52 protein-coding genes (1 of these 52 only partly in view) are annotated in these 57,053 nt (G+C 71.8%); 34 read left to right on the top strand and 18 right to left on the bottom strand.

Annotated elements, in window-relative coordinates:
• The first annotated feature begins 270 nt into the window (after window positions 1-270).
• The gene (locus tag TR49_RS46570) at window positions 271-654 is read left to right on the top strand and encodes a cold-shock protein (protein WP_042376892.1); all 384 of its coding nucleotides are present in this window, start codon (window positions 271-273) and stop codon (window positions 652-654) included.
• Window positions 655-719: 65 nt separating this feature from the next.
• On the opposite strand, the gene TR49_RS03480 is transcribed toward TR49_RS46570, so the two are convergent.
• From TR49_RS03480 to TR49_RS03465, 4 genes are read right to left on the bottom strand one after another with little or no spacing between them, the layout of a single operon-like run.
• Complete coding sequence (locus TR49_RS03480; RefSeq protein WP_042376890.1) at window positions 720-1,589, bottom strand: 1,4-dihydroxy-6-naphtoate synthase; 870 nt, start codon at window positions 1,587-1,589, stop codon at window positions 720-722.
• Complete coding sequence (locus tag TR49_RS03475; RefSeq protein ID WP_042376889.1) at window positions 1,586-2,302, bottom strand: futalosine hydrolase; 717 nt, start codon at window positions 2,300-2,302, stop codon at window positions 1,586-1,588. Before TR49_RS03475 ends, TR49_RS03480 begins: the two co-directional genes overlap by 4 nt.
• A gap of 19 nt (window positions 2,303-2,321) precedes the next feature.
• On the bottom strand, window positions 2,322-2,861 hold the full coding sequence (locus tag TR49_RS03470; protein WP_042376887.1) for a hypothetical protein: 540 nt from the start codon (window positions 2,859-2,861) through the stop codon (window positions 2,322-2,324).
• Window positions 2,862-2,887: 26 nt separating this feature from the next.
• Entirely contained in the window at window positions 2,888-4,258 is a 1,371-nt protein-coding gene (locus TR49_RS03465) for an MFS transporter (RefSeq protein ID WP_174501543.1), read from the bottom strand.
• 214 nt (window positions 4,259-4,472) lie between these two features.
• Between TR49_RS03465 and TR49_RS03460 the strand changes: the two genes are divergently transcribed.
• Window positions 4,473-5,399, top strand: coding sequence for a DUF3027 domain-containing protein (locus tag TR49_RS03460; RefSeq protein ID WP_042376886.1), 927 nt, complete (start codon window positions 4,473-4,475; stop codon window positions 5,397-5,399).
• Between the two features lie 135 nt (window positions 5,400-5,534).
• Here TR49_RS03460 and TR49_RS03455 read toward each other — a convergent pair whose 3' ends face one another.
• Complete coding sequence (locus TR49_RS03455) at window positions 5,535-5,984, bottom strand: nucleoside deaminase (RefSeq protein WP_042376884.1); 450 nt, start codon at window positions 5,982-5,984, stop codon at window positions 5,535-5,537.
• A 114-nt stretch (window positions 5,985-6,098) separates the two neighbouring features.
• On the opposite strand from TR49_RS03455, the gene TR49_RS03450 reads away from it, so the two are divergent.
• From TR49_RS03450 to TR49_RS03405, 10 genes are all read left to right on the top strand, one after another.
• Window positions 6,099-7,556 carry a menaquinone biosynthesis decarboxylase gene (locus TR49_RS03450; protein WP_042376883.1) on the top strand — a complete coding sequence of 486 codons (1,458 nt, stop codon included), beginning with the start codon at window positions 6,099-6,101 and terminating at the stop codon, window positions 7,554-7,556.
• Window positions 7,556-8,455, top strand: coding sequence for a menaquinone biosynthesis prenyltransferase MqnP (mqnP, locus tag TR49_RS03445; RefSeq protein WP_042376882.1), 900 nt, complete (start codon window positions 7,556-7,558; stop codon window positions 8,453-8,455). The genes TR49_RS03450 and mqnP overlap by 1 nt, the downstream gene beginning before the upstream one ends.
• Window positions 8,456-8,538: 83 nt before the next feature.
• Window positions 8,539-9,174 (top strand): NAD(P)-binding domain-containing protein, encoded by a 636-nt coding sequence (locus TR49_RS46610; RefSeq protein WP_084724503.1) that lies wholly within the window; start codon window positions 8,539-8,541, stop codon window positions 9,172-9,174.
• Between the two features lie 10 nt (window positions 9,175-9,184).
• Complete coding sequence (locus TR49_RS03435) at window positions 9,185-9,841, top strand: UbiX family flavin prenyltransferase (RefSeq protein WP_042376879.1); 657 nt, start codon at window positions 9,185-9,187, stop codon at window positions 9,839-9,841.
• Window positions 9,842-9,959: 118 nt separating this feature from the next.
• Complete coding sequence (locus tag TR49_RS03430; RefSeq protein WP_042364954.1) at window positions 9,960-10,439, top strand: Lrp/AsnC family transcriptional regulator; 480 nt, start codon at window positions 9,960-9,962, stop codon at window positions 10,437-10,439.
• Between the two features lie 7 nt (window positions 10,440-10,446).
• Entirely contained in the window at window positions 10,447-11,418 is a 972-nt protein-coding gene (locus TR49_RS03425) for a threonine ammonia-lyase (protein ID WP_042376878.1), read from the top strand.
• A gap of 106 nt (window positions 11,419-11,524) precedes the next feature.
• On the top strand, window positions 11,525-12,688 hold the full coding sequence (gene mqnE / locus TR49_RS03420) for an aminofutalosine synthase MqnE (RefSeq protein ID WP_042376876.1): 1,164 nt from the start codon (window positions 11,525-11,527) through the stop codon (window positions 12,686-12,688).
• 136 nt (window positions 12,689-12,824) lie between these two features.
• Entirely contained in the window at window positions 12,825-13,160 is a 336-nt protein-coding gene (locus tag TR49_RS03415; protein ID WP_052433956.1) for a DUF4229 domain-containing protein, read from the top strand.
• Between the two features lie 32 nt (window positions 13,161-13,192).
• Window positions 13,193-14,269 carry a LacI family DNA-binding transcriptional regulator gene (locus TR49_RS03410; protein WP_042376875.1) on the top strand — a complete coding sequence of 359 codons (1,077 nt, stop codon included), beginning with the start codon at window positions 13,193-13,195 and terminating at the stop codon, window positions 14,267-14,269.
• Window positions 14,270-14,505: 236 nt separating this feature from the next.
• Window positions 14,506-15,072 (top strand): hypothetical protein, encoded by a 567-nt coding sequence (locus TR49_RS03405; RefSeq protein ID WP_042376873.1) that lies wholly within the window; start codon window positions 14,506-14,508, stop codon window positions 15,070-15,072.
• 91 nt (window positions 15,073-15,163) lie between these two features.
• On the opposite strand, the gene serC is transcribed toward TR49_RS03405, so the two are convergent.
• Together serC and TR49_RS03395 are read right to left on the bottom strand one after the other, a co-directional pair.
• Window positions 15,164-16,282 carry a phosphoserine transaminase gene (gene serC / locus TR49_RS03400; protein ID WP_042376871.1) on the bottom strand — a complete coding sequence of 373 codons (1,119 nt, stop codon included), beginning with the start codon at window positions 16,280-16,282 and terminating at the stop codon, window positions 15,164-15,166.
• Between the two features lie 150 nt (window positions 16,283-16,432).
• The gene (locus TR49_RS03395) at window positions 16,433-17,533 is read right to left on the bottom strand and encodes a citrate synthase 2 (RefSeq protein ID WP_042376869.1); all 1,101 of its coding nucleotides are present in this window, start codon (window positions 17,531-17,533) and stop codon (window positions 16,433-16,435) included.
• A gap of 472 nt (window positions 17,534-18,005) precedes the next feature.
• On the opposite strand from TR49_RS03395, the gene pdxH reads away from it, so the two are divergent.
• The 7 genes from pdxH (at window position 18,006) to fxsT (ending at window position 28,971) form a co-directional block, all read left to right on the top strand.
• Window positions 18,006-18,638 (top strand): pyridoxamine 5'-phosphate oxidase, encoded by a 633-nt coding sequence (gene pdxH, locus TR49_RS03390; RefSeq protein ID WP_042376868.1) that lies wholly within the window; start codon window positions 18,006-18,008, stop codon window positions 18,636-18,638.
• A 291-nt stretch (window positions 18,639-18,929) separates the two neighbouring features.
• The gene (locus TR49_RS42380; RefSeq protein ID WP_042376866.1) at window positions 18,930-19,562 is read left to right on the top strand and encodes a tetratricopeptide repeat-containing protein; all 633 of its coding nucleotides are present in this window, start codon (window positions 18,930-18,932) and stop codon (window positions 19,560-19,562) included.
• Window positions 19,563-19,934: 372 nt separating this feature from the next.
• Window positions 19,935-20,117, top strand: a complete 183-nt coding sequence (sjiA, locus tag TR49_RS03380; RefSeq protein WP_042376864.1) for an FXSXX-COOH family cyclophane-modified RiPP peptide SjiA — start codon at window positions 19,935-19,937, stop codon at window positions 20,115-20,117.
• Between the two features lie 39 nt (window positions 20,118-20,156).
• Window positions 20,157-22,637: an FxsB family cyclophane-forming radical SAM/SPASM peptide maturase gene (locus TR49_RS03375; protein WP_042376862.1), complete on the top strand. Its 2,481-nt coding sequence runs from the start codon at window positions 20,157-20,159 to the stop codon at window positions 22,635-22,637.
• Window positions 22,638-22,639: 2 nt separating this feature from the next.
• On the top strand, window positions 22,640-23,545 hold the full coding sequence (locus TR49_RS03370) for an AAC(3) family N-acetyltransferase (RefSeq protein ID WP_160311528.1): 906 nt from the start codon (window positions 22,640-22,642) through the stop codon (window positions 23,543-23,545).
• Window positions 23,546-23,596: 51 nt separating this feature from the next.
• On the top strand, window positions 23,597-24,991 hold the full coding sequence (locus tag TR49_RS03365) for a TIR-like protein FxsC (RefSeq protein WP_236653202.1): 1,395 nt from the start codon (window positions 23,597-23,599) through the stop codon (window positions 24,989-24,991).
• On the top strand, window positions 24,988-28,971 hold the full coding sequence (gene fxsT / locus TR49_RS03360; protein ID WP_042377114.1) for an FxSxx-COOH system tetratricopeptide repeat protein: 3,984 nt from the start codon (window positions 24,988-24,990) through the stop codon (window positions 28,969-28,971). The genes TR49_RS03365 and fxsT overlap by 4 nt, the downstream gene beginning before the upstream one ends.
• Window positions 28,972-29,039: 68 nt before the next feature.
• On the opposite strand, the gene TR49_RS03355 is transcribed toward fxsT, so the two are convergent.
• The 3 genes from TR49_RS03355 to TR49_RS03345 form a co-directional block, all read right to left on the bottom strand.
• Window positions 29,040-29,915: an alpha/beta fold hydrolase gene (locus tag TR49_RS03355; protein ID WP_236653201.1), complete on the bottom strand. Its 876-nt coding sequence runs from the start codon at window positions 29,913-29,915 to the stop codon at window positions 29,040-29,042.
• Window positions 29,916-29,949: 34 nt separating this feature from the next.
• Window positions 29,950-30,867, bottom strand: coding sequence for a DUF4231 domain-containing protein (locus TR49_RS03350; RefSeq protein ID WP_042376861.1), 918 nt, complete (start codon window positions 30,865-30,867; stop codon window positions 29,950-29,952).
• A 152-nt stretch (window positions 30,868-31,019) separates the two neighbouring features.
• A complete protein-coding gene (locus TR49_RS03345) occupies window positions 31,020-31,769 on the bottom strand; it encodes a sugar isomerase domain-containing protein (RefSeq protein WP_042376859.1) in 750 nt (249 codons plus the stop codon).
• Between the two features lie 232 nt (window positions 31,770-32,001).
• Between TR49_RS03345 and TR49_RS03340 the strand changes: the two genes are divergently transcribed.
• Window positions 32,002-32,688, top strand: a complete 687-nt coding sequence (locus TR49_RS03340; RefSeq protein ID WP_042376856.1) for an iron-dependent transcriptional repressor DtxR — start codon at window positions 32,002-32,004, stop codon at window positions 32,686-32,688.
• 354 nt (window positions 32,689-33,042) lie between these two features.
• On the opposite strand, the gene TR49_RS03335 is transcribed toward TR49_RS03340, so the two are convergent.
• Window positions 33,043-33,744, bottom strand: coding sequence for a bifunctional DNA primase/polymerase (locus TR49_RS03335; protein WP_042377111.1), 702 nt, complete (start codon window positions 33,742-33,744; stop codon window positions 33,043-33,045).
• A 292-nt stretch (window positions 33,745-34,036) separates the two neighbouring features.
• On the opposite strand from TR49_RS03335, the gene TR49_RS03330 reads away from it, so the two are divergent.
• The gene (locus TR49_RS03330) at window positions 34,037-35,416 is read left to right on the top strand and encodes an NsdA family TPR-like regulatory protein (protein WP_042376854.1); all 1,380 of its coding nucleotides are present in this window, start codon (window positions 34,037-34,039) and stop codon (window positions 35,414-35,416) included.
• A gap of 152 nt (window positions 35,417-35,568) precedes the next feature.
• Window positions 35,569-36,603 (top strand): hypothetical protein, encoded by a 1,035-nt coding sequence (locus TR49_RS39590; RefSeq protein WP_052433951.1) that lies wholly within the window; start codon window positions 35,569-35,571, stop codon window positions 36,601-36,603.
• A 70-nt stretch (window positions 36,604-36,673) separates the two neighbouring features.
• Here the strand turns inward: TR49_RS39590 and TR49_RS03320 are convergent, their stop codons facing one another.
• Window positions 36,674-37,741 carry an ABC transporter substrate-binding protein gene (locus TR49_RS03320; RefSeq protein ID WP_160311527.1) on the bottom strand — a complete coding sequence of 356 codons (1,068 nt, stop codon included), beginning with the start codon at window positions 37,739-37,741 and terminating at the stop codon, window positions 36,674-36,676.
• 390 nt (window positions 37,742-38,131) lie between these two features.
• Here TR49_RS03320 and TR49_RS03315 point away from each other — a divergent pair, with 390 nt between their 5' ends.
• A complete protein-coding gene (locus TR49_RS03315; RefSeq protein WP_042376850.1) occupies window positions 38,132-38,584 on the top strand; it encodes an SCO4402 family protein in 453 nt (150 codons plus the stop codon).
• 43 nt (window positions 38,585-38,627) lie between these two features.
• Window positions 38,628-39,479 (top strand): formyltetrahydrofolate deformylase, encoded by an 852-nt coding sequence (gene purU, locus TR49_RS03310; RefSeq protein ID WP_042376848.1) that lies wholly within the window; start codon window positions 38,628-38,630, stop codon window positions 39,477-39,479.
• A gap of 183 nt (window positions 39,480-39,662) precedes the next feature.
• Here purU and TR49_RS03305 read toward each other — a convergent pair whose 3' ends face one another.
• Both TR49_RS03305 and TR49_RS03300 read right to left on the bottom strand, forming a co-directional pair.
• Window positions 39,663-40,733, bottom strand: a complete 1,071-nt coding sequence (locus TR49_RS03305; protein WP_052433946.1) for a maleylpyruvate isomerase family mycothiol-dependent enzyme — start codon at window positions 40,731-40,733, stop codon at window positions 39,663-39,665.
• Window positions 40,730-41,296, bottom strand: coding sequence for a sigma-70 family RNA polymerase sigma factor (locus TR49_RS03300; protein WP_042376846.1), 567 nt, complete (start codon window positions 41,294-41,296; stop codon window positions 40,730-40,732). The genes TR49_RS03305 and TR49_RS03300 overlap by 4 nt, the downstream gene beginning before the upstream one ends.
• Window positions 41,297-41,503: 207 nt before the next feature.
• Here TR49_RS03300 and TR49_RS03295 point away from each other — a divergent pair, with 207 nt between their 5' ends.
• On the top strand, window positions 41,504-41,902 hold the full coding sequence (locus TR49_RS03295; RefSeq protein WP_236653200.1) for an STAS domain-containing protein: 399 nt from the start codon (window positions 41,504-41,506) through the stop codon (window positions 41,900-41,902).
• A 103-nt stretch (window positions 41,903-42,005) separates the two neighbouring features.
• The gene (locus tag TR49_RS03290) at window positions 42,006-44,153 is read left to right on the top strand and encodes a bifunctional glycosyltransferase/CDP-glycerol:glycerophosphate glycerophosphotransferase (protein ID WP_042376845.1); all 2,148 of its coding nucleotides are present in this window, start codon (window positions 42,006-42,008) and stop codon (window positions 44,151-44,153) included.
• Window positions 44,154-44,301: 148 nt separating this feature from the next.
• Here the strand turns inward: TR49_RS03290 and TR49_RS03285 are convergent, their stop codons facing one another.
• From TR49_RS03285 to TR49_RS03275, 3 genes are all read right to left on the bottom strand, one after another.
• Window positions 44,302-45,414 carry an alpha/beta hydrolase gene (locus tag TR49_RS03285; RefSeq protein ID WP_042376843.1) on the bottom strand — a complete coding sequence of 371 codons (1,113 nt, stop codon included), beginning with the start codon at window positions 45,412-45,414 and terminating at the stop codon, window positions 44,302-44,304.
• A 163-nt stretch (window positions 45,415-45,577) separates the two neighbouring features.
• Complete coding sequence (locus tag TR49_RS03280) at window positions 45,578-47,164, bottom strand: class I adenylate-forming enzyme family protein (RefSeq protein ID WP_042376841.1); 1,587 nt, start codon at window positions 47,162-47,164, stop codon at window positions 45,578-45,580.
• A complete protein-coding gene (locus tag TR49_RS03275; protein ID WP_042376839.1) occupies window positions 47,161-47,796 on the bottom strand; it encodes an isochorismatase family protein in 636 nt (211 codons plus the stop codon). The genes TR49_RS03280 and TR49_RS03275 overlap by 4 nt, the downstream gene beginning before the upstream one ends.
• 91 nt (window positions 47,797-47,887) lie before the next feature.
• Between TR49_RS03275 and TR49_RS03270 the strand changes: the two genes are divergently transcribed.
• From TR49_RS03270 to TR49_RS03250, 5 genes are all read left to right on the top strand, one after another.
• On the top strand, window positions 47,888-49,099 hold the full coding sequence (locus tag TR49_RS03270; protein ID WP_042376837.1) for an amidohydrolase family protein: 1,212 nt from the start codon (window positions 47,888-47,890) through the stop codon (window positions 49,097-49,099).
• Between the two features lie 24 nt (window positions 49,100-49,123).
• Window positions 49,124-50,272 (top strand): acyl-CoA dehydrogenase family protein, encoded by a 1,149-nt coding sequence (locus TR49_RS03265; protein WP_042376835.1) that lies wholly within the window; start codon window positions 49,124-49,126, stop codon window positions 50,270-50,272.
• 3 nt (window positions 50,273-50,275) lie between these two features.
• Window positions 50,276-51,160, top strand: coding sequence for an acyl-CoA dehydrogenase family protein (locus TR49_RS03260; RefSeq protein ID WP_042376833.1), 885 nt, complete (start codon window positions 50,276-50,278; stop codon window positions 51,158-51,160).
• A gap of 312 nt (window positions 51,161-51,472) precedes the next feature.
• The gene (locus TR49_RS03255; RefSeq protein ID WP_042376832.1) at window positions 51,473-51,934 is read left to right on the top strand and encodes an ATP-binding protein; all 462 of its coding nucleotides are present in this window, start codon (window positions 51,473-51,475) and stop codon (window positions 51,932-51,934) included.
• Between the two features lie 77 nt (window positions 51,935-52,011).
• Window positions 52,012-53,070 (top strand): GDSL-type esterase/lipase family protein, encoded by a 1,059-nt coding sequence (locus TR49_RS03250; RefSeq protein WP_160311526.1) that lies wholly within the window; start codon window positions 52,012-52,014, stop codon window positions 53,068-53,070.
• Between the two features lie 341 nt (window positions 53,071-53,411).
• Here TR49_RS03250 and TR49_RS03245 read toward each other — a convergent pair whose 3' ends face one another.
• Entirely contained in the window at window positions 53,412-54,347 is a 936-nt protein-coding gene (locus TR49_RS03245; RefSeq protein ID WP_042376830.1) for a cyclase family protein, read from the bottom strand.
• Window positions 54,348-54,428: 81 nt separating this feature from the next.
• Between TR49_RS03245 and TR49_RS03240 the strand changes: the two genes are divergently transcribed.
• The 3 genes from TR49_RS03240 to TR49_RS03230 form a co-directional block, all read left to right on the top strand.
• The gene (locus tag TR49_RS03240) at window positions 54,429-55,337 is read left to right on the top strand and encodes an SDR family oxidoreductase (RefSeq protein ID WP_042376828.1); all 909 of its coding nucleotides are present in this window, start codon (window positions 54,429-54,431) and stop codon (window positions 55,335-55,337) included.
• Window positions 55,338-55,355: 18 nt separating this feature from the next.
• The gene (locus TR49_RS03235; RefSeq protein WP_042376827.1) at window positions 55,356-56,510 is read left to right on the top strand and encodes an acyl-CoA dehydrogenase family protein; all 1,155 of its coding nucleotides are present in this window, start codon (window positions 55,356-55,358) and stop codon (window positions 56,508-56,510) included.
• 157 nt (window positions 56,511-56,667) lie between these two features.
• Window positions 56,668-57,053: the 5' portion of an aldehyde dehydrogenase family protein gene (locus tag TR49_RS03230; protein WP_042376826.1), read on the top strand. It continues 1,102 nt past the right edge of the window; 386 of the gene's 1,488 nt are visible here — the first part of the coding sequence; it begins with the start codon at window positions 56,668-56,670; its stop codon lies off the right edge, out of view.

Genomic DNA, 57,053 nt, shown 5'->3' with positions numbered 1-57,053 from the left:
GTGCGTGCGCGCAGCGGGATCGCTGCGGCGTGACCAGGCAGTTCGATGAGGAGGTGCGCCATGTCCCCGATCTGGACGACACGTCGGTCGGCCGTGCCGCAGGTGCCTCCGGCGGAGCAATCCGGTCGATCATTTCGGCGCCGACCTGGAACAATGGCCCGGCGCTAGTTCGCCTGCGGCGCCCAGCGGTCACCACCGGTAGCCGGTGGGGCGCCGCACCCCCGTACGACACACTCCGACTCAACGACTCACCTACGACGAGGTCTCCCCATGCCTACGGGCAAAGTGAAGTGGTTCAACTCTGAGAAGGGCTTCGGCTTCCTCTCGCGCGACGACGGCGGCGACGTGTTCGTGCACTCCAAGGCACTGCCTGTCGGAGTGGAGTCGTTGAAGCCCGGCCAGCGGGTCGAGTTCGGCGTGGTCGCCGGCCACCGGGGAGACCAGGCACTGACCGTGACGCTCCTCGACGAGGCCCCGTCGCTGGCGGCGGCGTCCCGCAAGAAGCCGGACGAACTCGCCGCGATGGTCCAGGACCTCACCACCGTCCTGGAGAAGATCATCCCCGCCCTCCAGAAGGGCCGCTACCCCGACAAGCCCGTCGGCAAGCGCATCGCGACCCTCCTCCACCACGTCGCCGACCAGCTGGACGTCTAGCTAGCGGCAACCCAGGGGGCGCGGCCGTCTCTCGTGCAGAGCCCCGCGCCCCCCGGCCGTGCAACTCACGCAGGGAACGACAGCAGCCCGTCCGGGACGGCCGGGGTCAGGCCCGCGGCTGCGGCGCGGCTGAGGAGGCCGCGTACCGCGGCGTAGCCGGCTTCGCCGAGGTCCTCGGTGAACTCGTTCACGTAGAGGGCGATGTGCTGGTCCGCCACCGCGGGGTCCATCTCCTGGGCGTGCGACATCACGTAGTCCCGCGAGAGCGCGGGCTCCGCCCACGCGGCGCGGACGCTGTCGCGAATGGTGTCCGCCAGTGCTGCGAGGCGCTCCGCGCCGAGCCCGCGGCGGGCGACGATCGCGCCGAGCGGGATCGGCAGGCCGGTCGCGGACTCCCACGCCTCGCCCATGTCGGCGAGGCAGCGCAGGCCGTAGTTCTGGTAGGTGAACCGCGCCTCGTGGATGACGAGGCCCGCGTCGACCTTGCCGTCGCGCACCGCCGGCATGATCTCGTGGAACGGCATGACCACGATCTCGCCGAGGCCGCCGGGGACGGCCTCCGCCGCCCAGAGGCGGAACAGCAGGTAGGCGGTGGAGCGCTCGCTCGGGACGGCGACGGTGGCGCCGCGCAGCGCCTCGGGCTCCGGGGAGGCGTCGGGGCCGGTCAGGACGAGGGGGCCGCAGCCGCGGCCCAGCGCGCCGCCGCAGGGGAGCAGGGCGTACTCGGAGAGGACCCACGGCAGCTGCGCGTAGGAGATCTTCAGGACGTCGAGCTCGCCGCGCTCGGCCAGGCCGTTGGTGATGTCGATGTCGGCGAAGGTGACCTCGGGCGGCACCGCCCCCGCGACCAGGCCGTCGGCCCAGGCGTGGAAGACGAAGGTGTCGTTCGGGCAGGGGGAGAAGGCGATACTGAGGGCCGGGGTGGAAGAAGTCACCGGACCAGTGTCTCGTACGGCAGTCGCGCGAAGACGGCCGCCAGGGCGTCCAGCGCCTCGCCGATGCGCCAGGCGGCGCGGTCGCGGGGGCCGACCGCGTTGGAGACGGTGCGCAGCTCCAGCACGGGGACGCCGTGCCCGGACGCTGCCTCCGCGACGCCGAAGCCCTCCATGGCCTCGGCCACCGCCCCGGGGTGACGGCGCAGCAGTTCCGCGGCGCGCTCGGCGCTGCCGGTGACGGTGGAGACCGTCAGCACGGGGCCGGTCGCGGCGGGGAGCCCGGCGTCGCGCAGACGGCGGACGACGGGGTCGACGAAGGCGCACGCGTGCCGGACGCGTCCGAAGCCCAGCTCGGTGACGTCGGCGAAGCCGTCGGGCGTGTCGGCGCCCAGATCCGCCGCGACGATCGCCTCGGCGACCACCGCCGAGCCGATCGGTGCGGCGGGCGCGAAACCGCCCGCGATGCCGGAGGAGACGGCCAGGCCGTAGGCCGTCGGGGTGAGTGCGAGCGCCGTCGCGGCGGCCGCCGCGGCCGCCGCGGGGCCGACGCCGCCGACCACCACGTCCACCGGGCCGAGGGCCGTCAGCGGGTACCCGCCGGGCAGTGTCCGGGTGTCCTCGCCCGCGTGCGGCAGCGCCGCGCCCGCACCACGCAGCACCGCCGCCGCTTCGGGAGCGACGGCGGTGACGACGAGAACGCGCGGGGAGCTCAACGGGGCGTCAGGGCGTGGTTCAGCTACCGGCGACCTTGAGCTGGAGCAGCCACTCGCCGAAGATGCCCTTGCCGTCCTTGTCGGTCTCCACGATCAGGATCGGGCCGGTGTTGGACGTCGTGGTCTGACCCGTCGTCGGGTCCTGAGTCGTCAGCACCTGGGTGATCGACAGCGGACCCGCGTAGGCGTTGGTCGTGTGCTGGACCAGGAAGCCGCTGCCGGTGCGCGCGACCCAGCCGTTCTTGGTGACGGGCTGGTCGACGTTGATGCCGAAGTTGCCGTTCGCGCTCGGCACGATCGCCGTCGGCATCTTCTTGTCGTCGCTGAGAGCGGCCTTGATGGACGCGCTGCACTTGGCCTGGTCGGTCGTGCTCAGGGCCTTGCCGCCGTTGTAGCAGTTGGCGAGCGGGGCGATCTGCGTCCAGTGGGAGCCGGCCACGACCGAGACCCGGGCGACCGAGGGCGCGTAGTGGGCGGCGATCGGAAGCGTGATACCGAGCGTCGCGGCGCCCACGACGGCGACGGCTCCAAGGGCGGCGACACCGCGGTTGAGACTCATGGTGGCAGGCTACCGCCCCGCGACGATCACGCCACGTCGGGGGCTGCCGCTGCGTGCCGCGGTCGCAGCGTGAGCCGGGTCCGGACGGCCCAGACCAGGGCGACGCCCATCAGCGCGGCGGCCGTGGCCATGCCGACCTCGCCGACCAGCGGGAGCACGATCCCGAGGCCGCCGCCGACCACCCAGGTCAGCTGGACCACCGTCTCCGAACGGGCGAACGCCGAGGTCCGGACGGCTTCCGGCACGTCGCGCTGGATCAGTGCGTCGAGACCCACCTTGCCCATGCACTGGGTGAACCCGGAGACGAAGGCGAGCAGCACGACCGTGAGCGCGCCGAAGAGTATTGCGGCGGCCAGCGAGGAAACGAACGCGAGTGCGAGCATCAACGTGACGAGCGTCTCAGGGCCCTTCGTGCGCACCCACGCGCCGACGACCGTGCCGAGCGTGTTGCCGATGGCGAGCGCGGCGGCGACCAGGCCCAGCGAGGCCGTGGCCGGCAGCCCCGCCAGCGGATGCTCGCGCACCAGGAAGGCGAGGAAGAAGGTGAGGAAGCCGAAGAGCACGCGCAGCGCGCTCTCCGAGCCCAGCGCCAGCACCACGCCGGGGCCGACCGTCCGCAGCCCGACCTTGGTGCCGTCCTCCGGCGTGGCCTCCGCGTGCAGGACCGCGCGCTCCTCGCCCTTCGCCACGTCCACCGTGTGCGGCAGCGCGAAGGCGAGCCCCGCGCCGACGATGTAGATCAGGAACGCGCCGCGCAGCGGCCAGTCCGGGCCGATCAGGTGCAGCAGTCCGCCGATCGCGGCGGCGACGCCGGTCGACAGCAGCCCGGCGAGCGAGACCCGCGAGTTCGCCTTCACCAGTGGCAGCTGCGGCGGTTTCAGCCGCGGCACGACGACGCTGCGGATGACCCCGTAGGCCTTGGAGGCGACCAGCACGCCCAGCGCCAACGGGTAGATCGCCAGCCCGGCGCCGGCGATGGCGCCCGTCATCATCCAGGCCAGCGCGGCGCGGGCCAGCAGGCTGCCCGCCATGGCGGCGCGGCGACCGCTCGGGATCTTGTCCAGCATCGGCCCGATGACCGGCGCGAGGAGGACGAACGGCGCCATCGTGATCAGCAGGTACAGCGCGACGCGCCCGCGCGCCTCGTGCGTCGGCACGGAGAAGAAGATGGTGGACGCCAGCGCGACCGTGATCATCATGTCGCCCGCGGAGTTCACCGCGTGCAGCTCGATCAGCTTGGCCAGCCCCGACTCGCCCGCGCCCTGCGCGGATGTCGCGCGGCGGATCCGCCGACCCGTTGCGTTCGCGACCCTGCCGGTGCGCACCGCCGCAGCCGAGGCGAACCGGTGCACGGACGACGCCGCACGCCGCGCCTTGCCCACTCCCGCCTCGGCCATATCTCCCATGGTGCACGACGGGCAAGAGAAGCCGTGGCACCTGGCGCGGTACTTTCGGCATCCGTTCGGATCCGTTCCGCGTCCGCGCGGGACAGGGGACCGGCCGTTCGGCAAGAATAGGAGTCCGACCGGTACCGCGCGCAGTCCGCCGCTCGGCGATGGTGCGAATCCGTGGTTATGGCCGCGACGATGGTTGGGAGAGAATCAGTCCGTGATGAGTGCTGCGACGACGCGAAGCCGTACCCCTGACCGCCTGTGCGCCGAGGCCGTGGAGTTCGCGCGGCACGCGGCCGTTGCGGCGGTCGGAGAGACCGCAGTCGGCGCGCACCTCGGCCTCGACGTCGAGGGCGACCGCGTGGTCACGCATTACTTCGCCACGACGGAGAAGGCCTACCGCGGCTGGCGTTGGGCGGTCACCGTGACCCGCGCGGCGCGTGCCAAGCAGGTCACCCTCGACGAAACGGTGCTGCTGCCCGGGCCGGAGGCGCTGATCGCGCCGGAGTGGGTTCCGTGGAGCGAGCGCCTGCGCCCCGGCGACCTCGGCCCCGGCGACCTGCTCCCCACCGAGGCGGACGACCTGCGCCTGGAGCCCGGCTACTCCGGTGACGACGAGCCCGCGCCGAACTCGGTCCTGGCGGAGGACCGTCTCTCCGGCATCGCCGGCGAGGACGTGGCGATCGAGCCCAGCGGCGACCGCGTGGCGGTCGCGCCCGAGACGGAGCGCGCCGAGATCGCGTCCGTGGCGGACGAGCTGGGCATGGGCCGCGCCCGCGTTCTGAGCAGACTCGGCCTCAACCTGGCCGCGGACCGCTGGGAGAAGGAGTTCGGCGCGCACTCGCCGATGGCGCAGGCGGCACCGGCGGCGTGCGTCTCGTGCGGCTTCATGGTTCCGCTGGGCGGTTCGTCGCTCAGCCAGGCCTTCGGCGTCTGCTCGAACGAGTTCAGCCCTGCGGACGGCCGCATCGTCTCGCTGGCGTACGGCTGCGGCGCGCACTCCGAGGCCGCGGTCATGCCGGCCCCCGTGGTCCCGGCCCCGCCGGTGCTCGACGAGCTCAGCCTCGAACCCCTCCCCCTCCACCCCGACCGCTCCGGCGGCTCCGTCGAGGAGAGCACCCCGGCCGAGGAACTCGGCCACAGCTGACGCGCATCTTTGGGGGCGCGGGGAACTGCGCGACAAGCCACCCGCCCACGGGCCCGGCCGAACGCGCAGGGCCATCCGCACGCCGGTGGTTTCCCGCGCCCCCGAGGTAGTGCGACGACCTGCCGGAGCGCGGGCTCACTCGCCGATGTCCTCGTACCAGAGGTCCGGATGGGTGCGGATGAAGTCCGTCATCATGCCCACGCAGTCCTGGTCGTCCAGCAGGACGATCTCGACGCCGTGGTCGGCGAGCCAGTCGTGGCCGCCGTGGAAGGTCGTGGCCTCGCCGACGACGACGCGGCCGATGCCGAACTGGCGGACCAGGCCCGAGCAGTACCAGCACGGGGAGAGCGTCGTCACCATCGTGGTGCGGCGGTAGCCGCGCAGGCGGCCGGAGGCGCGGAACGCGGCCGTCTCCGCGTGCATGGAGGGGTCACCGTCCTGGACGCGGCGGTTGTGGCCCGCGCCCAGCAGCTCGCCGTCGGGACCGAACAGCGCCGCGCCGATGGGGATGCCGCCCTCCGCGAGGCCGATGCGGGCCTCGTCGACGGCGACGGAGAGAAGCGCGCGGTAGTCGAGAGTGGGCATGTCCTTACGATGCCTCGGTCGGCTCCGCCCGAACCGGCCCGGGGCCGGGCGACACGCGTTCGCCGCCCCGCCCCGGGGAATGGCCCCACCACCCGGTGGCGGATACTGAGCACCATGGCTTACGACGATCTACGGTCCTTCCTGCGGGCGCTGGAGCGCGAGGGCGACCTCAGGCGCATCAAGGTGGAGGTCGACCCGTACCTGGAGGTCGGTGAGATCGTCGACCGGGTCCAGAAGGCCAAGGGACCGGCGCTGCTCTTCGAGAACGTCAAGGGCTCGGCGATGCCCCTGGCCATGAACGTCTTCGGCACCGAGCGGCGGCTCGCGAAGGCGCTGGGCCTTACGTCCGCCGACGAGATCGGCGAGAAGATCGCGGGGCTGCTCAAGCCCGAACTGCCGCACGGCTTCACCGGCGTGCGCGAGGCCTTCGGCAAGCTGGCCGGGATGACGCACGTGCCGCCGAAGAAGGTGAAGCCGGGGGAGGCCAAGGTCCAGGAGGTCGTGCTCACCGGCGACGACGTCGACCTGATGCAGCTGCCCGCGCTGTTCACCTGGCCGCAGGACGGCGGGTCCTTCTTCAACCTGGGCCTGACCCACACCAAGGACCCGGACTCCGGCGTGCGCAACCTGGGGCTGTACCGGCTGCAGCGCCACGACAGGCGCACCATCGGCATGCACTGGCAGATCCACAAGGACAGCCGCAACCACGCCGCGGTCGCCGCCAAGCGCGGCGAGAAGCTGCCGGTCGCGATCGCCTTCGGCTGCCCGCCCGCCGTCACCTACGCCGCGACGGCGCCGCTGCCGGGCGACATCGACGAGTACCTGTTCGCCGGCTTCGTCGGCGGCGAACGGATCCGGATGGTCGACTGCAAGACCGTCCCGCTCCAGGTCCCGGCGGACGCCGAGGTCGTGCTGGAGGGCTGGTTGGACCCGAACGAGATGCTGCCCGAGGGTCCGTTCGGCGACCACACCGGCTTCTACACCCCGCAGGAGCCGTTCCCGGCGCTGACCATCGACTGCGTGACGATGCGTCGCCGCCCGCTGCTCCAGTCCATCGTGGTCGGCCGCCCGCCGACCGAGGACGGGCCGCTGGGCAAGTTCACCGAGCGGTTCTTCCTGCCGCTGCTGAAGGTGATCGTCCCGGACATCGTCGACTACGACCTGCCCGAGGCCGGCGGCTTCCACAACTGCGTGATCGTCTCGATCGACAAGAAGTACCCCAAGCACGCGCAGAAGGTCATGCACGCGATCTGGGGCGCCCACATGATGTCGCTGACCAAGCTGATCATCGTGGTGGACTCCGACTGCGACGTGCACGACTACCACGAGGTCGCCTGGCGGGCGCTGGGCAACGTGGACTACAGCCGCGACCTGTCCGTGGTGGAGGGGCCGGTCGACCATCTCGACCACGCCTCCTACCAGCAGTTCTGGGGCGGCAAGGCGGGCATCGACGCGACCCGCAAGCTCCCCGAGGAGGGCTACACCCGCGACGGCGGCTGGCCCGAGATGGTCCTGTCGGACCCGGCCACGGCCTCGCTCGTGGACAACCGCTGGAAGGAGTACGGGCTCTGATGACGACAGCCGTCGCCACCCCCGACATCGGCAGAACGAAGGCGTTCCTTCGGCTCGTGATGATCGAGCACTCGGTCTTCGCGCTGCCCTTCGCCTACATCGCCGCGCTGACGGCGATGTTCCTGCAGGACGAGCACGTGCACTGGGTCCAGCTGCTGCTGGTGACGCTGTGCATGATCGGCCTGCGGACCTTCGCCATGGCCGCGAACCGGATCATCGACCGCGAGATCGACGCGCGGAACCCGCGCACGGCCGGACGGGAGCTGGTCACCGGTGCGGTCTCGCTGCGCACGGCGTACACGGGCTCGGCGGTCGCGCTGGTGGTCTTCCTGGCCGCGGCGGCGCTGCTCAACCCGCTCTGCCTGGCGCTGGCGCCGATCGCGGTGATCCCGATGGTCGTCTACCCGTACGGCAAGCGGTTCACCGACTTCCCGCACGCGATCCTCGGCCTCGCCCAGGCGATGGGCCCGGTCGGCGCGTGGATCGCGGTCACCGGCACCTGGTCCTGGGAGGCCTGTGTGCTGGGTCTGGCGGTCGGCGTCTGGATCGGCGGCTTCGACCTGATCTTCGCCTGCCAGGACGTCATGGCCGACCGCGCCGACGGCGTCCGCTCCGTCCCGGCCCGCTTCGGCGTCGCCAACGCCCTCTACGGCGCCCGCGCGGCCCATGTGCTCACTATGCTGCTCCTCGGCTGGTACGCGTGGCTGACGGCGGCCGGCTGGGCGTTCTGGATGGGCCTGGCGGTGGTGAGCGTCGCCTTCGTCTACGAGCACTCCATCGTCCGCCCGGGCGACCTGAGCCGCCTCAACCGCGCCTTCTTCCAGGTGAACGGTTTCGTCGGGATCTCGCTGTTCTGCTTCGCCCTGCTGGACCTGGTCCTGCGCGGACTCGCCCCGTAGCGGGAAGCGGCTGACGGAATATCAGCGGCCCTCCCGTTGCTCGTTCCCCTCAACGGACGGATGAGCAAGGGGAGGGCTTCGTCATGAGCGCCATCGGAACCACGGCCGTCATCGGCACCGGCAACATCGGCGGGACGCTCGGCCGGGCCTTCGCGCGGGCGGGGCACGCCGTCGTCTTCGGCTCCCGCGACCCGGCGGCCTCCGACGCCGCGGGGGACACCGCCGCGAAGGTCGCGACCCCGGCGGAGGCGGTCGCCGCGGCGGACACCGTGCTGCTGGCCATCCCCGCCGGAGACGTCGAGGAGTTCCTGCGCACCCACGCGGACGCGCTCGCGGGCAAGGCTGGTCGTCGACGCCACCAACCGCCTCCCGCAGCCCGTCCTGCACAGCGCGGACCTGGTCCGGGCCCTGGTCCCGACCGCCCGTTACGCCCGCGCCTTCAACAGCCAGTCCTGGGAGACCTTCGCCGACCCGGTCTGGGACGGGGAGCCGGGCAACCTCTTCTACACCGTCTTCGAGGCCGCGGACGCCCCGACGGTCGAGGCCCTGATCACCGCCGTCGGCCTGGTCCCCACCTTCGTCGGGCTCGGCCGTCCGGATCTCCTGGACGCGGCGCTCTTCCTCCTGGTCCCCGCCTACGGCACCTTCGGCCGCCGCACCGGCATCCGGATCGTGCACGACTGACCGGCCGGTCCGCCGTTCGGCGGTTCGCCCGTTAGGGTCGGAACTGTGAAGCGTGAGCCGTGGGTGGTCGGGGTGACGGGGGCGTCCGGGACGCCGTATGCGGCGGCGGTCGTGCGGGGCTTGCTCTCCGCCGGGGAGGCCGTGGACGTGGTGGTCAGCCGGGCCGCACGGCTGACGTTGATCGACGAGACGGGGATCTCCTTCCGGGACGCGCACTGGCGCGAGGACCTGCGGGAGTGGCTGGAGCGGCCGTTGGACCGCGGAAAGCCGGAGCCGTTCGAGCTGGACGACGTGCGGTACTGGACGGCCGGCGACTTCGCGGCGGGGCCGTCCAGCGGCTCGTACCCCGCCAAAGGGATGATCGTGGTCCCGTGCAGCGCCGCGGCCGTCGCCGGGATCGCGATCGGCCTGAGCAAGGACCTGCTGCAGCGGGCCGCGAGCGTCACCCTCAAGGAGCGCCGACGGCTCGTGCTGTGCGTACGGGAGACCCCGCTCAGCGGGGTGACACTGCGTCAACTCGCGGACCTCGACCAGCAGGGGGCGATCGTGATCCCCGCCTCGCCGGGCTTCTACGCGGGCTCGGCCAGCGTCCAGCAGCTCGTGGACTTCGTCGCCGGACGTGTGCTCGACGCGGTCGGGGTCGAGCACCGGCTGTACCTCCGCTGGGCGGGTGAACTGGGTGGCGGTGCCACCTCGACGTGATGGAGGTCACCTCGTCGGAGTATCTTCTTTGCGAACCGGGGGCCGCATCGGCCTGGAGTTTTTGATTCCGGATACTGTCGGCAGGTTCCCCAACGATTGGAAGGCCAGGTTTTCGACCATGGACGCGGTGGACAGGCAGCTCATCCAGGCGCTGCGCGAGAACGGGCGCGCCTCCTACGCCGAGCTGGGACGGCTCGTCGGCCTGTCGGGCCCCAGCGTCACCGACCGGATCAACCGCCTCGAACAGGCGGGCGTCATCACCGGCTACCGCGCGACGGTGAACCCGGCCTCGCTGGGCCTGGGCGTCACCGCCCTGATCGGTCTCCAGCTGACCGACGCGGCGGACCACGAGGACGTCGCGGGCCGCCTGCGCGACCTGCCCGATGTCGAGGACTGCTGGTTCATCGCGGGCGACGACTCCTACATGCTCAAGGTCCGCGTTCCCAACGTGGACGGCCTGGAGTCGATCGTGAAGCGCCTCTCCGGCACCAAGGGCGTGGCCCGCACCCGCACCACCGTCGTGCTCTCCACCAAGTGGGAGAACCGAGCGGTCGAGCTGCCCGACACCGAGTTCACGGACGCCACACGGAAGGCGTGATCCGCACATGACCCTGGTGACACTGGACGAACTGCGCGACGCGCAACGACGGATCGCCGGGGTCGCGGTGCGCACCCCGCTGATGCCGTGCCCCTGGGCCGACCGTCCGGGCCGGAGCCTCCACCTGAAGCCGGAGAACCTCCAGCCCACCGGCGCGTTCAAGATCCGCGGCGCCTACAACCGTCTGGCGGCGCTGACGCCGGAGGAGCGCGCGCAGGGCGTGGTCGCCCAGTCCAGCGGCAACCACGCCCAGGCCGTGGCGTACGCGGCCCGCAAGCTCGGCATCAAGGCCGTCATCGTCATGCCGGACACCTCGCCCGAGGTGAAGGTCGAGAACACCCGCTCCTACGGGGCCGAGGTGATCCTCGTCGACATGACCCAGCGCGACGACCTGCCGCTGGAGCTGGTGGAGCGTCACGGCTACGTCTGGGTGCCGCCGTACGACGACCCGTACATCATCGCGGGCCAGGGCACGGCCGGCCTGGAGATCTCCGACGACGCCGCGGCGCTCGACCTGGACCTGCAGACGGTGCTGGTCCCCGTCAGCGGCGGCGGGCTGATCAGCGGCGTCGCGACCGCGCTGAAGCTCACCATGCCCGGGGTGAGGATCGTCGGCGTCGAGCCGGCCCTCGCCGGCGACGCGGCGGAGAGCTTCCGTGCCGGCGAGCGGCGGGCCTGGGCCCACGCGGACACCTACCGCACGATCGCCGACGGCCTGCGCACCACCTCGCTGGGTGAACTCCCGTGGGAGCACGTGCAGGCGTACGTGGACGACATCGTGACGGTGTCGGAGGAGGAGATCGCCGAGGCGGTGGCCGTGCTGGCCCGCCGCGGCAGGCTGGTCGCCGAGCCCTCGGGCGCGGTGGCGACGGCGGCCTACCTCTTCCACGGTGAGGACCTGCCCGGCAGCCGGTTCGCCGCGGTGGTGAGCGGCGGGAACGTGGAACCGGCGCTGCTGGCGAGGATCCTCGCGGTCTGAACCTGCTCCAGCGACGGACGTGACGGAGGGGTCCTGCGACCGAGCCGTCGATCAGGGGCGTAGGCTCGTACGGATTGTTCAACGCGCTGATGGAGGCGGGACTCGGATGGACGCAGGGCTGAAGCGCGAGCTGGAGGCGAAGGTCTACGCCGGGGAGCGGCTCACCCGCGAGGACGGGATCGCGCTGTACGAGACCGACGACCTCGCATGGCTCGGCGGGCTCGCGCACCACGTGCGGACGCAGAAGAACGGCGACGTCGTCCACTTCAACGTCAACCGTCACCTGAACATGACCAACGTGTGCACCGCGTCCTGCGCGTACTGCTCGTTCCAGCGCAAGCCGGGCGAGAAGGACGCCTACACGATGCGCATCGAGGAGGCGGTCAAGCTCGCCAAGGCGATGGAGAACGACCAGCTGACGGAGCTGCACATCGTCAACGGCCTGCACCCGACGCTGCCCTGGCGGTACTACCCGCGTTCGCTGCGCGCCCTCAAGGAGGCGCTGCCGAACGTGGCGCTGAAGGCGTTCACCGCCACCGAGATCCACCACTTCGAGAAGATCTCGGGCCTGTCCGCCGACGAGATCCTCGACGAGCTGATCGACGCCGGTCTGGAGTCGCTGACCGGCGGCGGCGCCGAGATCTTCGACTGGGAGGTGCGGCAGCACATCGTCGACCACGCCACCCACTGGGAGGACTGGTCGCGCATCCACCGGCTGGCGCACAGCAAGGGCCTCAAGACGCCCTCCACCATGCTCTACGGCCACATCGAGGAGCCGCGCCACCGCGTGGACCACGTGCTGCGGCTGCGGGAGCTGCAGGACGAGACCGGCGGCTTCCAGGTCTTCATCCCGCTGCGCTACCAGCACGACTTCCACGACTCGCGCGACGGCAAGATCCGCAACACGCTGCAGGCCCGCACCACCATGGCCACCGGCGCGGACATGATCCGCACCTTCGCCGTCTCGCGGCTGCTCTTCGACAACGTGCCGCACGTCAAGGTCTTCTGGGTGATGCACGGCCTGGCCGGCGCGCAGCTGATGCTGAACCACGGCGCGGACGACATGGACGGCTCGGTCGTCGAGTACAAGATCACCCACGACGCGGACGGCTTCGGCACGCCGAACAAGCTGACCCGTGACGACCTGCTGGACCTGATCCGCGACGCGGGCTTCCGCCCCGTCGAGCGGAACACCCGCTACGAGATCATCCGCGAGTACCCGGGCCCGGACGCGTCCCGCCGCGAGGCGCCGCAGCCGATGCGCTTCTGAGGCGTGCTTCCGGGGCACGCCGCCGGGGTGCTTCCGGGGTTGTCCACAGCCCTGTGAAGATCGCCCCGGGCGGCGTGCTTCACTTGTTGGGTATTGCCCTCCCGTAGGGACCCCGTAGGGAAAGAGAATCCGTGCCGTGACCGCCAAGTCGCACGCCACCCTCCGCTACAGCGCGATGCGGGCCAGCATCTTCCTGGCCTGCTTCCTGCTCGCTCTCGTGCTCGCGCACGTCGGTGTGCTGCCGGTGACGGCCGGCGCCTCCGGGGTCTTCCTGCTGCTGATCATCGCCGGTGTCGTCTCCGCGCCGATCAGCTTCGTCGTGCTCAGTCGGCAGCGCGACGCGATGTCGGAGCAGATCACCGGCGGCATCGAGCGCCGCAGGTCGGACCGGCGCAGCATGAGCGGCCGCATCGCCGCGCAGAACGCCGCCGAGGACGCGCTGGACGACGCGGTCCGCGCCGAGCAGAAGTAGGCCCGTCCTTTGGGCCGAGCCGGGCGTCGCGGGTGAACCGCCGCCCGACCGGGCGGGACGTCGCCGAGCGCGCCGGGGTGTCCCAGGCCACCGTCTCGCTGGTCTTCTCCGGCTCAGGGACCGGCTCCGGCGCGGCCGCGCACCGGGTCTCCGAGGCCACCCGCCGGCGTGTGCTCGCCGCAGCGGCCGAGCTCGGCTACGCCCCCCAGGCGGCCGGACGCCAGCTGCGGCTCGGCCGCACCGGGCTGCTGCTGCTCGCGGTGCCGAACATCCTCGGCCCGTTCTTCGCCCGCGTGCTCGCGGGCGCGCAGACGGAGGCCGCTCAGGCCGGGTCCACGGGCGCCGCTGACGGCGGCCTGTCCGTCGTCGTCTCCTCGGCCTGGGACCACGCCGCGCTGGCCCGCGCCGCCCGCGGCGGCCAGTACGACGGCCTGCTGATCTGCTCGCCCGACGACAGCCAGCTCGGCGGCGACCTCCCGGACGACGTCCCCGTCGTCTTCCTCGACGCCGACCCGGCCCTCAGCGCCGGGCATCCGCGCCGCCGCACGCAGCAGCTGGACGTCGGGGCCGGCATGGCGGCCGCCGTGGCCCACCTGCGCGCGCTCGGCCACGAGCGGCTGGGGCACCTGCGCTCCGTCGAGTCCGCGCACACCTTCCGGGCCCGTCAGGCGGGGTTCGAGGCCGCCGCGGCCGGGGCGCAGGTCGTCGAGGTCGGCGTCTCGGTGAACGGCGGTCTCGAGGCCGCCCGCGCCGCCGCGCGCCTGCTGCTCGCCGAGGCCGGGGACCGCCCCCGCGCCGTCGTCTGCGACGACGACGTGGTCGCGGCCGGGGTGTACCACGTTGCCGCCGAGCTGGGCCTGCGCGTCCCCGAGGACCTCTCGGTCGTCGGCATCGACAACATCGTGGCCGCACCGCTCTTCTCGCCCGCGCTCACCACCGTCGACCTGCCCGGCGAACGCCTCGGCGGGGCGGGCGTGAGGCTGCTCACGGCGCTCACCGCCCTTCCGGCCCCCGGCGCGGCGGATGCCCGCTCGGGCGCGGGCTCCGCGCTCCCCGAGCCCGAGCCGCTGCCCACGCACCTCGTGGTCCGGGGGTCCACCGGACCCTGACCCGTGGCGGACGGGGGACGGGCGGGGGATAGGCTGAACGTGTGGATCCCAAGACCAGAACACGCATCGTCACCGGTGCATTGGTGCTGCTCCTGATCGCTGTGGTGATCGGTGCGGCCCTGCGCTAGGCATGTGGGTGATAACCGTTCGGATCTCCCGCGTTGCCGGGAGTGACGGGCGGAGCGAGGTTTGAGCGTGTCCGACCAAACCCTCTTTGAGTTAGGGAAAACACGCTCATGCGTCTCAGTCGCGTCCACTCCGTAATCGCCGGTGCCACGCTCGCCGCCGTCCTGGCGGGCAGCTCGCTCGTGGCGACCGCGGAGGCCGCACCCCAGCCCGTCGGCGGTACCACCCAGCACGTCGCCCAGCCCGGCGCCGTGCTGCCGGCGGCCGACCCCTCCACCGCGCTCACCGTCCTCGGGAACCTCGGTGCCGTTCAGGGCGCCATCGCCCAGCTCACCGCGATGGCCACGGCGAAGCCGGCACCCAGTGCCGCCGACGTCCAGGCGGCCGCAGCCAAGGTCACCACGGCCATCACCGATCTGCAGAAGTCCGTTCCCACCACCGTGCCGGTCGTCGGCCGTCAGGTGCGCGGCACGGTGCCCGCGGACGCCGTCGGCGACGCGCTGACGAAGCTCCAGGGCGACGTCACCAACCTGGTCAGCGCGCTGACGTCCCTCGACCTGAGCAAGGTGACGACGGCCCTCACGGCGACCGTCACCGACCTGCTGGCCGTGGTCACCCAGACCGTCGCGAGCCTCGGGCTGAGCCTGCCGGTGCCGCTGCCGGTGGCGCATCAGTGACTGCCGTCGCCTCACCGACTGCAGTGCTGATCCGGTGAACGCGTGAAGGGGCGGGCCTGGCGGCCCGCCCCTTCCGTTCGTTCGTGTGCTGCTACAGCCGCTCGATCACGTAGTCGACGCAGGCCGTCAGCGCCTCGACGTCCGCCGGGTCGATGGCCGGGAACATCGCGATGCGCAGCTGGTTGCGGCCCAGCTTGCGGTAGGGCTCGGTGTCCACGATGCCGTTGGCGCGCAGCGCCTTGGCGACCGCTGCGGCGTCGATCGCGTCGTCGAAGTCGATCGTGCCGATGACCTGCGAGCGCTCGGCCGGGTTGGCCACGAACGGGGTCGCGTAGGACGACTTCTCCGCCCAGGTGTACAGCCGCGAGGAGGAGTCCGCGGTGCGGCCGGTGGTGAAGGCCAGGCCGCCGCCCGCGTTCATCCAGTCCAGCTGGTCCGCGAGCAGGAAGAGCGTGGAGATGGACGGGGTGTTGTACGTCTGGTCCTTCGACGAGTTGTCGATGGCCGTCGGCAGGTCGAAGAACGGCGGGATGTAGCGGCCGGACGCGGCGATCCGCGCGGCGCGCTCCAGCGCGGCGGGGGAGAAGACGGCGATCCACAGGCCGCCCTCGGAGGCGAAGGACTTCTGCGGCGCGAAGTAGTAGACGTCCGACTCGGTGATGTCCACCGGCAGACCGCCGGCCCCGGAGGTGGCGTCGACCAGCACCAGCGCGCCCTCGTCGGCGCCCGCGACGCGGCGGATCGGCATGGCCACACCGGTCGAGGTCTCGTTGTGGGTCAGCGCGTACACGTCGACGCCGGCCTCGGCCTGCGGCAGCGGGTGCGTGCCGGGCTCCGACTTGATCACCGTGGGCTCCGCCAGCCACGGCGCGGCCTTGACGCTGCCGGCGAACTTGGAGGAGAACTCGCCGAAGTTGAGGTGCTGGGACTTGTTCTCGACCAGCCCGAAGGCGGCGATGTCCCAGAACGCGGTGGATCCGCCGTTACCGAGGACGACTTCGTAGCCCTCCGGCAGCGAGAAGAGACTGCTGATGCCCTCGCGCACACGCTTGACCAGGTTCTTCACCGGGGCCTGGCGGTGGGAGGTGCCGAGCAGAGAGTCGCCGGCGGCGGCGAGGGCGCCGAGCGCCTCAGGCCGGACCTTCGACGGACCTGCGCCGAAACGGCCGTCAGCGGGCCTGATGTCAGCGGGGATCTGGATATCAGCCACGACGGAATCGTATCGGCTGGGGGCCGCCCGAAAGTAGAGAGTCCGTCGAGTGAGACGGTGCTCTGGCGCACCTCAGGGGCGCAGGGAACGGAGAGAACGGTTCCTTGCGCCCCTGGGGAAGTGCGGCGTCCGCCGGAGCGGACGGGACCGTCAGTTGGAGATCGACTCGTAGCCCTCGATCGCGCTGACGCTGCGCGCGGCGGGGCCGATGTAGCGCGCGGAGGGGCGCACCAGGCGGCCGGTGCGCTTCTGCTCCAGGATGTGCGCCGACCAGCCCGCGGTGCGGGCGCAGGTGAACATCGAGGTGAACATGTGCGCCGGGACCTCGGCGAAGTCCAGGACGATGGCCGCCCAGAACTCGACGTTGGTGGCCAGGACGCGGTCGGGGCGACGCGCGTGCAACTCCTCCAGGGCCGCCTTCTCCAGCGCGGCGGCGACCTCGAAGCGCGGCGCGTCCAGCTCCTGGGCCGTGCGGCGCAGCACGCGGGCGCGCGGGTCCTCGGCGCGGTAGACGCGGTGGCCGAAGCCCATCAGGCGCTCGCCCTTGTCGAGGGCGTTCTTGACGTAGGCGACGGCGTCGCCGGTGCGCTCGATGTCCTCGATCATGCCGAGCACGCGGGACGGCGCACCGCCGTGCAGCGGGCCGGACATGGCGCCGACGGCGCCGGACAGGGCGGCGGCCACGTCCGCGCCGGTGGAGGCGATGACGCGGGCGGTGAACGTGGAGGCGTTCATGCCGTGCTCGGCCGCGGAGGTCCAGTAGGCGTCGACGGCCTTGACGTGCTTCGGGTCCGGCTCGCCGCGCCAGCGGATCATGAAGCGCTCGACAATGGTCTCGGCCTTGTCGATCTCGCTCTGCGGGACCATCGGCAGGCCCTGGCCGCGGGCCGACTGGGCCACGTAGGAGAGGGCCATGACCGCGGCGCGGGCGAGGTCGTCACGGGCCTGGTCGGCGCTGATGTCGAGCAGCGGGCGAAGGCCCCACACCGGCGCGAGCATGGCCAGCGCGGACTGGACGTCGACGCGGATGTCGCCGGAGTGGACCGGGATCGGGAAGGGCTCCGCCGGGGGCAGACCGGGGTTGAACTTGCCGTCGACGAGGAGGCCCCAGGTGTTGCCGAAGGAGACGTGACCGACGAGCTCCTCGATGTCGACCCCGCGGTAGCGGAGGGAGCCGCCCTCCTTGTCGGGTTCGGCGATCTCCGTCTCGAACGCAACGACTCCTTCGAGTCCGGGTACGAAGTCGGACATCAGGCGGCTCCTCGGATCGGTTCTGACCGGTCGGTTCTGACCGGTCGGATCAGCGGAAGGCTTGGTGGTGTGGCCAAGTCGTCTCTGTTTTTGTTGCCGCGCGGTTGCGCGGGTGACGGTGCGGCGCGCGTGGCACGCGGTGTCAGCCTCTCAGGCACTGGGTGCATCGCGCCAGATCCCACGTCGGTGATGCCCTGCACACGCGTCGTATTCACCTGTTGCTGCCGGCTTCGTCGACGGAGCTCGGCAACGATACTCTCTCGATGTCGAGAGAATCCACGCTCGCGCCTGTGAGTCCGCCGCGCCCGCGAGGATGACGTGTCCGCTGCCTACTCGTCGGACGATCTTCCCGGTCCGTTCAGCCCAGCTGTCCGGCCCGGACTGGGATGATGGCGAGGTGCACGCATCGGATGCTCCTCTTGCGCCGGACCACGGGCCCCTCGCGCCGCTCGGCCATGTCGACCCCGCGGACATGCGCCGCCAGTACCGGGCCGAGGGCCTGCTGGAGGCGGAACTCGCCGCGGACCCGGTCCAGCAGTTCACCCGCTGGTTCGTCGACGCGCAGCACTCCGGCATCGACGAGCCGAACGCGATGATCGTCTCCACGGTCGACGCGGCCGGCCGGCCCAGCATGCGCACCGTGCTGCTCAAGGGCTACGACGAGCGCGGCTTCGTCTTCTACACGAACTACGAGAGCCGCAAGGGCCGCGAGATCGCGGACAACCCGCACGTCGCGCTGCTCTTCCCGTGGCACCCGATCGCTCGTCAGGTGATCGTCACCGGCACCGCGACCCGGGTCGGCCGCGACGAGACGGCCGGGTACTTCCGCTCCCGCCCGCACGGCTCCCAGCTCGGCGCGTGGGCCAGCGAGCAGTCCCAGCCGGTCCCCTCCCGCGAGGAGCTGGAACGCCGCTACGCGGACCTCGCCACCCGCTACCCGGAGGGCGAGGGCGTCCCCGTCCCGCCGTTCTGGGGCGGCTTCCGCGTCTCCCCGACCTCCGTCGAGTTCTGGCAGGGCCGCGAGAACCGCCTCCACGACCGCCTGCGCTTCGACGCCGACCCCACCGCCCCGACGGGCTGGCGGGTGGAGCGCCTCTGCCCCTGAGCCGCCGGACCGCCGATCCTGGATGATGTTCCGTCAACTCCCGCTCTGGGTAACCATGGGAACCCGGATTCGACGCCGGTCGGGGTGCGGTGCGGTGAAGGTCGGCGGCACGGACGGCGACGTGGACGACGGCATGGTCGGCGGCACTCACGCCAGCATGGACGCCGGCCCGCACGAGGGAGGGAACCGGCCGTACTCTCCGCCGCACCCGACCTGCCGTCGCGCTTCCTGGTCGGCCGGGAGCTGGCGGCCGCCCTGCGGTGGTGCGGTCACCACCGGGAGGCGCTGGACGTGGCCACTGAGGCCCACGCGGCGGCGGTGCGCCGGGACGGCGAGGAGAGCCCGGCGGCCGAGGCATGCCCGCTGGAGTTGGCGGCCGCGTGGCACGCCACCGGAACGCGCGAGCAAGCGGTCTCGGCCGTGGCGCGGGCGCACGACCGAACCGTGCGGCGGACCGGAACAGACCACCCGGAGGCGCTGTGCTGCGCCCACAACCACGCGGTCCTCGTCGCCGGCGGCGGCCGGGACCGGGACCGCGCGGCCGCCGCGCTCGACCTGCTCACGCCGGTGGCGGAGGCGATGGAGCGGAGCCTCGGCGCGTCGCACCCGCTGACGCTCTCGGCCCGCGGCAATCGTGTCGGTCTGCTCGCGATCTGCGGTGACGTGAAATCAGCGCTGGATCTGGGGAGCGGAGTTCTGGAGGAAATGAACGCGAGGCGCGGCGTCGACCATCCGCTCTCCCTGCTGCTGGCGGCGAATCTGAGCAATGCCGGACTGTCGGCGGGGCGTAGGCTGGAGAGCGAGGGACTGCGGATCGAGGCGCTGCCGCGGCTGTCCCGGCTGCTGGGGCGCGATCATCCGGCTTTGTCGACGCTCCGTCAGGGGGGTTGGGTGGACGTGCTTCTGGACCGACCGGTCTGGTGAGCGAGGCCGCCCAGGATGCGCCCGGAGTACCCGTGGTGCGCGCGCTGCTAACCCGTTCGATGGAAAATTTTTGTAACGATTCGACGTCGCCAGGATCTCATGAGCCTCTGAGCTGCATATTCCCAGACCAGCGGCTCAAAGGGGAGTCGAGTCGGCCTCAGGGATGTAGCGCGTGGAGGGCCTGTGTTTGCTACTTTTACACTGTCTCCAAAGGTGATGGTTTGCGCGCGCGAATTTCGTAGTCAGAGATCTTGAACGCAGGCCACGGGTACCGCGGGCCAGGACGCGAGCAGGACCCGAGAGTGACGAGAGTCGCGGGAGTCACGCGCGGAAGCCTGAGCCCCCCACCTCACATCTCCTTCGAGGGGTACCGTGAACACTGAGCGCGCTACCACGCAGTCCGACACTGCCGCGCCCGAGGCCTCTGCCGAATCGGTTCGGCCACTGCAGCTCTCCCGTCGCGACACCGTCGCCCACAGCCATCTGATCAACCGTGCGCTGCCGGACTCCGGCATCGCCAAGCTGGACGTCGCGGCTTTCACGTCGTCCATCTGACGGAGGCTCTGGCTCTTCCTCAGCACCGTCACCCCTGCCATGAACACCGACGACACGGATGCCTCGTTCAGCCAGTTCGTGCTGAAGATGCACAGCAGGTGCGATCTCGCCTGCGATCACTGCTACGTCTACGAGCACGCGGACACCAGCTGGGAGCGTCGCCCCATGACGCCCTCGGACGAGGTGCTCCGGGCCACGGCGCAGCGGATCGCCGAGCACGCCCGGCGCCACCGCCTCGCCACCGTTCATGTGGTCCTCCATGGGGGAGAGCCTCTGCTCGCGGGGCACGAGCGCCTCGCTTTCGCGGCCGAGCAGTTGACCGCCGCGCTGGCCGGCGTCTGCCGGCTCGATCTGCGCATCCACACCAACGGCGTCACGCTCGGCGAACGCCACCTCGAGCTCTTCGACCGGTACGACGTCAAGGTGGGCATCTCCCTCGACGGCGACCGCGCGGCCAACGATCTCCACCGCCGTTACCGGAACGGCCGCAGCAGCCACGACAAGGTCGTGCGGGCCGTGCGTCGGCTCAACACGCCGCGCTACCGGCATCTTTACGCCGGATTGCTGTGCACGATCGACGTCCGCAACGACCCGACGGCGGTCTACGAGGCCCTGCTGGAGCTCGACCCGCCGCGCATCGACTTCCTGCTGCCGCACGCCACCTGGGCCGAGCCGCCGCTGCGGCCCCCGGGCGCGGGCCCCACGCCCTACGCCGAATGGCTGATGACGATCCTGACCCGCTGGGACGCGCAGGGACGCCCGGTGCCGGTCCGCTTCTTCGACTCCGTGCTGCGCACGCTGGCGGGCGAGGACAGCCTCACCGAGTCCCTCGGGCTGGCCCCCGCCGACCTCCTGGTCATCGAGACGGACGGCACCCTGGAACAGGCCGACTCGCTGAAGACCGCCTACGACGGCGCTCCCGAGACCGGCTTCGACGTCCTGCGCGACCCGGTGGACGCCGCCGCCCGCCACCCCGCGCTGCTGGGACGCCAACTCGGTCTGGCCGGGCTGTGCACCCAGTGCCGGACCTGCCCCGTCGTGGACTCCTGCGGCGGCGGCCTCTACGCGCACCGATACCGGGCCGAGCCGGATCCGAGTCGCGCGTTCGACCATCCCAGCGTCTACTGCGAAGACCTGTACGCGTTCATCACCCGGACCAAGGAGCAACTCGGCGTGGCCGACCAGCACGACGCGGCGCAGGCCCTGCTGCCTCCGTCCCTCTTCGACGAACTCGGCACCGGCCACGGGGGTGCCGAGGCGGTCTCGGCGCTGCGCGACGCCCAGGTCCAGCTGGGACGCGAGTTCCTGGACGAACTCGCCGCCAGGGCTGAGCAGCTGGCTCCCGGCGAGGGCGGAAGCCGCGGGCTGTGGCCGCTCTTCGCCCGGCTGGACGCCGAGGCGCCCGCGGCCCTCGACGCCGTGCTCAGCCACCCCTACCTGCGCCCGTGGGCCCTCTCGGCGCTCACCGCGGACTCCCCGACGGGCGCCGAGGAGATCCTGGGCGGGCTGGCCGAGTCGGCGGCCGCCGCCCTGGTCCTGGCCGGCCTGGAGGCGCGGGTTGCCGTGCCACTGCGGGAGGGTTCGCTGCTGCTCCCGACGGTGGGCCGGCTCGACCTCACCGACTGCGGTTCCACCCCCGGCGCCACGGTCACGGTCTCAACCGATCCGGACGGCTTCACGGTCGAGGTCGGGGCCGACGGCGGGTCCGTCCGGGTACCCCGCGCCCGGGCGGAGCAGCCCGCCGAGTGGCAGCCGCTCCGCGTCCGGCCCGCTGAGTGGCAGCCGCTCCGCGTCTGGGCCGAGGCGGGCTGGTCCGTGGCCCTCGAGGACCTCGACCCGCGCCGGTCCCGGCACAACTGGGCGCCCACCGGACGCCTGACCGAGGCCGAGGCGGCGCTCTGGCGCGAGCGCCTGACCGGGGCGTGGGCCTGGATTCGCGATCGGCTGCCCCAGTACGCCGACGGTCTGCGCGTCGGCCTGGGCACGGTCACGCCGCTGTGCCCGGGCGAGGCCGGCATCGCCGTCAGCGGTGCGGCCCGGGACGCCTTCGGCAACGTGGGCGTCGCCCTCCCGGATTCCGACGAGTATCTGGCGCTGCTTCTGGTGCACGAGTTCCAGCACGTGAAGCTGGGTGCGGTCTTCGACGTGGACGACCTCTTCGACCGGCGCGACACCCGTACCTACCGCGCGCCGTGGCGGCCTGACCCGCGCCCCTTCGAGGGTCTCTTCCAAGGGACCTACGCGCACATCGCCGTGGTCGAGTACTGGCGGGCCAGGGCGTCGGAGTTGGCCGGGACCGGGGCGGAGGACGTCGCCCGGGCCGCCCGCGGCGAGTACGAGCGGTGGCTGCGCCACACCTTCGACGCGGTGCTGACCTTGGCCGGATCCGGCAGCCTGACGGCGCAGGGGGAGCGCTTCGTGGCCGCGATGCGCGCTACGCTTGCGCCCCTGATGTCCGAGTTGGATGCAGGAACGGAGTTGGTCGAGGCCGGGGCAGCCGCGTCTTCCGTGAGGGGCTGATGATGCCTCAGCAATCCGGTGCGAGGTCCGGTGACCGCGAGGCGGACGCGTTGCGCTCCGCCTTCGCCGCGGAGCTGGGCGCACTCGGGCTGCCGCAGGACGCCGTGGTGCTGGTTCAGGCGGCGTACTCCCGCGTGGCCCGTGGGCCCCGCGACGGGAGCGGCCCCGAGGCGCTGATCGACGCGCTGCTGGACCGCCTCGGCCCGTGGGGCACGCTCGTCGCCTACGCCGCCACCCCCGAGAACTCGCGCACCACCCCGGACTACGCCCGGGCCACGGCCCCGATGACCGAGTCGGAGCGCCGGGCGTACGACGCCGCGCTGCCCGCCTTCGACCGTGCCACCACGCCCGTCTCCCCCGCCGTGGGAATCGTGTCGGAGCGGCTGCGCAACCGCCCCGGCGCCCACCGCAGCGACCATCCGCAGACATCGTTCACCGCGCTGGGCCGTGAGGCCGAATCCGTCACCGCGGAGCACGGAGACGAACACCTGGGCCTCGGGTCCCCCTTGGGCAAGCTCTACGACCGGGACGGGTTCGGGCTGCTGATCGGCGTGTCCTGGTCCCGGTTCACGCCGTTCCATCTGGCCGACTACAAGGCGCCCACCCTTCCGATGAAGACCTACCACGCCAAGGTCGCCACACCCGGCGCCCGCGACGGAGAGTGGATCGCCTTCCGCGACCTCGACCTGCACGAGGGGCACTTCGAGGAGCTGGGCAAATACGTCGAGGTCGAACTGGAGAGCCGCGGGCGGATCAGCCGCGGCAGGGTCGGCGACGCCCCGGCGATGCTGGTCCCGATCCGCCCCGCCGTCGACATCGCTCTGGACGTGCTGAGGGCAGGTCTGGTCACCAGCCGGCCCTGGCGCGAGTCGGAGATCGCGTGGACGGTGTTGACGGACCATCAATAGGAGCGGTTCCATCGTCCTACAGAACGGGCAACATCGTTCGGGGGTGCGAGCGTGGCCGACCAAGAGGGCTGGGACGAGGACATACCTCGGCCCATCTTCTTTCTGAGTTACGCGCATTCCCCGCGCGGTGCCGGACGGCCCCGCAGCGTCTCGAACCTCTGGGAAGCTCGCTTATTCAGGGACCTGTGCGAGGCCGTGACGGACCTGTCCGGGTGGGACGCCAACGAGCCGCCCGGTTTCATGGACTCCGGCCTGAACGTGGGCGAGGGATGGTCCGAGCGGATCAGCGAGACACTCGCCCACTGCCGGGTCTTCGTGCCGCTGTACTCGGTTCACTACTTCAAGAGCCAGGCGTGCGGCCAGGAATGGGCCGCCTTCGCCTCCCGCGAGGTGCTGTCCGAGACACCCGGCGGCGGGCTGCCGTCCGCGATCGTGCCGGTGCAGTGGGTCCGGGTGCAGGAGGAGCGGCTGCCGCCGGTGGCCAAGGCCCTGCAGTTCGACCACCAGGCCTTCGGCGAGGGCTACCGGACCGAGGGGATGCAGCCGCTCCTGAAGGTCAGCAAGTTCCAGTCCGACTACCAGTTGGCCGTCTACCGGCTGGCCCAGCGCATCGTCGACGTGTCCGAGCGGATGCGCGTGCGCATCGGCGCCCGCCGGGACTTCCAGGACTTCGACTCGGCCTTCCCCGCCCCTGACCGTCGGCGGACACTGCGGATCTCGGTCGCCGCCTGCGACGTCGACCATCTGCCGGACGGCCGCTCCGGATCCAGCTACGGCACCGGCGCCCACGAGTGGCGGCCGTTCGGCGGGCAGAGCGAGGAGTCGATCGCCCGCCGCGCCGCCTCCGTGGCGCGTGAGTGGGAGTTCCACGCCAGCATCGAGCCGTTCGCCGACGAGGCCGCCCGCGTGCTGGCCGGCGAGCGGCCGAGCGCGCCCGGCCTGCTGCTGCTCGACCGATGGACGTTGCTCGACACCCAGCACCGGGAGGTGCTGCGGCAGATGGACGCCTGCAACCCCACCTGGGTCGGCCTGATGGAGCCCTGGGACCCGCAGGACCCGGAGAACGCCTCACGCCACGAGGAGCTGCGCGCGTTGTCCGAGCGCACCCTGGTCAACCTGCGCGCCCAGCGCCTGCAACGGGCCCGGCTGCGCGGCGTCGACGTGGTCTCCAGCCTGAACGAGTTCGAGTCGATGCTGCCGCACGTCGCGCTCAGCGCCATGCACGCCTTCGAGGAGCTGGAGGGGCCGGACGGCTCGTCGGCACCGTCGGAGGCGAGCGGTTCGCCGCCGCGCCCGAATCTGCGAGACGAGCACATCAAGCGCGGGAACGGCCGGCCGAACGGCTCCCCGCCGGGCGCGCAAGGCGCGCCGAACGCGCCGAACGCGTCCGACCACGCCGCTGCCGACGAGGGGCCGTCAACCGGTTCTGGGGGAGGGAATCCATGAGCGTGACTCAGCCCGAGAGTGACGGGGCCGAGCCCGTGCTGCCGCTGCGCGACCAGCGTGACGGACGGATCGTCACCTTCTACTCCTACAAGGGCGGCACCGGCCGCACCATGGCCCTGGCCAACATGGCCTGGATCCTGGCGGCGAACGGCTACCGGGTCCTCGCCGTCGACTGGGACCTGGAGGCGCCGGGCCTGCACCGGTTCTTCGCACCCTTCCTGGAGCAGGCGGCGCTCGACGCCTCCACCGGCGTCATCGACCTGATCTACGACTACTGCGACGCCCCGCTCGAGAGCGAGGAGCTCGACCCGGCAGCGATGCGGCAGTGGGCGCGGGTGCTGCCGCACGTGCTCTCGCTCAACTGGACCGGCTTCCCCGGCGAGGGCTGCCTGGACTTCCTGCCCGCCGGCCAGGCGCACAGCGACTACGGCGCGATGGTCGCGAACATCAACTGGGACGAGTTCTACGCCCGGCGGCACGGCGCCGAGTTCTTCAAGGCGCTGCGCGCCGACATGAGCCGCCAGTACGACTACATCCTGCTCGACAGCCGCACCGGTCTCTCCGACATCCAGGAGATCTGCACCGTCGAGCTGCCGGACGACCTGGTCATCTGCTTCACCCTGAGCAACCAGAGCATCGAGGGCGCCTCCGAGATCGCCCGCAAGATCACCGAGCGGCACTACAACCGCGGCATCCGGATCCTGCCGGTGCCGATGCGCATCGACGACGGCGAGAAGGGCAAGGCCGACGCCGGCCGGGCGCTGGCCCGCAAGCGGTTCAGCGGCCTGCCGCAGGGGCTCTCCGAGAGCGGACGGGAACGGCACTGGGACTCGGTCGAGATCCCCTACCTGCCCTACTACGCCTACGAGGAGATCCTGGCGCCCTTCGGCGACAAGCCGGGTTCGCCGCTCTCCATGCTCTCGGCCGTCGAGCGGCTGGTCGCCTCGGTCACCAAGGACCGGGTGATCGGCCTGCCGCCGATGGACGAGGACGTGCGGCTGCACTACGTGGACCTGTTCACCCGGCCGCGCCCGACGGCGCGCGAGGACATCATCGTGTCCTACGCCTCCGAGGACCGGATGTGGGCGGAGTGGATCGAGTGGGTGCTGACCCGGGCCGGGCTCCGGGTCGTCCCGCGCGAGCTCGGCTCGCTGCCGCGGGTCGACTCCGACCGGGTGCGCGAGGCGGTGACCCGGACGCTGGCCGTCTGGAGCCAGGCCTACGCCAAGGCCGTCCAGTCCCGTCAGGCCCGCGACCTGCTGGTCGGTGAACGCACTCCGGACCAGCCCGAGTTGATCACGGTGCGGGTCGGCGACGTGCGGTCCGCCTCCAACTTCGGCGGCAACTCGGTCGAGCTGGTCCGTCTGGAGGAGGACGCCGCCCGGGTGGTGCTGCTGCGGGCCGTCGGCCTGCCGGAGACGGTGCTGATGGACTCCGTCCCCGGCGAGGGGCCGCGCTTCCCCGGACGCCGCCCGGCGATCTGGAACCTACGGCTGCGCAACCCGTCCTTCACCGGCCGCGCCGCCGTGCTGGACCGCCTGCGCGACCAACTGCGCGGCCAGCAGCGGGACCGGCGCTCCACGGTGGTGCTGCCGACCCCGCAGACCCTCTACGGCCTCGGTGGCGTCGGCAAGACCCAGGTCGCCCTGGAGTACGCCTACCGCTTCATGGCCGACTACGACCTGGTCTGGTGGATCGAGTCCGAGGAGCCGGAGCAGGTCGCCACCTCGCTCTCCGAGCTCGGTCGCCGCCTGGACCTGCGCATGGGCGAGAACGCGAACGAGAACGCCGACCTGGTCAAGGAGACGCTGCGGCTCGGGATGCACCCCAAGGCCAAGCGCTGGCTGCTGATCTTCGACAACGCCGACGACCCGGCGCAGATCGTCAGGTTCCTGCCCGGTGGCTCCGGCGACGTCCTGGTCACCTCCCGGAACCAGGCGTGGACCAGCCACGCCGAGGCGCTGGAGGTCGACGTCTTCCGTCGCGAGGAGTCGGTCGAGCACCTGTGCCGCCGCGCGCCGGCGCTGTCGCAGCAGGAGGCGGGGCTCGTCGCCGAGGCCGTCGGCGACCTGCCGCTGGCCGTCGAGATCGCCGCGGCCTGGCTGGAGACCACCGGCGTCCCCGTCGCCGAGTACGTCGAGGAGCTGCAGAGCCAGCCCGACAAGGCCCTCGGCGGCGCCACCCCCGACGACTACCCCGACAGCTTCGGCCGCGCCTGGAAGGTCTCCATCGAGCGCCTCGGGCAGCAGATGCCGGCGGCCGTCCGGCTGCTCCAGCTGTGCGCGTTCCTGTCACCCGACTCGATCGCCATCAGCATCTTCTACAGCGACCAGATGATGAACGCGCTGCTGCCCTTCGACGACGAGCTGCGCGACAAGAACATGATGGGCCGCGTCATCCGAGCCATCGGCCGGTACGCGCTGGCCAAGGTCGACAACAGCAGCCGGACCTTCCAGGTCCACCGCATGGTGCAGGCGGTCATCCGGTCGGGGCTCAGCCCTGACGAGCAGGAGGAGCTGGTCCACGAGGTCCACCGCGTCCTGGTCGGCGCCCGCCCGGACATCGGCGACACCGACGACCCGGAGAACTGGCCGCGCTTCGAGCTGATATGGCCGCACCTCGGCCCGTCCAGCGCGGAGACCTGCGACGAGGCCGACACCCGGCAGCTGCTCATAGACCGCGTGCGCTACCTGTGGAAGCGCGGCGACCTGGACCGGGCCGAGGACCTCGGCCGACGGCTCAACGTCGCCTGGACGGAGAAGCTCGGCGAGGACGACCGGCAGACGCTGCAACTGCGCTTCCAGCTCGCGAGCGTGCTGCGCAGCAAGGGTCTCGCCCAGGAGTGCCTGGAGCTCGACGAGGACACGCTGGAGCGGCAGAGCCGGGTGCTGCGCCCGGACCACCCGCTCACCCTGCAGACCGCCGGCAACCTCGCCGCCGACCTGCGCGTGCTCGGGCGTTTCACCGAGGCGCTCAAGCGCGACCAGGAGACCTACCTGAAGATGAAGGAGGAGCTCGGCGAGGAGGACCCGCGCACCCTCAACATCGCCAACAACCTCGCCATCGACTACCGGTTCACCGGCGACTACGACTCGGCCCGGATACTCGACGAGGAGGTCTACAACCTCCGCGGCGCGGTCCTCGGCGCCACCCACCCGTACACCCTGACCTCCAAGGCCAACCTCGCCGACGACGAGCGTGCCCTCGGCAACTACGGGCGCTCGATCAGCCTGCTCAGCGAGTTCCGCGACGAGTACTCCGTCCCGGTCCCCGACCTCGCCTCGCTGCGCTACGCCAAGTCCCTCGCGGTCTCCATGCGCCGGGTCGGCCAGCAGAACGAGGCCCGGCGGCTGACGATCGAGACCTACAACCGCTACCTGGAGCGCTACGACGCCAAGGTGCCGGACGCGCTGTCCTGCGCGCTCAACCTGGCCGCGGAGTACTCCGCGGCCGGCGACAAGGAAAGGGCCAGGGACCTGGCGCGGGAGGTGCTCGACACCTACCGCGAGAGCGTCGGCACGGACCATCCGTTCACCCTGATCTGCTCCAACAACCTGACGATCTACCAGCGCGACATCGGTCAGCCCACCGAGCTGCGCGAGGCGGTCTCGCTCGGCGAGCGCACGTTGGAGGCGCTGCGGCACATCGTCGGGGAGAACCACCCGTACACCCACTGCGCGATGCTCAACCTCGCCAACACCTACGGGGACACCGGCGACTTCACCCGGGCCGAGGCGCTCGGGCGCGCCGCGCTGGAGGGCATGACGGCCAGGTTCGGCGGCTCCCACCCGGACACCCTGGTCTGCCAGAGCAATCTGGCGGTCACCCTGCGCGGGCTGGGCCGTGAGGCCGAGGCTCAGGAGCTGCGCCGCCGCACCATCGACCAGCTCATCGCGGTGCTCGGGGAGAACCACCAGACCGTCCACGACGCCCGCGCCTGGCGCCGCATGGGCCGCGACCTCGAACTCCTCCCGGCCTGACGCCCCTCGGCGCCGCCGCGCCGCCGCGCCGCCCTCGGGCGGGCGGAGGCGCGGCGGCGCGCGTGGGGCTACGCCGCGTTCAGAGCGACGCGGCAGAGGATGTCGGGCAGCAGTCGCCAGGCTGCGAAGTGGGCGGCGCCCGGTTCGACCATCACGTGGGCGCCGGGGATGTGCGCCGCCAGCCACCTGGTGTGGTCGACGGGTGAGAAGACATCGTCCTCGCCGTGCCAGAGGTCGACGCGGCCCTTGATGTCGGCCGGATCGAAGCCCCACGGCTGGACGAAGGCCAGCACGTCGTCGTTCCAGCCGTCGTCGCCCGCGCGGACCGCCTCCGCGTAGTTGCGGGCGAGGCTGCTGCGGATGCCCGGGTCGCGGATCACGTTGAGGTCCGCCGGAGGGAGTTCGCTGCGCAGCGCCTGGATGAGCGTGCGCGGCTGCTCGCGGATGCCGTCGATGCGCGCGGCCAGGAGCGGACGCAGCCGCTGGGGGCCGGCCTCCGCGGCGCGATAGGCCTCGATGTTGGAGTCCGTCATGCCCTGGTACCAGTCCAGGCCCTCCGCGTCCCGCGGCGCGAGGCTGACCATGACCGCGGTGCGGGTGACCCGCTCCGGGAGCAGGGCCGCGCAGGCGAGCGCGTGCGGGCCGCCGCCGGATCGGCCGACCACGCCGAAGGCGTCGAGACGGAGGTGGTCGGCGATCGCGGCCACGTCGTCCGCGGCGTCGCGGACGCGGCGTCCCGGGAGGCGGTCGGACTGGCCGTAGCCGGGACGGTCGTAGGTGATGACCCGGACGTTGAGCCGGTCCAGCTGCCGCTCGACCGGGAGCTGTCCGAGCCTGCTGCCGGGCGTGCCGTGGATCAGGAACACCGGGTCCTCGGGAGATCTGCCCCAGATCGCCGCGGTGAGCGTGCGGCCGTCCGGTGTCTTGATCTCGATGTCCCTCACGTTGCTCCTCAACGTCGTCCCGTGACGGTGTGGTTCAGATCCGGCGGTCGCTCCGGGCGCGCCAGACCGCCTGTTCCTTGGCGAGCGTGGACTCCGCCTCGCGGGCGAGGCGGGACCAGAGCTCCTCCGCGCCCGGTTCGGCCGGATTGAGCCTGGCGAGCCGGTTCTCGATCTGCTCCAGCTCCTTGGCGGCGACCCGGTAGGCCGCGGCCAGCGGCCGGAACTGCTTGAGCTGGGTCCACGCGGTGATCGCGGCGCCGATGGTGGCGAAGGTGCCGAGCGCGTGGACGTGCAGTGCGCCGGATATCTGCAGCAGGGCGAGGGCCAGGCCGAAGCAGATGGCCGCCAGGGTCGCCATCGACCAGACCGTGCTCTTGTTGTCGTACGCGTCGGCCTTGCCCACGTACCAGACGCGCTGGGAGCGGACCCGCTCGCGCAGGTAGACCTCGCGTCGGACCGCGAGGCCCTGGCCGCGCAGGTGGGTCATCTCGGGGGTGATCGACGGCTGCTGCTCGGCGTCGATGACGCCGAGGCCGCGGTAGATCTCGAAGATCTCGCTGATCTCGTCGAGGAACTGCTCGTCGGCGTCCGGGGAGTGGGCCTGGCCGTCGAACGGGCGGGACCGGATCGAGTAGCGCCAGACCAGGCCCTTGATGGACTCGGCGGCCGCCCGGCTCTCGAACCAGAGCGTCTGGGGGTGCTTCGCCCGCAGCCGGCTCCAGTAGTAGAAGGCCGCCAGGAACGCCGCCAGCGAGAGGGCCGGTGAGACGTCCAGGCCCCCGGCATGCCAGTCGGCGATGCCGAGGGCGGACGCGGCGAACAGTGCGAGGATCTGGCCGCCGTACCAACGGGTGGCCCGCTGCTGCTCGTTGACGGCGACCTGATCGATCGTGGGGTACGGCTCGGGGATGAGTCCGTCCTCGTGGAAGTCCCGAGCAGAGTTCTGGACCATGACCGAATGCCCCCTCGCCCTCGCTGGCCGCCCTGAACAAGTGTCAACCTGCCCACCGTCCGTGCACAGCACACGTATTCACGCAATCGGCGAGCGGAGCGGTCCGGTCCGGTCGAACGACGGCACGCGCGGGGCCGGAGAGTGACACACAGTCAGAAGGTGTAGAAGATGCGGTCCTTGTGCTCGGCCATCAGCTTGGCGTTCCAGTCCGTGCCGCCGTCGACGTTGCCGGAGCGGAAGAGCGGCGGGGTGATCCCGTCCGCGGCGAGCCTGCCGACGGCGACCGCGACGACGGACTGCATCAGCGCCACCGTGGTCAGCGTCGAGACCGGGCCGAAGGTCGTCTCCGCGCCCTCGACGCTCAGCTCGCCGTCGCCGACCGCGATCTTGCTGTCCAGCACCAGGTCGCAGACGTCCTTCAGGTAGAGCCCGTCGGGGTGCTGCGAGGTGACCCGGCCCGGGTAGGCGAGGGAGGTCACGCCGACCACCGTCAGCCCGCGCGAGCGCGCGTGGCGGGCCAGCTCGACGGGCATCACCTGGCGGCCGGAGAGGGAGATCACGAACAGCAGGTCGCCCGCGCGGGCGGGCCCCGCGTCCAGCGTCGCCGTCGCCAGCCCCGGCACCCGCTCCAGCGCGCTGCCCAGATGGGCCGGGACCACGTCGACGCCGATCACACCGGGGACGGTCAGCAGGTTCATCAGCACCAGGCCTCCGGCCCGGTAGACCACGTCCTGGGCGGGGAGGGAGGAGTGCCCCGCACCGAAGGTGAAGATCCGGCCGCCCTCCTTGACGGTCCGGGCGAGCGCCTCGGCCGCCGCCTCGATCCCGGCCGCCTCCTCGTCCCTGATCCGCTGGAGGTGGGCGACGGCGGCGTCGAGGTACTGACCGGCGAGATCGCTCATCGGGTCTTCGGCTCCCCTGAGTAGCAGACGACTGTGCAGACTCAACCTGTGTGGTACTCGCATTATGGTGCTGGGCACGGTGCTCGGTCGCCGGTGCCGCTGTCAACACCGCGTGCGGCTCGTTTTCGGAGGCTGGCCAAAAGCCGTTCGGGTTGTCGGTGCGATGCGTAAGAATTGAGGAGCAACCGGGAGCGCGACCGGTTCACCACCGAGGAACGGAGCCCGCGGTCCGATGTCAGGCCACCTGATCGACACCACCGAGATGTACCTCCGGACGATCTTCGAGCTGGAGGAGGAGGGCGTCGTCCCCATGCGTGCGCGCATCGCGGAGCGCCTGGAGCAGAGCGGGCCCACGGTCAGCCAGACCGTCGCCCGCATGGAACGCGACGGTCTCCTCACCGTCGCCGGGGACCGCCACCTCGAGCTGACGCCGGAGGGCCGCAAGCTCGCCACCCGCGTCATGCGCAAGCACCGCATCGCCGAGTGCCTGCTGGTCGACGTGATCGGCCTGGAATGGGAGCAGGTGCACGCGGAGGCCTGCCGCTGGGAGCACGTCATGAGCGAGGCGGTGGAGCGCCGCGTCCTGGAGCTGCTGCGCCACCCGACGCAGTCCCCGTACGGCAACCCGATCCCCGGCCTGGAGGAGCTGGGCGAGGCTCCGGCCGATGAGGCCGAGTCCCTGGTCACCCTCGACGAGCTGGCCTCAGGTGAGGACGGCCGCAGTGTGATCGTCCGCCGCATCGGCGAGCCGATCCAGACCGACGCGCAGCTGATGTACACGCTTCGGCGGGCGGGAGTGCAGCCCGGCGCGGTCGTGAACGTGACCCAGTCCACGGGTGGCATCCTCGTCGGCAGCGGCGGCGAGGCGGCGGAGCTGGACAAGGACATCGCCGCCCACGTCTTCGTCGCCAGGGCCTGACTCGCCAGGGCCTGAATTCAGGAGCGAGGGGCCTCGGCTCTTTTCCCCGAGTGCCGAGGCCCCTCGTCTACCCCCTGGTTTCCCCGCCCCCCGAACCCCCGAACCGTGCCCGGCTTCCCCTCCGGGCGCCCCCTGGAGTGCGCCCTGCTCCTCTCGGTCGACTGCGGCGCTGATGCCGGAATTCATTTCCTCGGCAGATCCCGGCAATCCTTGAGCCCGGTCACTCGAAAGTGGGGCTTCTCCGCCGCGGCGTGCGGGTAGTCATCTCCTTCATCGCACATGTGACTGTGCCCCCGGTCGACCGCGGGAGGCGACACCGCGGGACTCGGGGGCACAGGGGGTTGCCGGGCTTTGCTACTGCCCCGCGTGTGCGGGCAGCGGCGCCTCTCGGCCGCAGGCGTAAGCGATGGGGTTGATGACCTCGGCCGCCTCCGGCAGCCAGCGGTTCATCGTGGTGGGCTCCCGGGCCCACTGCGCGTAACCGAGCGCGCCGATGCGCGTCGGCGGCGCGACGATCCAGCCGCCGTCGCCGTGGCCGACCAGGTCCAGCCGACCGGGGCCCCAGCCGAGGCGGCGCAGCATGTCCGGCAGCTTCGGCAGTGCGCCCGGCAGGACGAGGAAGACCAGCCGGCGGCCGCGCCCGGGGCCGCCCGGCATCGCGAGCACGGGGCCGAGCTGCAGGCCCATCCGCTCCATCCGCGCCAGCGCCAGGCAACCGGCCACCTCCGGCACGTCGATCGCGTCGAACGAGCGGCCCGTCGGCAGCAGGATCGAGGCCTGGGGGTTCTCCGTCCACCAGCGGCGCACGACCCCCGGGCCGGAGCTGGCGCGGCGCGTCCAGTCGCGGGTGGCGGGGTGCGCGCCGGGCATGGGGCAGGCGAGGTCGCCGCAGGAGCAGCGCGGGGGGCCGTCGTCCTCCAGCAGCCAGGCACCGGGGGAGACCTCCCAGTGTCGGTCCTCCGCGTACGTCACGGCCGCCTGCAACAGGAGATCCCGCACGCCCCTCCCAGCGTCCGTGCGGCCGTCCTGCTCGGTGGCTCCCAGGGTGTCTTCCACGTGCTGCACAACTCGGGCGCGGACCGGTGGTTACGGGTGATCGGCAAAGTCGGCCCAACAGGCCGCGCGGAGTGGGGCGCGCGGTTGCACGCCAGGGGGCGCACGGGGGGTGCACCCGGGGTGAGCGGGTACGTGTGCCCCCGATGCTTCGCTACGCTGTCAGCAGTCGGCCCAATGTCGCTATTTCCCAGCCATTGACCGCTCTTGACACCTCGTGACGCATCACCGGAACGCATCAGGGGAATGCTCCTGTCCTGCGACCTCCGACTCTCCAGGGGAGGCAGTGACGTCCATGGCCGCCAGACCGCTCGTCGCACGACAGCCAAACGAACGGCTCCAGGCCCTGATCCAGGAGGCCGGTTGCTCCAACGCGGGCCTCGCCCGCCGGGTCAACCTGTGCGGGGCCGAGCACGCACTGGATCTGCGTTACGACAAGACCTCGGTGGCCCGCTGGCTGCGCGGCCAGCAGCCGCGCGGGCAGGCCCCCTCCGTGATCGCCGAGGCGATCGGGCGGAAGCTGGGCCGCACCGTCACGGTCGACGAGATCGGCATGTCCGACGGCAAGAGCCACGCGTCCAGCGTCGGGCTGCAGTTCGCGGCGACCCTGCCGGGCGCCGTCGAGCAGGTCAGCGAGCTGTGGCGCAGTGACGTCGGCCGCCGCGACTTCCTGAGCGGCGCGTCCGTCGCCGCCGCCGCGCTCGTCGAGCCGAGCCGCGACTGGCTGATCACGGGGCCCGACCTCTCGGTCGCCCGCACCGGCGGGCCGCGCGTCGGCCCGGCCGACGTCGAGGCCGTGCAGGCCACCACGCAGATGCTGGTCGACCTGGACCACCGCTTCGGCAGCGGGCACGTCCGGCCGGTGGTGGTGCACTACCTCAACTCCGTGGTCTCCGGCCTGCTCGCGGGCGCGTACAAGGAGGAGACCGGCCGCAAGCTGTTCGGCGCCGTGGCCCGGCTCACCGAGCTGGCCGGCTACATGGCCATCGACACCGGGCAGCCGGGGCTGGCCCAGCGCTACTACATCCAGGCGCTGCGGCTCGCACAGGCGGCCGGGGACCGCGCCTACGGCGGCTACGTGCTGGCCTCCTCGATGAGCCATCTCGCCGCCGCGCTCGGCAACCCCCGGGAGATCGCGCAGTTGGCGCGCGCCGCCCAGGAGGGCGCCCGCGGCCAGGCCACCCCGACGGCGATGGCCATGTTCTACGCCGCGGAGGCGCGGGGCCACGCGCTGCTGGGCGACAGCCGCAGCTGCGAGGCGGTGGCCGGGCTCGCCCTGGAGCAGCTGGACCACAGCCGCCCCGAGGAGGATCCGGACTGGATCGGCCACTTCGACCACGCCTATCTGGCCGACGAACTCGCGCACTGTCATCGGGACTTGGAGCAGCCGCGGCAGAGCGCCCGGCAGGCGCAGGAGGCGCTGCGCGGCCACCCGGAGTCGCGGGTCCGCCGTCGCGCGGTCGATCTGGTGCTGCTGGCCATCGCCCAACTCCAGCTGCGTGACGTGGACGAGGCCTGTGACACGGGTGCGCGGGCGATGGAACTGATGTCCGGACTGCGTTCGGCGCGCGGCACGGAGTACCTGGACGACTTCCGGCGGATGCTGGAGCCCTACCGCCACCAGCGTTCCGTTCAGGAGTTCCAGGCCCGGGCGATGGCGGAGGCGGCCGCTTGAGCCCGGCCTGAGCCCTGGACGGCCGGGGTGCGGGGACGGGGGAGTCCCCGTCCCCCAGGATGGTCACCCGTTGGTGTGAACAGGTAGCGTGTCCCGCGTCGTGAGCGCGCCCATGCGCGGCGCGGGCGCCGTCCACAGCTAAGGAAGAGCGCGTGAACCATCGTCGTCCCAACCCCGACGAGCTCACCCCGGACGACCTGTTCCGTCCGGCCGACGGTGGGCCCACGGCGGCGTACGGCGCCCAGCTCCCCGCGCCGGAGGCCCAGCCCGCAGCGACCCAGTACCTGCCCCCGATGCCGGCGGCGCCGGCCCAGGAACCCCAGCCGTACGGCGCGCAGCCGGGCTACGCGGCCCAGACGCAGCCGTTCCAGGGCTTTCCGCAGCAGCAGCCGGCCCAGCAGGCCGCCTACGGCGCCTCGTACGAGCAGACGCAGCCCTATGAGCGGGCGTCGTACGAGCCGTCCCACTTCGACCAGCCGCAGTACGACCAGCCGCAGTACGACCAGGGCGGATACGAGCCGTACGACGACCACGGCTACGACGACGAGCCGCACCGCAACCGCCCGTCGATGCGCACCCTCGGCATTGCGGTCGTCGCCGGGTGTGCGGTGGTCGGCATCGCCCTGGGCGCGCTGCTCAGCGGCGGGGGTTCCTCCGCGAGCGCGGCGGGCGACAAGGGCGCGGGCGCGAAGCACGGCGCGACGGCCGGCGGCCCCGGGCCCGGCGACAAGACGGCCCAGCTCCAGCAGGCGCAGGCGCTCAGTGCGCTGCTGGAGACGGCGTCCAGCAACCGCACCGAGGTGGTCAACGCCGTCGCCAGTGTGCAGGCCTGCCAGGCGCTGCCGCAGGACCAGACGACGCTCAACTCGGCCGCCCAGGCGCGGGCCCAGCTCGTCACGAAGCTGGGCCAGCTCCAGGTCAGCGCGCTGCCCTCCGGGGCGGCGCTGGTCGCCAAGCTGACCGCCGGCTGGCAGGCCTCCCAGCAGGCCGACTCCCACTACGCCGCGTGGGCGGCGGAGTCGGCGCCGTCCTGCCAGAAGAAGCACCACCCCAAGGACGGCGGCGAGTCGACCGCGGCGGTCAGCGCCAGCAGCAACGCGACGATCGCGAAGCGCGAGGCCGCGGCGCTCTGGAACAGGATCGCCTCCGCGAACAACCTGCCGACGAAGGAGCCGAGCCAGCTCTGAGCGGCCTCCCGGCCCCGAGCGGCCACGCGGCGTGCCGCGCCCGGGTTGCGGGCGCCGGCACGCCGACGCGTCAACGCGTCAGTGCCGCACCGACGTTGACCAGACCGGCGTGGCTCTCGGTGAGTTCGCCGTTGACGACCTGCTGGAAGGACACGTCGGTGTTGACCGTCCGCGGGGTCGCCGCCAGGCTGACCAGGTTGCCGTCCTGCCAGGCCAGCGGGGGCGTCGCGCCGCCCGTGCTGACGGGGCCGGTGGCGTCGAACGCGGCGTGCACGCTCTGCGCCGTGACGGGGTGTCCCTTGAGGCCGTCCACGACCTTCCGGAAGACCTCGTAGGCGATCCAGGTGGTCTGCACCCCGGGGTCGGACGGGTTGATGTTGTTGTTGGTGAACGCGTACTTCTTGATCACCGCGTTCATCTCGCCCCACACCGGGCTGCTGTCCGGCGGGTACCAGCCGGTCGCGAGCGCACCCTCGAGCGGGCCGTCCGCGCCGCCCATGCTGTCGACCAGTGACTGCTGGAAACTGCCGATGAGCGCCGAGAGGTGCGCGTTCGCCGGGGCGTCCTGACGCCAGCTGTCGAAGAAGGTCTGCGTCGAGGCCGCGTCCAGCGCGCTGGTGACGCAGTCGTGCGGCCGGTCGGAGCCGACCGCGACCTGCACCTCGTGCTGGTAGTTGGTGCGTCCCTCCTTGGTCGGGACGTCGGTCGCGGTGAGGTGGTACTGCGCGAGACCGTTGTTCAGGAAGGTGTACATCGAGTCGCCGACGGCGGAGTCCGGCCGGACGATGGCGACCCGGTGGCAGCCGGCGGCGGCGAGCTGCTCGCCGTTGCCGACCAGCAGGGTCTGGTAGCCGCCGTTGACCGGGTAGGAGTACGGCGAGCTGAACTCGGCCGTCGACGCGCCGGAACCGCCGATGTACGAGATGCCCGCGCTCTCCAGCAGCGGCATGAACTCGTCGCCGTACTGGCTGTCGGAGCCGACGACGGCCACCACGTTCTCTGCGGTCGCCTTGTTGGCGCACGCGACCGCGCCGTCCGGGGTGTTCCTCTCGTTGCAGGTGATCACCCGCACCGGGTGGCCCGCGACGCCGCCGTTGTCATTGAAGTACTGGGCGATGGCCTGAGCGATTCCCGGCATTCCGGGCTCCGCTCCGGCCTTGTTGTTCATGGGCGCCCACGTCATCACCGTGACCGGCGATGACGGGTCCGCGCTCGCGTCGCCGCCGCAGCCGCTCAGTCCCCCACCGAGCAGCGCGGTCGCAGCTACTGCCGCACCCGTGCGACGCAATAGCCTGGCGCTATCAGCCCCCTTGAGCTTCATCTGAACCGTGCCCTCCCCGCATACCGGAAGTACATGCGGAAGGCCACACTTATCCCGATTCCGGAAGCACGAGGGGCCTCAGGGGGAACAAAGAGTCACATCAAGGTGAACACAGAGTGATGACACGCGTAGAACGTAGGATCGTGACCCATGCAAGCCGAGCACGACGCGTCAAGGACTTCTCGAACCGGTACCCGCTCCAGGAGGATGGGCGCCATGCCGCTCACTGACCTTCCCTGGTGGCGCTGGCGGGCCCGGGTCCGTTCCGCGCTGCACATGCTCGGCGACCCCCGCTTCCAGCAGGAGTGCTGGTCGGCCGGCCGCGAGGGCTACGGCGACGTCACCGACGCCGTCTACCGCCTGGTCGAGGACACGTGGCTGGACCGCTGGTCGGCGGAGAAGTACGTCGGCTCGATCTTCCGCGACTCCGCGGAGGCGACCGCGGTGGACACCGCCGTGCTCCGCGTCCTGCGGATCATGCACCAGGTCGGCCCCGACGCCCCCGCCGAGGCGTACTTCCAGCACCATGCCTGGCCGGAGGCGATCCGCGCCTGCCGCGACGCCCACGCCCGCCTGGCCCTGGCCGACGGCGAGGACCCGGACGCGGCGCCGCGCTCGCTCGCGATGCTCTCGATCCTCACACGCACGGCCGGAGCGTGAGACGGCGGATCGCCGCCGGGTCCGTTTGTGGCAGAGTTTCCGCATGGCCGAGCAGTACATCCTGACCCTGTCCTGCCCCGACAAGCAGGGCATCGTCCACGCCGTGTCCAGCTACCTGTTCATCACGGGTTGCAACATCGTGGACAGCCAGCAGTTCGGGGACCCGGACAGCGGCCTCTTCTTCATGCGCGTCCACTTCTCGGCCGAGCCGCAGGTCACCCTGGAGAAGCTGCGCGCCAGCTTCTCCGCGACCGGTGACGCGTTCCACATGGACTGGCAGATCAGCTCCGGCGACGACACGATGCGGGTCCTGCTGCTGGTCAGCAAGTTCGGCCACTGCCTGAACGACCTCCTCTTCCGCGCCCGCAGCGGCGCGCTGCCGGTGGAGATCGCGGGCGTCGTCTCCAACCACCGCGATTTCGAGGAACTGGTGGGCTCGTACGGGGTCCCGTTCCACTACATCCCGGTGACGGCGGACACCAAGCCGGAGGCGGAGGCGGAGCTGCTCCGCATCGTGGAGGACGAGCGGGTCGACCTGGTGGTCCTCGCCCGTTACATGCAGGTGCTGTCGGACGACCTCTGCAAGGCCCTTGCCGGGCGGGCGATCAACATCCACCACAGCTTCCTGCCGAGCTTCAAGGGCGCGAAGCCCTATCACCAGGCCCACGCCCGCGGCGTGAAGCTGGTGGGCGCGACAGCCCACTACGTGACCGCGGCGCTGGACGAAGGCCCGATCATCGAGCAGGAAGTCGTCCGCGTCGGCCACGACGTCACCCCGCAGAAGCTGGTCGCCCTGGGCCGCGACGTCGAATGCCAGGCGCTCGCCCGCGCGGTCAAGTGGCACGCCGAACACCGCGTCCTGCTGAACGGCTCCCGCACCGTCGTCTTCGCCTGATACCTGGGCAATTCGGTCACCCTTGGACTGCCCAGAGCCATCGCATGCCAGTGGTTGCTCGCGCTCCCCGCGCCCCCGGGGTGAGTGCAACGACATGCGGGAGCGCATGATCGGGCTGCTCGTGCCCACGCGGCGGAGCCGCACATCGGCACAGCCTCGGGCCCCCTGGATACTGCAACCACCTCACGGTCGCGACAGCAACGGGGCTGCGGCCAGTAGGGCGCGGGCCAGTGTGCGGTCGCCGGTGATGCCGGCGGGGATGCGGTGGGGATCTCTGCGCCCTGCGCAGAGGTGGCAGAACTCCACGCCGTCGATCGCCACCGTCGCACTCGGCTCCGCGCCGACCCGCGGCGGGGAGCCGGGAGCGTCGACGGGGATGAGCCACTCGCCCTCGCCGCGGCCCTCGACGATCAGCTTCACGACGCGGCCCGCGCCCGGCTCGCCGGGGAAGACGTGGGGCAGGATGCGGGCCGCCAGGCCGATCAGTGAGCGGATGTGGGCGCCGCGCGGCGGGTGGTAGGGGTAGCCGACCGCCTCGGCGATGTCCTCCGCGTGGATCCAGCACTCGAACGCGCGGTCCAGGAACGAGTCGGCGAGCGGGAGTTGGAACGTGCCGTAGTCGACGGAACGTTCCACCAGCGCCGGCGGAGCCAGCGCCGCCGTCTCCACCATCGTGCGGGTCTGGGCGCGCCAGAGAGCGCGCACGCTCGTGGGCGGGCGCTCGGCCTGCGCCGCGCACAGCCGGGCGTCGCGCTCGGCGAGGTCCGTGCCGTCCGTGAGGTCGGGGAGGCCGAGCGTGCGGGCGAGGACGCCGTCGACCGCCGCGAGGTGACACAGCACGTCCGCCGGGCGGCGCTGCTCGGTGCCGGCATGCCAGCGCAGCGTGGCCGGTTCCATCCAGTCCAGCTCGCCGAGATCGCGCAGCAGCGCGTCGAGACGGGCGGTCTCGGCAACGAAGGGCTCGGCGTACGCGGGGACGCGGAACGCGGGTTCCCGCCGGTCGAGGCAGCCGTCGAGGACCTGGCGGCGCAGGCTCGGCTCGGGGTCGAGCGGCTCGTCGGTGGAGAGCCAGCCCGCGGCGTCGCGCAGTTGGCGCGCCTCCTCGTGGCAGGCGGAGCAGCCGGCGAGGTGCGCCTCCAGCAGGGTCGCCTCCTCCACGGTGCAGGCGTCGAGCGCCCATGCGCCGAGCAGCGACCGGAGTTCCTCGTGGACCTCCGAGCCGATGCGGCCGACCTCGACGTCCGCCGCGCTCACAGCGCCGGCTCCGTTGACAGTGCGGTGGCGAGCAACTGCAGGCCGAGCCGCATCCGGTGTTTCGCCGTGTCTGGGGCGATGCCCAGCTCCTTGGCCGCCTGCCGATAGGTGCGGCCGCCGAAGTAGGTGAGCAGCAGCGTCTCCCGCAGGGCCTGCGGCAGTGAGGAGACGACGTACTGGACGCGCGCGGCGGTCGCCGCGGCCAGCACCTCCTCCTCCACGCTGGGCGGTTCCAGCGGTGCGCCGTCGGTGCCGACGGCGCCCGCCTCCGCGCCGACCGCCTGGCGGCGCAGGCGTTCCACGGCGCGGCGGTGGGTCAGCGTGCTGATCCAGGAGCGCATCGAGCCCTGCGCCGGGTCGAAGCTCTCCGGATGCTGCCAGACGTGGGCGAAGACGTCCTGGGTGATCTCCTCGGCGGCGGCCTGGTCTCCCAGGACGCGGTTGGCCAGGCCGTGGACGAGCGGGGCGAACTGGTCGTAGAGCTCGCCCAGCGCGGACTCCTCGCCACGCGCCAGCCGTCGCTGGATCTGCCGGTCCCAGCGGATCGGCGTGGGACTCGACACCGGCACCACCGTCCCGCCCCAGGGAGTGTGCGATTTTGCACAAACCACGACCAACAAGACAAAGCCAAGGAATCCTCAAGGAACCCTCACACGAAATCTAGCGCCGACCCGTGTGTGTCGTCCGGATGTTTGAGGAAACTGAATGACAGGCACGATGGCACGGAGTGTCAGATCCCGCGGACGACGACGCTAACCTGAAACAACATCATGAACATGCTGGAGAATCGTGGCACCGTGACGACAACACTGCGCGTGGATCGCGAGGAGAACGACGGCTGGCTGCTGCTGAGAGTGCAGGGTGATCTCGATCTCGGCACCGGCGGCAAAGTCCGGGAGGCGGTGCGCGAGGCGGTCGCCAACGGGTCGAGGCGGGTGGTCGTCGATCTTGCCGACGTGCGCTTCTGCGACTCGACGGGGGTGGGCGTGCTGATCGGCGCGCGCCGTCTGCTGCGCTCCTGCGGCGGCGAGTTGCGGCTGGTGCTGCCACGCACGGATCTGGAGCCCGGGGCGATCCCCTCCCAGGTGCACCGCGTCTTCGCCGCGCTGGGCGTCCACCGGCTCTTCACGGTGGTCGAGCAGACCCGGAGCGAGCGCGGCCCTGAGTGAGCGGGCGGCGGCCCTCGGTGACCGAACTCGAGGCCGTGGGGCGCCGCGGGCCCAGTAGAGTCTGAGGGAGCCCACCCCGCGCGACCTGGAGCAGCACACCGCCGTGACCACGCCCGTCTCCCTCAGCATCGTGCTGCCCGTCTACGGGGTCGCCGACTACCTGCCGCGCTGCCTCGACTCGATCCTGGCGTCCAGGCTGCCGGGTCTGGAGGTCATCGCGGTCGACGACTGCTCGCCCGACCGCAGCGGCGAGATCCTCGACGCCTACGCCGCCCGCGACTCCCGCCTCAAGGTGAAGCACCTGGCCGCCAACCGCGGCCTCGGCGGCGCGCGCGAGGAGGGCCTGAGGGAGGCCGGCGGTGAGTACGTCTGGTTCGTGGACAGCGACGACTGGCTGGCGGACGGCGCGGTCGACGAGGTCGCCGCGCGGCTCGCCGAGGTCCGCCCCGACGTGCTGATCACCGGCTTCGCCCGGGTCTACCCGGACGGCGCGACCGAGCCGGACACCTGGCGGCGCCTGCTGGTCGAGCCGCCGCTCCCGCCGACCTTCACGCTCGCCGAGCGGCCCGGACTGATCCAGATGATCATGTCGGTCTGGAACAAGGTGGTCCGCCGCGAGTTCCTCGCCTCGCTCGACGTCCACTTCGGCGCCGGCTACTACGAGGACATCTCGGTCACCTACCCGCTGCTGCTCGCCGCCCGCTCGCTCAGCTACCTGGACCGGGACCTGTACTTCTACCGCCGCCAGCGCGCCGGGGCGATCACCAACACCGCCTCGCCGAAGCACGCGGACGCCTTCGCCCAGTACGACGCGATCTTCGACTTCCTGGACCGCCGCCCCGAGATCGGCCCGAGCCTGTGCCGCCTCGTCTTCGACCGCACGGTCAAGCAGGCCGTCACCATCCTGGACACCCCGGGCCTGGTCCCCGACGACCTGCGCGAGGACTTCTTCCGGCGCACCACCGAGCACTTCCGCCGCCACCGCCCCGCGGGCCACACCTTCCCCAAGGGCCTGCGCGGCGTCCAGTACCGCCTGGTGGACCGCGGCGCGTGGGGCGCGTACCAGCGGCTGCGCCCGCTGCAGGCGCTGCCGCGCACGCTCCCCGGCACGGTCAAGCGCGCAGTCCGCGGAGCGGGCCGCCGCGGACTGTACGAGACGTACCGGCGACTGCCGCTCGACGAGAACCTCGCCGTCTACGCCGCCTACTGGTACCGGGGTTACAGCTGCAATCCCGCCGCGATCTACGAGCGGATGCGCGAACTCGCCCCCCAGATCACGGGCGTCTGGGTGGTGAACACCCCCGCTCAGGCCGCGGCGCTGCCCGAGGGCGTGCCGTACGTGCTCGCCAACACCCCGCGCTACCTGCGTTTGATGGCGACCGCCAAGTACCTGGTCAACAACGTCAACTTCCCCCACACGATGACGAAGCGGGCTGGTTCGGTGCATGTGCAGACACAGCACGGCACCCCGCTGAAGTACCTCGGCCTGGACCTGCGGGACCGCCCGCTGGCCGCCGACGGCATGGACTTCGACCGCCTGCTGGAGCACGTGGGCCGCTGGGACTACCTGGTCTCGCCCAACCCCCACTCCAGTGAGGCGTTCCAGCGCGCCTACCCGGGCTCCTACGAGGTCCTGGAGACCGGCTACCCTCGCAACGACCGCCTGACCGACCCCGCTCCGGCGGAGATCGCCGGCATCCGCGAGCGCCTCGGCGTCCCGGTGGGCAACCGGGTCGTCCTCTACACGCCCACCCACCGCGAGCAGCACGACTCCTTCGTCCCCGCCCTCGACGTGGTGGCTCTGGCCCGCCGCCTCGGCCCGACGACGACGGTCCTCATGCGCGCCCACTACTTCTACGGCGACGCCGGCCTCCCCGAGGACGCGGGCGTGATCGACGTCTCCGACCACCCCGTCGTCGAGGACCTCTACCTGGCGGCGGACGTCCTGGTGACGGACTACTCCTCGACGATGTTCGACTACGCGGTCCTGGACCGCCCCGTCGTGGTCTTCGCCCCGGACTGGGAGGACTACCAGCGCATCCGCGGCGTCTACTTCGACCTCATGGCCGAGCCGCCGGGCGCCGTCGCCCGCACCGAGGAGGAGCTCGCCGCAGTCCTCCTCCCCGGTGGCGCGGCGGACTCCCCGGACTCCACGAAGCTCCGCGCGGCCTTCCGCGCCAAGTTCTGCCCCTGGGACGACGGTCACGCGGCAGAGCGGGTGGTCCGCAAGGTCTTCCCCACGAGTCGGTGATGCTCCCGCAGGAAGTTGCACGACCCGGGCGCGAGGAACTGCGCGAGCAACCACCGGCGGCGGATGGCCCTGCGCGTCAGGGGCTCTCTGCCTGCATGGGTGGCCTGTCGCGCAGTTCCTCGCGCCCCCGGGATGGGTGCAACCGGAGCTAGCTGCTCACGCCCTGGCTTGCCGTCCTGGCGGAGAGCCAGGTCAGCGCCTCCGGCAGCATGCCGCGCCAGACGTCCGGGGTGTGGCCGCCGGACTGGACGGTCAGCAGGCGGCTGGCGCCCGGCTGGCGGAGCACGCCCAGGAGGGCGCGCGCCGACGGGACCGTGCCCTGGTCCTGCAGGCTGCCGGCCATCAGGAAGGAGACCGGCGGCTGCGGGTTCGCCAACTTCAGGCGGAGGTACGGGTTGTTGGCGCGGGCCAGTGCGGGGTCGCGGGTGACCAGGGGGGACTCGGGCGTGGTGTAGCCCGACAGGCTGACCGCCGCGCGGAAGGTGTCCGGGTGCTGGACGGTCAGGTTGACCGCGCAGTACGCGCCCGCTGAGTAGCCCATGATGCCCCACCCCGAAGGGTCCTTCACGGCGCGGAAGTTGGCGTGGATCAAGGCCGGCACGTCCTGTGCGAGCCAGGTGCCGGTCTTCGCCGCGCCGGGGACGTCCGCGCAGCCCGCGTCGGTGTTGCCGCCCATGGTGTTGAGCTTGGCCGAAACCATGATCATCGGCTTGACCTTGCCCGAGGCCATCAGCTTCTGCATCTCCTCCTGGACATGCATCGTCCCGAACCACGCCTGGGGCGTTCCCGGCGTGCCGGGCAGGAGTTCGACGACGGGGAAGGCGGTCTGGGCGTAGGCGGGGTCGCGGTACTGCGGGGGCAGCCAGACGTACAGGCTGCCGTCGACACCGGAGTGTGCGCCGATCACGTGCGCCTTCATGACGCCGGCGCTGTACTGGGTGAAGCGCAGCTTTCCGTCGGTCCTTGGGGCGTCGTGCCCGTTCTGACCACCTCCGCCGGCGACGGAGGTGGTCACCGGCGGGGAGTCGCTGACTCCGAAAAGATCGCTCCAGCTTTCGTAGAACGGCCCCATGCTGTTGTTCACGTAGACGAGCACCGCGATCACGGCCGTGAACTGGCTGAACAGGGCCAAGCCGAGTCGACCGCCCATTCTCAGCGGTCTCGGCCCGGGTATTCGGTTCCAGAACACGAACAGGGCGGTCAGTGCGCCCAACGTGACAATGACGGTCAGCACGAAGAAAGGTGTGCCGGTGAGACTCATCGCCGCCCCTTCAGGAAACTCCCCCGTCTCCGGGTGCGACTAACGGGTGGAAAAAGCAAGCTCCCTCGAGACTACCGACCGGCTGAAAAACCTCTTCATACCAACGGATGAACTCCGAACACCCGAACGGCGGGGGGATCCCCTAAGGGCTCGTCCGGGGTTCTCAGGGTTGTCGTTCCTGCCACGGCAGTGCCGCGAACATGTCCCGCAGCCGGTGCTTCAGCACCTTCCGCAGGGTCTCGTTGCGCGGCAGCGCGTCCACCACCTCCAGCTGCTCGGGGATCTTCTGCGTCATCAGCCCGGCCGCCCGCAGCCGTGTTGCGACCTCCGCCAGCGTCGGCGGCTCCACGCCGGGCCTGCGCTCGACCACTGCGCAGACGCGCTCGCCGCGTACCGGGTCGGGCAGGCCGATCACGGCCACGTCGCCCACGCGCGGGTCCTGGTAGAGCAGGTCCTCGATCTCCTTGGCGGAGATGTTCTCCCCCTTGCGGATGATGATGTCCTTGAGCCGTCCGGTCAGCCGGACGTGCCCGTCGGGGCGGACGTGACCGAGGTCACCGGTGCGGAACCAGCCGTCGGCGGTGAACGCCTCAGCGGTCAGGGCGGGGTCGGTGTAGCCGCGGCAGACCATCGGGCCGCGCAGCCACATCTCCCCGTCGACCACCCGCACCTCGCAGCCGCGCACCGGGTGGCCTTCGGTGTACGCGAGCTGTTCGGGGGTGTCGCGGGGGGAGCCCATGCAGATGGCGGGGGCCTCCGTCATGCCGTAGCCGTGGGCCAGCACCACGCCCATCTCCTCGGTCACCTCCCGGTACAGCTCCGGCGGCATCGGCGCGCCGCCGCCGGAGAGGATGCGCAGGGTGGGCACGAGCCGCTCGCCCGGGGGCAGCGTGCGTTGCTCGGCGAGGAAGGCGGAGTAGAAGGCGGTGCTGCCGCCGGCCATGGTCACGCCGTTGCGCCGGTAGGCGGGCAGCACGTCCGGCAGCGCGAACACCTCGACCAGCAGCGCCGGGAAGCCGTGCACCAGCACGGCGACGAGGTAGTCGGGGCCGCCGATGTGCGCGTAGGGGAAGGCGATCGACCCGACGTCCTGCGGACTCATGTCCAGCGCGAGCGCGAAGCCGCTGCCGCCCGCAATCAGCGTCCGGTCGGTGTGCCGGGCGCCCTTGGGCGCGGAGGTGATCCCGGAGGTGTAGTAGACCCAGCGCACGGGAGCGTGCGCGTCGTCCAGGTCGGCGCGCGGCGGGGGCGGCAGCAGTGACGGGTCGCCGTCGGGCAGGTCGGCGTCGGAGTACAGGACCCGCACGGCCGGCGGCCGGGCCCAGCCCCCGGTCAGCTCCTCGGCCATCTTCACGTAGTCGAATCCGCGCCAGACGCCCGGCACGAGGTAGAGCCGGGCCCGGGACTCACCGAGGATGTGGCCGACCTCGGCGCCCCGGTAGATCGCGATGATCGGCGTCTGCACCGCGCCGAGCCGGGAGAGCGCGAGCGAGACGAGCACGGTCTCGATCCGGGTCGGCAACTGCCAGGCCACCGGCGTCCCGTCCTCGACGCCGTACTCGGCGCGCAGCCCGGCCGCGATCCGCTCGGCCCGGTCGCGCACCTCGCGGTAGCTGAGCCGCCGGTCGGGTTCACCCTCGCCCTCGCCGGTGCTTCCGGTGCCGGCCTCGATCAGCATGGGCGCGTCCGGCGTCGCCACGACGCGTCGCTCGAGCAGGTCCCACAGGCTTCCCGCGTCGGTGGTGGTCACGAGTCTCTCCCGTCTGTCCCGGGGGTGGTGAGGGCGCCGATGACCTCGCGCGTGCTGCTCAGGGTCGCGACGAGGGCGAGGGTGTGCGCGAGGACGGCTTCCGCGTACTCGGGCGGGGTTCCGGCGACGGCGTCGGTCGGGACCACGACCTGGAGCCCGGCGTCGACGGCGCCGAGGGTCAGCTCCAGCAGCGCGACGTTGAGCGAGACCCCGGTGACGACGAGCGTGGTCGCCCCGAGGTTGCGCAGCAGGGACGAGAGCCCCGTGTCCTGGAACGGGCCGAGGCCGTGCAGGCGGGGGAGGACGAGGTCGCGTGCGGGATCAGCGCCGAGCCCGGGGTGGAGCGCCGGGTCGAACGGCGTCGCGGCCCGGGCGGCGGCGGCGAAGAGGCGGGCGTTGGTGTTGGCCCCGCGGCCGTCCGCGCGCCGCTCCGCCGTGCAGTGCACGACGGGCACGCCGAGCCCGCGCGCGGCGGCGCAGAGCCGGGCGACGTTTCCGACCAGGTCGGTCCTGGCGGCGGCCGCGGCGAGCGCCGGGAAGACCGCGTCCTCGCCGAGCACGCTCTGCTGGCACTCGCAGGTGACCACGGCGGTGACCGCCGGGTCGAGAAGTTCCGTGAGTACGACGGCCATCCGGTCCTCGCTCGCTTGCCGCTTCAGGGGTCCGTGACTAGTCTGAATCTGACGGACCGTCAGGTAAAGGGTCGTGGAGAGGGAGCCTTGAATGGAAAGCTCTGCCGAACTGCCCATGGTGGTGAGCGTCGACGACCACGTGATCGAGCCGGCGCACCTCTTCGAGACCTGGTTGCCGGCCAAGTACCACGACCGTGGTCCGAAGCCGCTGCGCGCGGGCATCGGCCAGCTGGAGTACATCGGCGGCAAGTACCGCATCTCCATGGACCCCGACGGCCCGCCGACGGACTGGTGGATCTACGAGGACCTGCAGTTCCCTTACAAGCGCAACATCGCCGCGGTCGGCTTCGACCGCGACGAGATGACGCTGGAGGGCATCACCCGCGACGAGATGCGCCGCGGCTGCTGGGACCCGAAGGCGCGCCTGCTCGACATGGAGAACAACCACGTCGAGGCCTCCCTCTGCTTTCCGACCTTCCCGCGCTTCTGCGGCCAGACTTTCGCCGAGGCGCACGACAAGGAGGTCGCCCTCGCCTGCGTCCGCGCCTACAACGACTGGATGGTCGACGAGTGGTGCGGCGACAGCGGCGGGCGCCTCATCCCGCTGTGCCTGATCCCGCTCTGGGACGTGGAGCTGGCCGTCGCCGAGATCAAGCGGAACGCGGCGCGGGGCGTCCGGGCGGTCTGCTTCAGCGAGATCCCGACCCACCTCGGCCTGCCCAGCATCCACACCGGCTACTGGGACCCGTTCTTCGCCGAGTGCGAGGCCACCGGGACGGTCGTCTGCATGCACATCGGCTCCTCCTCGCAGATGCCCGCGGCCTCGCCGGACGCCCCTCCGGCCGTGCAGGCGACACTGAGCTTCAACAACGCGATGGCCTCCATGACGGACTTCCTCTTCAGCGGCGTCCTGGTGCGCCATCCGAGGCTCAAACTCGCCTACAGCGAAGGCCAGATGGGCTGGATCCCGTACGCGCTGGAACGCGCGGACGACGTCTGGCGCGAGCACCGCGCCTGGGGTGGGGTCCGCGACCTGATCCCCGAGCCGCCGTCGACGTACTACTACCGGCAGATCTTCGCCTGCTTCTTCCGCGACAAGCACGGGGTCGCCTCGCTGGACGCGGTCGGGGTCGACAACGTGACCTTCGAGACGGACTACCCGCACGTGGACTCCACCTGGCCGGAGACGAAGGCGGTGGCGCTGGACCACGTGAAGGGGCTGGCGCCGGACGTGATCTACAAGATCATGCGCGGGAACGCGATCAGGATGCTGGAACTGGACCTCGACCGGCACCTGCGCTGACCTCGGCCCGACGGGAGTGCACCCATGCAGCTCAGTGACACGCCTGCCGAGGCCGACTTCCGCCGACGGCTCCGGGAGTGGCTCGGCAAGACCCTCCCGGAGCTGCCGCCCGCGCCGGACCCCTCCGACTGGCCTGGTCGCCGCTCCTACGACACCGCCTGGCAGCGGCGGCTCTTCGACGCCGGATATGCGGGCATCCACTGGCCCGTGGACGCCGGCGGCCGCGGCTCGACCCCGTCGGAACACCTGATCTTCCTCGAGGAGACCGAACTCGCCGGCGCCCCCTATGTCGGGGCCAACTTCGTCGGGCTGCTGCACGCCGGGCCGACCGTCGCCACCGAGGGCACACCGGACCAGCGGGCGCGGTTCCTCCCGCCGATCCTCCGGGGGGACGAGATCTGGTGCCAGGGCTTCAGCGAGCCGGACGCGGGCAGCGACCTCGCCGCCCTGCGTACCCGCGCGGTCAGGGAGGGGGACGAGTACGTCGTCACCGGCAGCAAGATCTGGACCTCGCACGCCGAAGTCGCCGACTGGTGCGAGCTGCTGGTCCGCACGGACCCCGACGCGCCGAAGCACCGGGGCATCAGCTGGCTGGCCATGCGGATGGACGCGCCGGGAGTCACCGTGCGGCCGCTGCGCACGCTCGCCGGGACGACCGAGTTCGCCGAGCTGTTCCTCGACGAGGTCCGCGTCCCGGTGGGGGACCGGCTCGGCGCGGAGAACGACGGGTGGCGGGTCACCATGGTCACCCTCTCCTTCGAGCGCGGCACCGCCTTCGCCTCCGAGGCGGTCGGCTGCCGCCGCGAGGTGCGCCGACTCGCCCGCGTGGCACGCGCGAACGGCGCCTGGGACGACCTCGAGCTGCGTCGCGAACTCGCGGGGCTGGCTGCCGAGTTCACGGCGCTGTGGCGGCTCGTGCAGTGGAACGTCTCCGAGGCCGCCGCGCGGGGCGTCCCGGGAGCAGGCGGCAGCGTGTTCAAGCTCCGCTTCAGCGAGGCGCGTCAGCGGCTCCACGACGTCGCGGCCCGCGTCGTCGGCGCCGACGCGCTGCTGGACGGTCCGTGGACCGCGCAGCGGCTGCAGGGCCTCTCCTACACCATCGCCGCCGGCACCTCCCAGATCCAGCGCAACATCGTCGCCCAGCGCATCCTGGGCCTGCCGAAGGGGCGTTGAGGCATGGAGTTCCGGCTGACCGACGACCAGGACCGGCTCCGGCACGGCCTACGCGACATCCTGTCGGACCGTCAACTCACGTGGGAGGAGCTGACCGACGTCGGCATCTTCCAGCTCCGGGTGCCGGAGCGGGACGGCGGGCTGGGCCTCGGGCTGCCCGAGGCCGTGCTGGTCTTCGAGGAGGCGGGGCGCGCCCTCCTGTCCGGGCCGCTGGTCGGCACGGAGGTGGCGGCAGCCAGGCTCGGTCTGCGCGGCCGGGCCGAGGTGGTCCGCGTTCCCGCGCGGGGCCCGGTGCTCGTCCCGCAGTTGCCGCAGCTGGACCACGTCCTCCTGCTGCGCCCGGACGACTCCCTCGTCGTCCTGCCGGCCGCCGCCCTGGACGCGGCGCCCGCACCCGCCGTCGACCCGGACCGGCCGCTGTGGCGGCTGGAGGGAGAGCTTCCGGCCGGGGAAGGCCTGCCCGAGGGCGAAGCGCGTCGCGTCGCCGCCGACACGACGCTGCTGACCGCCGCCCTGCAGGCGGGCCTGGCCGCCCGCACCGTCACCGAGGCGGTCGGGTACGCGCGCACGCGCGCCCAGTTCGGACAACCGATCGGAGCGTTCCAGGCGGTGCAGCACCTGTGCGCGGACATGCTGGCCCGCGCGGAGCTGGCCCGGGTCGCCGTCTACGCCGCCGCGGTGTCGGGCGACGTGGAGGAGATCGCGGGGGCGAAGCTGCTCGCCGACGAGGCGGCCGTCCGCGGCGCGCGCGACTGCCTGCAGGTTCACGGGGGCATGGGGTTCACCTGGGAGGCGCGGGTGCACCGGCTGCTCAAGCGGGCATGGGCGTGGGAGCAGGCCGGTGCGGACCGCGAGCGCTGCCTGGACGAGCTGGCCGCGCACTTGTAGCACTGGTGTCGTAAGGGTGTTTTTGCCGCGACGCCTCCCGGCTTCCGGGCGTCGGGGTCCGGTTCGGTTACGCTCACGGGGGTGCGCAGCAAGCAGTCCGCCCACGAGGTCGACGTGGCCGCCGACCCGGAGACCGCCGGGGACAGATCGGCAGGGGCAGTATGCACCCCTGGGTGCCCCATCGGCTGGAATATGCCCGAAGACCATGCTCCTGGCCATGAGGCCGGATCATCCTTGTACGCATACCTGCCGGTACGCGGCTCGCGCGGCGGTCCGGCCCGGCTGATCCCGCAAGCACGGGTGGTGTGACAGGTGCAGGTTCAGGCACAGGTGCTTCAAGTCCAGACGGCGGTCGAGGCCGACCCGGCCGAGGTCGGCCGGGCCCGCCGCTGGGCCCGCAGTCGCCTCACCGGCTGCGGCGTCGACCTCGGCGAGTCCCTCGCCGACACCCTGGTTCTGGTCGTGTCCGAGCTGGTGACCAACGCCGTGGTGCACACCGGTTCGCCCGCCGTGCTCCGGCTCGTCTTCCCGGTCGGGCAGGGCGCGGAGCGGCGCCCGGTCCGCGTGGAGGTCACCGACGCGAGCGGGGCGCCGCCCGCGCAGCGCGTCGCCCCCGCCGAGGCGACCGGCGGGCGCGGCCTGGAGCTGGTGAGCGTGCTGACGGACCGCTGGGGCTGGTTCCCTGACGGCAGCGGCAAGCGCGTCTGGTGCGAGCTCGTCCCGGAGGAGCAGCCGGCCCCCGCCTCCGCCACCGCGGTCAGCTGCCCCACCTGAGCCGCAGGCGCCGCGGTTGATCGCCAAGGTTGATCGTCGCGCTCGACGGGAAGGCCCTCCACATGAAGGTTTCGCCCGTGTCGGCTTGGAACGCCGCTGCCACGGCTCGCGCCCTTGCGGGAGCGATCGACCTCGAGTGGGCCGCGGACGGGTCCTGGTTCCAGCCGTGGCGGCTCCCCTTCGCGGATCTGGAGCTCCACCACCGCGATCTCGTGCTGCCCGCGATGTGCCCGAGCGGCGTGCGGCTGCGGCTGCGGACCGCGTCCCGGCGGCTGCTGCTGGACGCCGAGTCGGTGCGGCTCCAGGGCGGGCCGGTCTTCGAGGCCTGGTGCGACCTGGCCGTGGACGGCGAGGTCGTGCGGTCCACCGCCCTCGGCGTCGCGGGAGTCGTCTTCGGCGGTCTGCCGCCGGGACCGAAGGACGTCGAGATCGCCCTGCCGATCTGCCCTGCGGTGCGGCTCCGCGGCGTGCGCGCGCTCGACGGGGAGGCACTGCACCCGCTGCCCGACGACCGGCCGCGCTGGACGGTCTACGGCAGCAGTATCAGCCACGGCTACCAGGCCACGCCGACGCAGACCTGGCCGGCCACCGCCGCACGCCTGTTGGGCCGCAACCTCACCAACCTCGGCTACGGCGGCGCGTGCCTGCTCGATCCGCTGGTCGGGCGAATGCTGGCAAATCACTCCGCGGAATTCATAACGCTCGAACTCGGCATCAACGTCTACAACTCGGCCGCCTTGCGGGAACGGACCTTTCTGCCCGCCGTGCACGGTCTGCTGGCCGAAATTCGCTCCCGGCAGCCCGGGGTGCCGGTGACCGTTCTCGGGCCGGTGTTCGGCGGAGCGCGCGAGTCCGAACTGACGGACGGAATGTCCGAGGCCTTCGGGGACCTGACGCTCGGAGCGCTCAGGGAGCAGCTGCACGATGCCGTCCAACTCCACCGCAGGCGCGGTGACACCGCCTTGACCTGGCTCGACGGCCGCGAACTCTGCTCCGCCGACGACGCAGGCCGCGGTGTCCTGCCGGACGGTCTGCATCCCGACGCGGCCCACCAGCAGGAGATGGGCCGACGTTATGCGGAGATCGACATCTCCGGCCGACGCGGGTTGACGCCGACTCGGACAACGAACAGATGAAGTCTCAAACGGTACGCAACCAATCCGAATTCCGGACAAGCCATTGACGTGACGTGTCCGCCTGATCACGCTTGGATTCAGCGATTCGTTGCGAGGGGACGCCAAGGGCGCGCCCGGCCTTCATGCTGTCCGCTTCCTTGGCGAGTGCGAATCGCGTCGGCGCTTGTTCAGGGCACGTCGGCGCCGACGGGGGCACCCCCGGCCTCAGGTTCGGGGGCTGGTGGCGGGGCGCCGTGACGCGTGGAGTCATCCGCGCACGGCGTCCCGCCATCCGATCGCCCGCTCATATCCGCTTGTGTGTCGTTGTTTGACCGCGTTGTTCGTCCGCGTTGCCCGGTCGGCTACTTGACCGCGACCGGCGCGACCGGCGCCCCCACGCCGCCGACGAAGGGCTCGGGCGCGGCGGCCAGCAGGAACGCGTGGACGCCGTCCGCCGCGCAGTCCGCGGCCAGGGCCTCCAGGTTCCAGTTCTGGCCCTGCATCATCCCCATCTCCACCAGGTCCAGTGCGTGGACGGGCAGGTAGAGGCCGTCGACCTCGGGCGGGAAGGTCTCGAACGTCAGCGTGTCGTTGGCGACCGCCGCGACGTCGCGCGCATGGAACCACGCCGGACAGCGCAGGCCCAGGCCGGGGGAGGGGAAGGCGTAGGCCTCGCGGTCCCCGCCCAGGTAGAACTGCATCTGGCCGGTGCGGACCAGCACCACGTCCCCGGCCCGGACCGTCGTGCCGGCCAAGGCCTCGGCGGCGTCCAGGTCCTCGGGCGTGACGACGTGGTCGCCCGGCAGCCGCCCGACCCCGTGCACGCGGGCCACGTCGAGCAGCACGCCCCGGGTGACCAGCGGGCCGGCCTTCTCGATGCCCGAGCGGGTCGCCCCCTCCTGCGCGTTGATGCTGTCGGCGGGGCGGTTGTTGTAGATCCGGCCACCGTGGCTGACGTGCCCGAGGCCGTCCCAGTGAGTGGCCGCCTGCAGGCCGAGCGTGGCGACGTCGTCGCTGGTGGCGATGGAACCGGGCCCGAACATCTCGAAGTTCAGCGCCACCATCGTGTGCAGCGGGTTGACCCGGCCCGGGATCATGCCCGTCTGCACGCCCTGCTGCCGCAGCGGCAGGGCGAGGTCGAAGCGCCGGCCGGAACGGACGCACGCCGCCGCGGCGCGGACCACCTCCGGGGTGATCAGGTTGAGTGTCCCGATCTCGTCGTCGGCGCCCCAGCGCCCCCAGTTGTTGACGCGCTTGGCGATCTCGCGGAACTCGTCGAACTCGGACGGTGCGGGCACGGTCCCTCGCCTCCTCTTCCCCTGGGAGTTCCCATCGGCAAGAATCTAACGGTCCGTCAGATTCTTGAGGAGGGGTACGGCGTGGCTGAGTTCCTGCGCGGCAAGACGGTCGCGGTGACCGGCGCCGGACGCGGCATCGGGCGCGCGGTGGCGCTCGCCTGCGCCGCCGAGGGAGCCGCTGTCGTGGTCAACGACTACGGCGTCGGCATCGACGGCTCCGCCCCGGCCAGCGAGGTCGCCGACGAGGTCGTCAAGGAGATCGAGGCCGCCGGCGGCCGGGCGGTGGCCGTCGCCGACGACATCGCCACCATGGCGGGCGGCGAGCGCGTCGTGCGCACGGCCGTCGAGGCCTTCGGGCGGCTGGACGGTGTCGTCTGCGTCGCAGGCATCCTGCGCGAGCGGATGCTCTTCAACATGTCCGAACAGGAGTGGGACCCGGTCATCGCCACCCACCTCAAGGGCACCTTCACCGTCTTCCGCGCCGCCGCCGCGTTGATGCGCCAGCAGGGTGGCGGCAGTCTCATCGGTTTCACCAGCGGGAACCACCAGGGCTCCGTCAGCCAGGCCAACTACAGCGCGGCCAAGGGCGGAATCATCTCGCTGGTCCGCAGCGCCGCCCTCGGCCTGAACAAGTACGGCGTCACCGCCAACTGCGTGGCCCCGGTGGCCCGCACGCGCATGTCCGCGAACGTCCCGATGGAGCTCAAGGAGATCGGCGAGCCGGAGGACGTGGCCGCGCTCGTGGTCTACCTGCTCTCCGACGCCGCCAAGGAGATCACCGGGCAGGTCTACACCGTCGCCGGGCCGAAGATCGCCGTCTGGGCCCAGCCGCGTGAACTGCGGGCCATGTACGCCGCGTCGGGCTCGTGGACCCCGGAGCGCATCGCGGACTTCCTGCCCGGCACGGTCGGCGTCGACCCGATGCCGATGCTCCAGCAGCTGGAGGTCATGGCGAAGGCGGCGGCCGCGAAGGAACGTCCCAATGCGTAGACGGTTGGGAGACCGGTGATGGACTTCGGCTTCGACGCGGCGGACGAGGAGTTCCGCGCGCGGGCACGGCAATGGCTCGACGAGCGGCTCGGCCCCGGCGGGGCCTTCGCCGACCTGCGCGGCGTCAGGACGCCCGAGGACGCCGACCGGCGCCGGACCTGGGAACGCGAGCTGGGCACGGGCGGCTGGATCGGCATCGGCTGGCCCGAGTCCAGCCTGACCCGGCAGGTCGTCTGGTTCGAGGAGTACGCGCGGGCCGGGGCCCCCGACCCGCTGGGCATCGTCGGCGAGCAACTGCTCGCCCCGACCCTGCTGCTGCACGGCACACAGGCGCAGCGCGACCGCTACCTGCCCGGCATCGCCGACGGCACCGAGATCTGGTGCCAGGGCTACAGCGAACCCGACGCCGGCTCCGACCTCGCGAACGTCCGCACCGTGGGCGAGCCGGCGGCGGACGGTGACGGTTGGCTCGTCAGCGGGCAGAAGACGTGGACGTCGCTGTCCCAGTGGGCCGACTGGTGCTTCGTGCTGGCCCGCACCGAGCCCGGCTCACGCCGCCACACCGGCCTCAGCCTGCTGCTGATGCCGATGCACCAGGAGCCGGGACGCATCGAGGTCCGCCCGATCCGGCAGCTCGACGGCGTCAGCGAGTTCAGCGAGGTCTTCTTCGACCGGGCGCGGGCCGTCGACGTCCTCGGCGCGGTCGGCGAGGGCTGGCGGGTCGCCATGACGCTGCTCTCCTTCGAACGCGGCGCGGGCATGCTGGGTCGCCAGATCGGCTACCAGCGCGAACTCGACGCCGTCCTGCGGGCGGCGGCGAACTCGGGCGCGGACCGCGACCCCGTCCTGCGGGAGGCGCTGACGCGCCAGTGGGCGGACCTGTGGGTGATGCGCGCGAACGCGCTGCGCACACTGGGCCGGGCGGAGCCCGGCACGGCGGCGGTGGCGAAGCTGGTGTGGGGCAACTGGCACCAGCGGCTCGGGGAGCTGGCGCTCCGCGTGCGCGGCCTCCCGGGCGCCTTCGCCGACGGACGCGCGCACGATCCGGACCGGTACCCGCTCACCCCGGCCCAGCACACGCTGCTCTTCTCCCGCGCGGACACCATCTATGGCGGCAGCGACCAGATCCAACGCAACATCATCGCCGAACGGGTCCTCGGACTGCCGCGTTAGCTGCACGGCCAGGGGCGCGGGGAACGGCGCGAGAACCACCGGGGGCGGATGGCCCTGCTCGTTCGGCGAACCTGCTTCGTGGGTGGCTCGTCGCGCAGTTCCCCGCGCCCCTGGCCGTGCAACTCACCCTTGATCTCCAAGTGGGGGGCTCCAGACCATGACCGAACCAACTCCGCACCGGCTCTTCATCGCCAGCGAGTGGCGAGAAGGCGGCGCCGGTGCCTATCCCGTCATCAACCCCGGCACGGAAAGCCTCGTCGGCCACGCGCCCGAGGCCTCCGCCTCGGACGTCGCGGACGCCGTCGCCGCCGCCCGTGCGGCGCAAGGGGCGTGGGCGGCGACCGCGCCCGCGATGCGAGCGGCGCTCTTGGAGCGGATCGCCGATCTCGTGATGGAGCACGCGGCCGATTTCGTACCACTGCTCCAAGCCGAGACCGGTGCCACGATGCGCGTCGCCTCGACCATGCAACTGCCCGTCGTCGCCGACCGCTTCCGCCGTTACGCGCGCGGCGCGCTGGAGCCCACCGTCGAGTCGTTCCCGGC

This window comes from Streptacidiphilus melanogenes, from assembly GCF_000787835.1.
Classification (GTDB): Bacteria; Actinomycetota; Actinomycetes; order Streptomycetales; family Streptomycetaceae; genus Streptacidiphilus; species Streptacidiphilus melanogenes.
This window is presented reverse-complemented; position numbering and strand designations above follow the sequence as displayed.

Coding starts and splice junctions, on each gene's coding strand:
- TR49_RS46570 (WP_042376892.1), top strand. CDS start 271: ATGCCTACGGGCAAAGTGAAGTGGTTCAACTCTGAGAAGGGCTTCGGC.
- TR49_RS03470 (WP_042376887.1), bottom strand. CDS start 2,861: ATGAGTCTCAACCGCGGTGTCGCCGCCCTTGGAGCCGTCGCCGTCGTG.
- TR49_RS03465 (WP_174501543.1), bottom strand. CDS start 4,258: ATGGCCGAGGCGGGAGTGGGCAAGGCGCGGCGTGCGGCGTCGTCCGTG.
- TR49_RS03460 (WP_042376886.1), top strand. CDS start 4,473: ATGAGTGCTGCGACGACGCGAAGCCGTACCCCTGACCGCCTGTGCGCC.
- TR49_RS03455 (WP_042376884.1), bottom strand. CDS start 5,984: ATGCCCACTCTCGACTACCGCGCGCTTCTCTCCGTCGCCGTCGACGAG.
- TR49_RS03450 (WP_042376883.1), top strand. CDS start 6,099: ATGGCTTACGACGATCTACGGTCCTTCCTGCGGGCGCTGGAGCGCGAG.
- mqnP (WP_042376882.1), top strand. CDS start 7,556: ATGACGACAGCCGTCGCCACCCCCGACATCGGCAGAACGAAGGCGTTC.
- TR49_RS46610 (WP_084724503.1), top strand. CDS start 8,539: ATGAGCGCCATCGGAACCACGGCCGTCATCGGCACCGGCAACATCGGC.
- TR49_RS03430 (WP_042364954.1), top strand. CDS start 9,960: ATGGACGCGGTGGACAGGCAGCTCATCCAGGCGCTGCGCGAGAACGGG.
- TR49_RS03425 (WP_042376878.1), top strand. CDS start 10,447: ATGACCCTGGTGACACTGGACGAACTGCGCGACGCGCAACGACGGATC.
- mqnE (WP_042376876.1), top strand. CDS start 11,525: ATGGACGCAGGGCTGAAGCGCGAGCTGGAGGCGAAGGTCTACGCCGGG.
- TR49_RS03405 (WP_042376873.1), top strand. CDS start 14,506: ATGCGTCTCAGTCGCGTCCACTCCGTAATCGCCGGTGCCACGCTCGCC.
- TR49_RS03395 (WP_042376869.1), bottom strand. CDS start 17,533: ATGTCCGACTTCGTACCCGGACTCGAAGGAGTCGTTGCGTTCGAGACG.
- pdxH (WP_042376868.1), top strand. CDS start 18,006: ATGCGCCGCCAGTACCGGGCCGAGGGCCTGCTGGAGGCGGAACTCGCC.
- TR49_RS03375 (WP_042376862.1), top strand. CDS start 20,157: ATGAACACCGACGACACGGATGCCTCGTTCAGCCAGTTCGTGCTGAAG.
- TR49_RS03370 (WP_160311528.1), top strand. CDS start 22,640: ATGCCTCAGCAATCCGGTGCGAGGTCCGGTGACCGCGAGGCGGACGCG.
- fxsT (WP_042377114.1), top strand. CDS start 24,988: ATGAGCGTGACTCAGCCCGAGAGTGACGGGGCCGAGCCCGTGCTGCCG.
- TR49_RS03350 (WP_042376861.1), bottom strand. CDS start 30,867: ATGGTCCAGAACTCTGCTCGGGACTTCCACGAGGACGGACTCATCCCC.
- TR49_RS03345 (WP_042376859.1), bottom strand. CDS start 31,769: ATGAGCGATCTCGCCGGTCAGTACCTCGACGCCGCCGTCGCCCACCTC.
- TR49_RS03340 (WP_042376856.1), top strand. CDS start 32,002: ATGTCAGGCCACCTGATCGACACCACCGAGATGTACCTCCGGACGATC.
- TR49_RS03330 (WP_042376854.1), top strand. CDS start 34,037: ATGGCCGCCAGACCGCTCGTCGCACGACAGCCAAACGAACGGCTCCAG.
- TR49_RS03320 (WP_160311527.1), bottom strand. CDS start 37,741: ATGCCGGGAATCGCTCAGGCCATCGCCCAGTACTTCAATGACAACGGC.
- TR49_RS03315 (WP_042376850.1), top strand. CDS start 38,132: ATGGGCGCCATGCCGCTCACTGACCTTCCCTGGTGGCGCTGGCGGGCC.
- purU (WP_042376848.1), top strand. CDS start 38,628: ATGGCCGAGCAGTACATCCTGACCCTGTCCTGCCCCGACAAGCAGGGC.
- TR49_RS03295 (WP_236653200.1), top strand. CDS start 41,504: ATGAACATGCTGGAGAATCGTGGCACCGTGACGACAACACTGCGCGTG.
- TR49_RS03285 (WP_042376843.1), bottom strand. CDS start 45,414: ATGAGTCTCACCGGCACACCTTTCTTCGTGCTGACCGTCATTGTCACG.
- TR49_RS03275 (WP_042376839.1), bottom strand. CDS start 47,796: ATGGCCGTCGTACTCACGGAACTTCTCGACCCGGCGGTCACCGCCGTG.
- TR49_RS03270 (WP_042376837.1), top strand. CDS start 47,888: ATGGAAAGCTCTGCCGAACTGCCCATGGTGGTGAGCGTCGACGACCAC.
- TR49_RS03265 (WP_042376835.1), top strand. CDS start 49,124: ATGCAGCTCAGTGACACGCCTGCCGAGGCCGACTTCCGCCGACGGCTC.
- TR49_RS03260 (WP_042376833.1), top strand. CDS start 50,276: ATGGAGTTCCGGCTGACCGACGACCAGGACCGGCTCCGGCACGGCCTA.
- TR49_RS03235 (WP_042376827.1), top strand. CDS start 55,356: ATGGACTTCGGCTTCGACGCGGCGGACGAGGAGTTCCGCGCGCGGGCA.